39 protein-coding genes, 1 tRNA gene and 1 pseudogene (1 of these 41 running past the window's edge) are annotated in these 46107 nt (G+C 73.0%); 16 read left to right on the top strand and 25 right to left on the bottom strand.

The features are described 5' to 3' along the window. Together ACFVUH_RS27320 and ACFVUH_RS27315 are read right to left on the bottom strand one after the other, a co-directional pair. Positions 1 to 166 (bottom strand): annotated as a pseudogene (locus ACFVUH_RS27320) (pirin family protein); the annotation flags it as partial. Positions 167 to 306: 140 nt separating this feature from the next. Then, positions 307 to 810 carry an SseB family protein gene (locus tag ACFVUH_RS27315; protein ID WP_380683843.1) on the bottom strand — a complete coding sequence of 168 codons (504 nt, stop codon included), beginning with the start codon at positions 808 to 810 and terminating at the stop codon, positions 307 to 309. Between the two features lie 225 nt (positions 811 to 1035). On the opposite strand from ACFVUH_RS27315, the gene ACFVUH_RS27310 reads away from it, so the two are divergent. Both ACFVUH_RS27310 and ACFVUH_RS27305 read left to right on the top strand, forming a co-directional pair. Further along, positions 1036 to 2865, top strand: a complete 1830-nt coding sequence (locus ACFVUH_RS27310; protein WP_355362204.1) for an acyl-CoA dehydrogenase — start codon at positions 1036 to 1038, stop codon at positions 2863 to 2865. Positions 2866 to 3179: 314 nt separating this feature from the next. Then, positions 3180 to 4493 (top strand): M18 family aminopeptidase, encoded by a 1314-nt coding sequence (locus ACFVUH_RS27305; RefSeq protein WP_355362202.1) that lies wholly within the window; start codon positions 3180 to 3182, stop codon positions 4491 to 4493. Between the two features lie 87 nt (positions 4494 to 4580). Here ACFVUH_RS27305 and ACFVUH_RS27300 read toward each other — a convergent pair whose 3' ends face one another. The 3 genes from ACFVUH_RS27300 to ACFVUH_RS27290 form a co-directional block, all read right to left on the bottom strand. After that, the gene (locus ACFVUH_RS27300; RefSeq protein ID WP_387915868.1) at positions 4581 to 6398 is read right to left on the bottom strand and encodes an NHL domain-containing thioredoxin family protein; all 1818 of its coding nucleotides are present in this window, start codon (positions 6396 to 6398) and stop codon (positions 4581 to 4583) included. A gap of 62 nt (positions 6399 to 6460) precedes the next feature. After that, a complete protein-coding gene (locus ACFVUH_RS27295) occupies positions 6461 to 7690 on the bottom strand; it encodes a glutathionylspermidine synthase family protein (protein WP_387915867.1) in 1230 nt (409 codons plus the stop codon). Between the two features lie 6 nt (positions 7691 to 7696). After that, the gene (locus ACFVUH_RS27290; RefSeq protein ID WP_355362194.1) at positions 7697 to 8098 is read right to left on the bottom strand and encodes a hypothetical protein; all 402 of its coding nucleotides are present in this window, start codon (positions 8096 to 8098) and stop codon (positions 7697 to 7699) included. A 176-nt stretch (positions 8099 to 8274) separates the two neighbouring features. On the opposite strand from ACFVUH_RS27290, the gene ACFVUH_RS27285 reads away from it, so the two are divergent. Next, positions 8275 to 8697, top strand: a complete 423-nt coding sequence (locus ACFVUH_RS27285) for a DUF350 domain-containing protein (protein WP_387915866.1) — start codon at positions 8275 to 8277, stop codon at positions 8695 to 8697. A 61-nt stretch (positions 8698 to 8758) separates the two neighbouring features. Here the strand turns inward: ACFVUH_RS27285 and ACFVUH_RS27280 are convergent, their stop codons facing one another. Further along, the gene (locus ACFVUH_RS27280) at positions 8759 to 9112 is read right to left on the bottom strand and encodes a helix-turn-helix domain-containing protein (RefSeq protein ID WP_355362190.1); all 354 of its coding nucleotides are present in this window, start codon (positions 9110 to 9112) and stop codon (positions 8759 to 8761) included. Between the two features lie 105 nt (positions 9113 to 9217). Between ACFVUH_RS27280 and ACFVUH_RS27275 the strand changes: the two genes are divergently transcribed. After that, positions 9218 to 10126, top strand: coding sequence for an NAD(P)-binding domain-containing protein (locus ACFVUH_RS27275; RefSeq protein ID WP_387915865.1), 909 nt, complete (start codon positions 9218 to 9220; stop codon positions 10124 to 10126). Positions 10127 to 10166: 40 nt separating this feature from the next. Here ACFVUH_RS27275 and ACFVUH_RS27270 read toward each other — a convergent pair whose 3' ends face one another. Continuing rightward, positions 10167 to 11225 (bottom strand): aldo/keto reductase, encoded by a 1059-nt coding sequence (locus ACFVUH_RS27270; RefSeq protein ID WP_355362186.1) that lies wholly within the window; start codon positions 11223 to 11225, stop codon positions 10167 to 10169. Between the two features lie 180 nt (positions 11226 to 11405). Here ACFVUH_RS27270 and ACFVUH_RS27265 point away from each other — a divergent pair, with 180 nt between their 5' ends. From ACFVUH_RS27265 to ACFVUH_RS27255, 3 genes are all read left to right on the top strand, one after another. Further along, positions 11406 to 12419 carry a hypothetical protein gene (locus ACFVUH_RS27265; protein ID WP_387915863.1) on the top strand — a complete coding sequence of 338 codons (1014 nt, stop codon included), beginning with the start codon at positions 11406 to 11408 and terminating at the stop codon, positions 12417 to 12419. A 94-nt stretch (positions 12420 to 12513) separates the two neighbouring features. After that, positions 12514 to 13476, top strand: coding sequence for an NAD(P)/FAD-dependent oxidoreductase (locus tag ACFVUH_RS27260; protein WP_387915874.1), 963 nt, complete (start codon positions 12514 to 12516; stop codon positions 13474 to 13476). Between the two features lie 29 nt (positions 13477 to 13505). After that, the gene (locus ACFVUH_RS27255) at positions 13506 to 14441 is read left to right on the top strand and encodes a class I SAM-dependent methyltransferase (RefSeq protein WP_387915862.1); all 936 of its coding nucleotides are present in this window, start codon (positions 13506 to 13508) and stop codon (positions 14439 to 14441) included. Positions 14442 to 14491: 50 nt separating this feature from the next. Here the strand turns inward: ACFVUH_RS27255 and ACFVUH_RS27250 are convergent, their stop codons facing one another. From ACFVUH_RS27250 to ACFVUH_RS27220, 7 genes are all read right to left on the bottom strand, one after another. After that, on the bottom strand, positions 14492 to 14845 hold the full coding sequence (locus ACFVUH_RS27250) for a DUF6087 family protein (protein WP_355362180.1): 354 nt from the start codon (positions 14843 to 14845) through the stop codon (positions 14492 to 14494). 181 nt (positions 14846 to 15026) lie between these two features. Further along, a complete protein-coding gene (gene metG / locus ACFVUH_RS27245; RefSeq protein WP_387915860.1) occupies positions 15027 to 16757 on the bottom strand; it encodes a methionine--tRNA ligase in 1731 nt (576 codons plus the stop codon). 253 nt (positions 16758 to 17010) lie between these two features. After that, the gene (locus ACFVUH_RS27240) at positions 17011 to 17202 is read right to left on the bottom strand and encodes a DUF397 domain-containing protein (RefSeq protein ID WP_355362176.1); all 192 of its coding nucleotides are present in this window, start codon (positions 17200 to 17202) and stop codon (positions 17011 to 17013) included. Between the two features lie 31 nt (positions 17203 to 17233). After that, entirely contained in the window at positions 17234 to 17425 is a 192-nt protein-coding gene (locus ACFVUH_RS27235) for a DUF397 domain-containing protein (protein ID WP_387915859.1), read from the bottom strand. Then, complete coding sequence (locus ACFVUH_RS27230) at positions 17422 to 18285, bottom strand: helix-turn-helix transcriptional regulator (RefSeq protein ID WP_355362172.1); 864 nt, start codon at positions 18283 to 18285, stop codon at positions 17422 to 17424. The genes ACFVUH_RS27235 and ACFVUH_RS27230 overlap by 4 nt, the downstream gene beginning before the upstream one ends. Positions 18286 to 18814: 529 nt before the next feature. Then, entirely contained in the window at positions 18815 to 19417 is a 603-nt protein-coding gene (locus ACFVUH_RS27225; protein ID WP_355362170.1) for a GNAT family protein, read from the bottom strand. A gap of 127 nt (positions 19418 to 19544) precedes the next feature. After that, positions 19545 to 20828 (bottom strand): adenylosuccinate synthase, encoded by a 1284-nt coding sequence (locus ACFVUH_RS27220; protein WP_355362168.1) that lies wholly within the window; start codon positions 20826 to 20828, stop codon positions 19545 to 19547. 126 nt (positions 20829 to 20954) lie between these two features. On the opposite strand from ACFVUH_RS27220, the gene ACFVUH_RS27215 reads away from it, so the two are divergent. The 3 genes from ACFVUH_RS27215 (at position 20955) to purM (ending at position 24852) form a co-directional block, all read left to right on the top strand. After that, a complete protein-coding gene (locus ACFVUH_RS27215) occupies positions 20955 to 21872 on the top strand; it encodes a diacylglycerol kinase (RefSeq protein WP_387915858.1) in 918 nt (305 codons plus the stop codon). A gap of 231 nt (positions 21873 to 22103) precedes the next feature. Continuing rightward, the gene (gene purF, locus ACFVUH_RS27210) at positions 22104 to 23687 is read left to right on the top strand and encodes an amidophosphoribosyltransferase (RefSeq protein WP_355362164.1); all 1584 of its coding nucleotides are present in this window, start codon (positions 22104 to 22106) and stop codon (positions 23685 to 23687) included. Positions 23688 to 23763: 76 nt separating this feature from the next. After that, the gene (gene purM / locus ACFVUH_RS27205) at positions 23764 to 24852 is read left to right on the top strand and encodes a phosphoribosylformylglycinamidine cyclo-ligase (RefSeq protein ID WP_355362162.1); all 1089 of its coding nucleotides are present in this window, start codon (positions 23764 to 23766) and stop codon (positions 24850 to 24852) included. Positions 24853 to 25019: 167 nt separating this feature from the next. On the opposite strand, the gene ACFVUH_RS27200 is transcribed toward purM, so the two are convergent. Continuing rightward, entirely contained in the window at positions 25020 to 25277 is a 258-nt protein-coding gene (locus tag ACFVUH_RS27200; protein WP_327679361.1) for a DUF3073 domain-containing protein, read from the bottom strand. A 415-nt stretch (positions 25278 to 25692) separates the two neighbouring features. Next, the gene (locus ACFVUH_RS27195) at positions 25693 to 26853 is read right to left on the bottom strand and encodes a Glu/Leu/Phe/Val dehydrogenase dimerization domain-containing protein (RefSeq protein ID WP_387915857.1); all 1161 of its coding nucleotides are present in this window, start codon (positions 26851 to 26853) and stop codon (positions 25693 to 25695) included. A gap of 236 nt (positions 26854 to 27089) precedes the next feature. Between ACFVUH_RS27195 and ACFVUH_RS27190 the strand changes: the two genes are divergently transcribed. Beyond that, on the top strand, positions 27090 to 28004 hold the full coding sequence (locus ACFVUH_RS27190) for a hypothetical protein (RefSeq protein WP_387915856.1): 915 nt from the start codon (positions 27090 to 27092) through the stop codon (positions 28002 to 28004). 546 nt (positions 28005 to 28550) lie between these two features. After that, on the top strand, positions 28551 to 28757 hold the full coding sequence (bldC, locus tag ACFVUH_RS27185) for a developmental transcriptional regulator BldC (RefSeq protein WP_014137253.1): 207 nt from the start codon (positions 28551 to 28553) through the stop codon (positions 28755 to 28757). Positions 28758 to 29145: 388 nt separating this feature from the next. On the opposite strand, the gene ACFVUH_RS27180 is transcribed toward bldC, so the two are convergent. The 7 genes from ACFVUH_RS27180 to ACFVUH_RS27150 all read right to left on the bottom strand — a co-directional run bounded on the left by ACFVUH_RS27180 (position 29146) and on the right by ACFVUH_RS27150 (position 38138). Next, positions 29146 to 29219 (bottom strand) — tRNA-Asp (locus ACFVUH_RS27180). A gap of 129 nt (positions 29220 to 29348) precedes the next feature. Continuing rightward, positions 29349 to 33350, bottom strand: coding sequence for an ATP-dependent RNA helicase HrpA (gene hrpA / locus ACFVUH_RS27175; RefSeq protein WP_387915855.1), 4002 nt, complete (start codon positions 33348 to 33350; stop codon positions 29349 to 29351). 156 nt (positions 33351 to 33506) lie between these two features. Then, positions 33507 to 34112, bottom strand: coding sequence for a hypothetical protein (locus ACFVUH_RS27170; RefSeq protein WP_387915853.1), 606 nt, complete (start codon positions 34110 to 34112; stop codon positions 33507 to 33509). After that, positions 34109 to 34678, bottom strand: a complete 570-nt coding sequence (locus ACFVUH_RS27165) for a hypothetical protein (protein ID WP_387915852.1) — start codon at positions 34676 to 34678, stop codon at positions 34109 to 34111. The genes ACFVUH_RS27170 and ACFVUH_RS27165 overlap by 4 nt, the downstream gene beginning before the upstream one ends. 70 nt (positions 34679 to 34748) lie before the next feature. Beyond that, positions 34749 to 35534 carry an alpha/beta hydrolase gene (locus ACFVUH_RS27160; RefSeq protein ID WP_355362154.1) on the bottom strand — a complete coding sequence of 262 codons (786 nt, stop codon included), beginning with the start codon at positions 35532 to 35534 and terminating at the stop codon, positions 34749 to 34751. 61 nt (positions 35535 to 35595) lie between these two features. Beyond that, positions 35596 to 37056: an MFS transporter gene (locus ACFVUH_RS27155; RefSeq protein WP_387915851.1), complete on the bottom strand. Its 1461-nt coding sequence runs from the start codon at positions 37054 to 37056 to the stop codon at positions 35596 to 35598. A 101-nt stretch (positions 37057 to 37157) separates the two neighbouring features. Beyond that, positions 37158 to 38138: an NADPH:quinone reductase gene (locus ACFVUH_RS27150; protein ID WP_387915850.1), complete on the bottom strand. Its 981-nt coding sequence runs from the start codon at positions 38136 to 38138 to the stop codon at positions 37158 to 37160. Positions 38139 to 38367: 229 nt separating this feature from the next. On the opposite strand from ACFVUH_RS27150, the gene ACFVUH_RS27145 reads away from it, so the two are divergent. From ACFVUH_RS27145 to ACFVUH_RS27135, 3 genes are all read left to right on the top strand, one after another. Next, positions 38368 to 39573: an acyltransferase family protein gene (locus ACFVUH_RS27145; protein WP_387915849.1), complete on the top strand. Its 1206-nt coding sequence runs from the start codon at positions 38368 to 38370 to the stop codon at positions 39571 to 39573. A gap of 27 nt (positions 39574 to 39600) precedes the next feature. Continuing rightward, entirely contained in the window at positions 39601 to 40449 is an 849-nt protein-coding gene (locus ACFVUH_RS27140) for an NAD(P)H-binding protein (protein WP_387915847.1), read from the top strand. Positions 40450 to 40649: 200 nt separating this feature from the next. Beyond that, positions 40650 to 41864 (top strand): transposase, encoded by a 1215-nt coding sequence (locus ACFVUH_RS27135; protein WP_355362144.1) that lies wholly within the window; start codon positions 40650 to 40652, stop codon positions 41862 to 41864. A gap of 14 nt (positions 41865 to 41878) precedes the next feature. Here the strand turns inward: ACFVUH_RS27135 and ACFVUH_RS27130 are convergent, their stop codons facing one another. Then, a complete protein-coding gene (locus ACFVUH_RS27130) occupies positions 41879 to 43981 on the bottom strand; it encodes a helix-turn-helix domain-containing protein (RefSeq protein WP_387915845.1) in 2103 nt (700 codons plus the stop codon). Positions 43982 to 44136: 155 nt separating this feature from the next. Next, positions 44137 to 45294 carry a transaldolase family protein gene (locus ACFVUH_RS27125; protein WP_387915843.1) on the bottom strand — a complete coding sequence of 386 codons (1158 nt, stop codon included), beginning with the start codon at positions 45292 to 45294 and terminating at the stop codon, positions 44137 to 44139. Positions 45295 to 45541: 247 nt separating this feature from the next. Here ACFVUH_RS27125 and ACFVUH_RS27120 point away from each other — a divergent pair, with 247 nt between their 5' ends. Next, positions 45542 to 46107 carry the 5' portion of an NAD(P)H-dependent oxidoreductase gene (locus tag ACFVUH_RS27120; protein ID WP_355362139.1) on the top strand. 49 nt of this gene lie beyond the right edge of the window, so only the first 566 of its 615 coding nucleotides appear in the window; the start codon lies at positions 45542 to 45544; its stop codon lies beyond the right edge, outside the window.

Raw genomic sequence — 46107 nt, 5'->3', positions numbered from 1 at the left:
ACTTGGTGTTGATCTTGGCGAAGGCGCGGCGGACGGGGAAGCCCTCGCCTTCGAAGCCCTCGGGAGCGGTGGCCACGGTGAGGACCGGCCGGGCGCTCGTGACGGCGGGGTCGGGGGTGGCGACGCGCGGGAGGGTCAGCGGGTTGTCGACGGTCACGGCGGGCATGTCGGCCTCCTTCGGGGATTCTCCTCTGGCCTGTGTCCACGAGATTAGTTCAATCCTCAACAAGAAGCAAGTTGAATTTTGAACCAAATCCGCGCGGGTCGACCGGCGGGCGGGGCCGGCGGCCCCCCGACCATCGTCCGTCAGCCGTACATCCGGCGCATGGTGAAGTCGACCATCTGCTCGACCGCCTTGGCGTCGAACACCATCCGGTGCTCGCCCTCCATGTCCAGCGCGAAGCCGTAGCCGGTCGGCAGCAGGTCGAGGACCTCGGCGCCGGTGACGGTGAAGTGCTTGGAGTCCTTGCCGGCGTAGCGGCGCAGCTCCTTCAGCGAGCTGAACATCGGGATGACCGGCGTCGGCGTGTTGTGCAGGGCCAGGAAGCCCGGCCGGTCGCCGCGCGGGCAGTGCACCTTGGAGGTGATGAAGATGGCCTGGAAGTCCTCCACCGCCATCGAGCCGGTGGTGAAGGCCCGCACCGCGTCCGCCAGGGACGGTGGCGAGGGCTCCGGGTAGAGGGACTGCTGTGCGCTCGGCGGCTGCTCGCCGTACGGGCCGGGGCCGGGCATGCCGTTCATGCCCGGCTGCGGCCCCGCCTGCTGCTGGTAGGGATCGCCCGGGTACGCGTTCTGGTCATAGCCGTACACACGGACAGGCTATCGGGAGCGCGGGGCCCCGTGCGGGCGTCGATCCTGACAAGGTGTGGCCGTCCCGGCTTGTGGGACGTGACCACGTTCATACGGTTATCCGCAGAGGATTCACCGACGGGGGCTTGAAACAAGTTACCGCCGGGTAGCATCATAGGCCTACTGGTGGGTACGGGCGCCCGAACGCGGAGATGTCCCGGAAGCGACGAACCGGAGATAACGGCCATGGGTCACTACAAGTCCAACCTGCGGGACGTGGAGTTCAACCTCTTCGAGGTGTTCGGCCGCGAGCAGGTGTACGGCACCGGACCGTTCGCGGAGATGGACGTCGAGACCGCGAAGAACATCCTGAGCGAGATCGCGCGCCTCGCCGAGAACGACCTCGCCGCGTCCTTCGCCGACACCGACCGCAACCCCCCGGTCTTCGACCCGGAGACCAGCACCGCGCCGATCCCGGCGGCCTTCAAGAAGAGCTACCAGACCTTCATGGACGCCGAGTGGTGGCGCCTGGGCATCCCGGAGTCGATCGGCGGCCAGGTCACCCCGAACTCGCTGGTCTGGGCCTTCGCCGAGCAGATCCTGGGCTCCAACCCGGCCATCTGGATGTACTCCTCCGGCCCGGCCTTCGCCGGCGTCATCGCCGAGGAGGGCACCGAGGCGCAGCTGGAGGTCGCCAAGCGGATGACCGACCGGCTGTGGGGCTCCACCATGGTCCTCACCGAGCCGGACGCCGGCTCGGACGTGGGCGCCGGCCGCACCAAGGCGGTCCAGCAGGAGGACGGCTCCTGGCACATCGAGGGCGTCAAGCGCTTCATCACCTCGGGCGAGCACGACATGTCCGAGAACATCATCCACATGGTGCTGGCCCGCCCCGAGGGCGGTAAGCCGGGCACCAAGGGCCTGGGCCTGTTCATCGTCCCCAAGTTCGACTTCGACTGGGAGACCGGCGAGCTGGGCGAGCGCAACGGCGTCTACGCCACCAACGTCGAGCACAAGATGGGCCTGAAGGCCTCGAACACCTGCGAGATGACCTTCGGTGCCAAGCACCCGGCCAAGGGCTGGCTGCTCGGCGAGAAGGTCGACGGCATCCGCCAGATGTTCAAGATCATCGAGTTCGCCCGGATGATGGTCGGCACGAAGGCCATCGCCACCCTCTCCACCGGCTACCTGAACGCGCTGGAGTACGCCAAGGAGCGCGTGCAGGGCGCCGACATCTCGCAGTTCCTGGACAAGACCGCCCCGCGCGTCACCATCACCCACCACCCGGACGTGCGCCGCTCGCTGCTGACCCAGAAGGCCTACGCCGAGGGCATGCGCGCCCTGGTGCTGTTCACCGCGTCCACCCAGGACGACATGGCGGCCGCCAAGCTGCGCGGCGAGCGCGACGAGGCCGCCGAGCGCCTCAACGACCTGCTCCTGCCGATCGTCAAGGGCTACGGCTCGGAGAAGTCCTACGAGCAGCTCGCCCAGTCGCTGCAGACCTTCGGCGGCTCCGGGTACCTCCAGGAGTACCCGATCGAGCAGTACATCCGGGACGCCAAGATCGACACCCTCTACGAGGGCACCACGGCCATCCAGGGCCAGGACTTCTTCTTCCGCAAGATCGTCAAGGACGGCGGCCAGGCGCTCACCGCACTGTCCGAGCAGATCCAGAAGTTCCTCGGCTCCGCCGCGGGCGGCGACGCCCTGGCCGCCGAGCGCGAGCTGCTCGCCAAGGCCGCCGGCGACCTGGAGGCCATCGTCGGCAAGCTGCTCGCCGACCTCTCCTCGGTCGAGCAGGACGTCAAGAACATGTACAAGGTGGGCCTGAACACCACCCGCCTGCTGATGGTCTCCGGCGACGTCGTGGTCGGCTGGCTGCTGCTGCGCCAGGCCGCGGTGGCCCTGGCCAAGCTGGAGGCCGGCGCCTCGGAGAAGGACGTGCCGTTCTACCGGGGCAAGGTCGCGGCCGCCCGCTTCTTCGCCAAGAACGTGCTGCCGACCGTCGCCTCGCAGCGCCTGATCGCCGAGGGCATCGACAACGAGATCATGGAGCTGGCGGAGGAGGCGTTCTGACGCCACCCGTCTCCCGCCGCCGCCCTGCACCGGGCACGCCGCGCGTGACACCTGCCTGACCGCCCGACCCCACCCTCACACCGAAGGGCCCGGTCCTCCCGACCGGGCCCTTCGGCGTGTCCGACGGCCCGGTCGACGGCCCGGCCGACCTGCCGGTGGCCCAGCAGCGGTGAGGGGGGCGTCAGTTCACGGTTCTGTCTGCGTTGTGCATCCGTTGGGATGCTCCGAGTGTCATGTCCGTGTACGGGCATATGCTCAAGGTGCGAGGCCGATCCCCCATTTCGGCCCCGGCCCTCCCTCGACCCAGGAGCAGCATGTCGACCGCCGCCCGCCAGGCCTTCTTCGACCGGACGCACACCGATGACCTGATCGCCTTCCTCGGCACCTCGCCGTCGCCCTACCATGCGGTCGCGAGCGCGGCCGAGCGTCTGGAGAAAGCCGGCTTCCGGCAGGTGCTGGAAACGGACTCCTGGGACGGCGTGGCCGGTGGCCGGTACGTCGTCCGCGGCGGCGCGCTGATCGCCTGGTACGTGCCGGCCGGCGCGGGCCCGGAGACGCCGTTCCGCGTGGTCGGCACGCATACCGACTCGCCCAACCTGCGGGTCAAGCCCCTCCCGGACACCGGGTCGGCGGGCTGGCGGCAGGTGGCGGTGGAGATCTACGGCGGGGTGCCGCTGAACACCTGGCTCGACCGGGACCTCGGCCTCTCCGGGCGGCTCACGCTGCGCGACGGCAGCCGGCGGCTGGTCCAGCTGGACGAGCCGCTGCTGCGCGTGCCGCAGCTGGCGATCCACCTGGACCGCCAGGTCAACGACGGCATGAAGCTGGACAAGCAGCGCCACCTCACCCCGATCTGGGGCCTCGGTCCGGTCGACGAGGGCTCGCTGATCGGCTACGTCGCCGAGCGGGCCGGGGTCGACGCGGCCGACGTGACCGGCTGGGACCTCATGACCCACGACGTCCAGCCCGCCTCCTACCTGGGCCGGGACCGCGAGCTGCTGGCCGGCCCGCGGCTGGACAACCTGCTCTCGGTGCACGCCGCCACCGCCGCGCTGGCCGCGGTGGCCACCGCCGCCGAGACGGACGGCGCCGCGCTGCCGTACATCCCGGTGCTGGCCGCCTTCGACCACGAGGAGACCGGCAGCGAGTCGGACACCGGCGCGCAGAGCCCGCTGCTCGGCAACGTCCTGGCGCGCAGCGTCCACGCGCGCGGCGGCGGCCTGGAGGACCGGGCCCGGGCGCTGGCCGGCACCGTCTGCCTCTCCTCCGACATGGGCCACGCCGTCCACCCGAACTACAGCGAGCGGCACGAGCCGGGCCACCACCCGCTGCCCAACGGCGGGCCGATCCTCAAGGTCAACGTCAACAACCGGTACGCCACCGACGGCGTCGGCCGGGCGGTGTTCGCGGCGGCCTGCGAGAAGGCCGGCGTGCCGTGGCAGACCTTCGTCTCCAACAACGCCATGCCCTGCGGTACGACGATCGGCCCGATCACCGCGGCCCGCCTCGGCATCCAGACCGTGGACTGCGGCATCGCGGCGCTCTCCATGCACTCGGCCCGCGAGCTGTGCGGCGCGGAGGACCCGTACCTGCTGGCGAGCGCGATCAAGGCGTTCCTGGAGGGCTGAGCCCCCAGGACGCAGGAGCAGGACGCAGAACGAACGGGGCCCGGCGCGTGCGAACTCGCCGGGCCCCGTGTCCGTGCCGCGGGCCGGTTACTCCAGGCCCGCCAGCACCAGCGGCAGCCGGCGCGCGCCGTCGGCGGTGAGCTTCACCGGCACGCCCCAGTCCTGCTGGTGGACGTGGCAGGCCGGGTACTCGATCGCCGGGTCGTCGTCGCAGGACGCCGCCATCGCCGAGACATGCAGCACGCCCTCGGTCACCGTGTCGGAGAGCACCAGCTCACGGGAGAGCGCGGAGTCCGCGCCCGCGCCGGAGACCAGCAGCTCGGGCGGGGTGGCGCTGACCAGCAGCCGGGTGGACGGGCCGTAGCGCTCGTCCAGCTTCTGGCCGGTGGGGGCCTGGAAGACCACGTCCAGCCGCAGGGCGCCCGGGGCGACCTCGGTGGCGGCCCGCTGGGTGCGGTGCGCCACCGCGTCCACCCGGACGGCCTCCTCGGGCAGCCGCAGCCGGGTCAGCCGGTGCCGGGCGGACTCGACCACCACGATGTCGCCGTCGGCCAGCACCGCGCCGGACGGCTCGCGCAGGTCGGTGGCCAGCGTGCTGACCTCGCCGCTCGCCGGGTCGTAGCGGCGCAGCGCGTGGTTGTAGGTGTCGCTGACGGCCACCGAGCCGTCCGGCAGCACGGTGACGCCCAGCGGGTGCTGCAGCAGGGCCTGGCCGGCCGCGCCGTCCCGGTGCCCGAAGTCGAACAGGCCGGTGCCGACGGCGCTGTGCACGGTCCTTGTTTCACGTGAAACCCAGCGCAGCGCCGAGGTCTCGGAGTCGGCGACCCAGAGCCGCTCGCCGTCCGCCGAGACCGCCAGGCCGGACGGCTGGGCGAACCAGGCCTCGGCGACGGGGCCGTCGACCAGGCCCTCGTTGGTGGTGCCGGCCGCGACGCCGACGGTGCCGGCGGCCGGGTCGTACGCCCACAGCTGGTGGACGCCGGCCATCGCGATCCACACCCGGCCGTCGAACCACGCGACGTCCCACGGGGAGGAGAGCTCCACCTCGCGGGCCGGTCCCTCGGTCGCCGAGCCCTGCCACCACTGCCGTCCGGTGCCGGCCAGTGTGGTCACCCGGCCGTCGGCGAGCCGGACGCCGCGCAGCGCGTGGTTGACGGTGTCGGCGACGATCACGTCGTAGTCGGCGGTGCCCTCCGGCAGCAGCACCAGGCCCTGCGGCTCGCTGAACCGGGGCGCGGTGCCGTCCACCAGCCCGCGCGCGCCGTCGCCGATCCGGCGCACCACGGTCTCGCCGTCGGCCTCCAGCTCGACGAGCGAGTGGTGGCCGGAGTCGGCCACCAGGAAGTGGCCGTTCGGCAGCCGGACGGCCTTGCCGGGGAACTTGAGGTCCCCGGCGGTCGGCTCGGGCGCCACGTACGGGCCGTCGCCGCGCCGCAGCGTGCCCTTCGCCGCGTGCTCGGCCTCCAGCTCCTCGACCAGCCGGGCGATGGCGTGCGCGTGCCCCTCGCCGGCGTGCTGGGCGACCACGTACCCCTCCGGGTCGATCACCACCAGCGTCGGCCAGGCCCGCACCGCGTACTGCTTCCAGGTCGCGAGCGCCGGGTCGTCCAGCACCGGGTGGTGCACCTCGTACCGGTCCACCGCGTCCACCACGGCCCGGTGGTCGGCCTCGTGCACGAACTTGGGCGAGTGCACACCGACGATCACCACGGTGTCCCGGTGCTTCTCCTCCAGCTCCCGCAGCTCGTCGAGGACGTGCAGGCAGTTGACGCAGCAGAACGTCCAGAAGTCCAGAATGGTGATCTTGCCCCGGAAGTCGGCGAGCGCCAGCTCCTTGCCCCCGGTGTTCAGCCAACCGCCTGCCCCGACCAGCTCGGGGGCGCGTACACGTGCACGAGATGCCATAACCCCATCAAACCGCACGGCGGGTGTCCGCATTCCGGGCACCCGGGGGTGCCCGGACGGGCTCAGACGATGAGGTGGGGCAGGAAGCGGGCGCCCTGGTGGGTGATGGGGCTGTCGTCGGTCTCGCGGATGCCGAGGCCGGCGGCCTCGCCGTCGACCACCCAGGTGCCGAGGACCGGGCGGTTGCCGTCGAAGTCGGGCAGCGGGTGGAGCTGCTGGTAGCAGTGGCCCTCGGCGCCGTAGCGGTCCGGGTCGCCGGCCCAGTCGGCCAGCCGGGTCTCCCGGCCGCCCGGTTCGACGATGCGCACGCCCGCGCCCTCGCGGCCGAGCAGCGGCTTGGCGGCGTAGCCGGGGCCGTCCGGGGCGGCGAGCTCGCGCGGGCCGTCCAGGTAGGCGGGCAGCAGGTTGGGGTGGCCCGGGTTGAGCTCCCACAGGACGGCCAGCAGGGCCTTGTTGGAGAGCAGCATCTTCCAGGCCGGCTCGATCCACATCGTGGAGCCGGTGGAGCCGCCGTGGTCGACGACGTCCAGCAGGCGCTCGCCGAACTCGTCGGAGGCCAGCCACTCCCATGGGTAGAGCTTGAACGCGGCGCGGACGAAGCGGTGCTCCAGGTCGACGAAGCGGCCGGACAGGCCGTCCCAGCCGATGTCCTCCATGGCGATGCCGACCGTCTCGATGCCGGCCTGCTCGGCGCACTCCTGGAGGTAGAGGGTGGTCATCCAGTCCTCGCCCTCGGTGTCGCCGCGCGAGTGCGCGAAGTGCACCGGGCCGGGCGGCAGCAGGTGCTTCTGCCGGGCCCAGGAGGCGACCAGGCGCTCGTGCAGCGAGTTCCACTGGTCGGCGTGCGGGAAGCGCTCCTCCATCCAGAACCACTGCGGGCCGGCCGCCTCGATCAGTGAGGTCGGGGTGTCGGCGTTGTACTCGAACAGCTTCGCCGGGCCGCTGCCGTCGTAGGCGAGGTCGAAGCGCCCGTAGAGAGTGGGCTGTTCGTCGCGGCGGTGCCAGGACTCGGCGACGGCGGCGGCGAGCCGCGGGTCGGTGATGCCGTAGTCGGCGAAGCGGCCGGTGCGCACCACGTGGTCGGCGGCGGCCAGCGAGAGCTCGTGCAGTTCCTCGACCACCTCCTCCAGCGCCTCCACCTCGGGCAGCGAGAACTCGTAGTAGGCGGACTCGTCCCAGTAGGCGTGCGGGCCGCCCTGGTTGCACGGGTCCGAGCACATCGCGTAGACGAGGCCCTGGCCCTCGACGGTGGCCAGCCAGTCGGGACGGGGTTCGACGGTGCGGCGGCGCACGGCGGATCAGCCCCCGCCCGAGCCGCTGGAGCCGGAGGGGCAGCCGAAGCCGCCGCGCTTGGTGGCGGACTTGTCGAAGGTGCCGCCGGTCGCGGTGGTGGAGCCGGAGCCGCAGTAGTACCAGCGGCCGGCGGTGGCGGTGCCCTTGGTGGTGCAGGAGTGGCTGTCCAGGACCTTGAGGGTGGCCGGGTCGACGCAGCGGCTCGGCGGGTTGCCGCCGGAGGAGGACGAGCAGCCGGAGAGGGCGAGCGCGAGGGTGCCGACCATGCCCAGGGTGACGACGCCGGAGCGGCGGCGGGAGGGCGCTGCCGAGGCGTGGCCGCCCGGGGAGGGCGCTCCCGGGGAGGGGGCGTCAGGTCCGGGATCGTCAGGTATCCGGGTGGACGCGGCGGGCGGCGGCTGGGTCATGGCGTCCGATGGTACGCGTGCGGCCCATGGTGCGGGAGGGGTCCGTTCCCGCTCGGAGCCCGACCGCGATGGGTTATCTTTTGCCGATCCTTGACCGTGGGAGGGGGCCCGCGCAACGGGCGGCCCGGCCCGCGGTGAGCGACCTGCGACACGGACCCCGGGGGGCTGGACAACCCATGAACGACATCCTGCACGGTCTCGGCGCGGCGGCGGCCTTCGGCGGCGTCGGCGTGGTCCTGCTGCTGCTCGGCATCGTCCTGGTGGACGCCCTGACGCCCGGCCGGCTCGGCCACCAGATCTGGATGGAGCGCAACCGCAACGCCGCCGTGCTGCTCAGCTCGGCGCTGCTCGGCATCGGCGGCATCGTCTTCACCGCGATCCTCTACACCTACGAGGACTTCGGGAAGGGCCTGGTCTCCACCGCCTGCTTCGGCGTGCTGGGGCTGCTGCTGATGGCCGTCGCGTTCTGGGTGGTGGACCTGCTGACGCCGGGCAAGCTGGGCGCGATCCTGGTCGACCCGGAGCCGCACCCGGCGGTCTGGGTGACCGCCAGCTGCAACCTCGCGGTGGCGGCGATCGTGTCCGCCGCGATCGCCTGAGACGGGCGCGACCGCCCCGGGCCGCCCCGGGCCGCCGCGATCGTCCGGGGTCGGCGGGGCGTCAGGCGGCCGGGTGCGGGACGCCGTTCAGCACGTGCTGCCGGCCCCAGGCGCCCAGCGGCGCCAGCGCCTCGTTGAGCCGCCGCCCGGCCGTCGTGAGCGAGTACTCGACCCGCGGCGGCACCTCGTCGTACGAATCGCGGTGCACGATGCCGTCGGCCTCCAGTTCGCGCAGGTGGGCGGCGAGCACCTTCTCGGTGATCCCCGGCACCTGCCGGCGCAGCTCGCCGAAGCGCAGGCTCGGCCGCTCGGCCAGCGCCCAGAGGATCAGCACCTTCCACTTGCCGCCGATCACGTCCATCGCGGCGTCGATCCCGCACACGTACGCACCGGGCCTCGGCACGGTTGCCGCCATGTCCCGCCCACACCCCTTCGCCGGCCTGCTCGCTCACCTCAGGGTAACCACCCACTCCGAAGTGCGTACTTGATCGTTTCCGGGGGCGGAACGAGGCTGACGGACATGACGCAGAACCTTTCCGACACCGCCTCGAAGGCCTCGCCCGCCCCGCTCACCCTGCTCGGCCTCGGCGCGATGGGCACCGCGCTGGCCGGCGCCTGGCTCGCCGCCGGGCACCCGCTCACCGTCTGGAACCGCACCGCCGCCCGGGCCGAACCGCTCGCCGCCCGGGGCGCCGTCGTCGCCGCCACCGCGGCCGAAGCGGTCGCCGCCAACCGGCTGGTGGTGGTCTGCCTGCTCGACGACGACTCGGTCGAGGAGGCGCTGGCCGGTGCCGACCTCACCGGCCGGGACGTCGTCAACCTGATCACCAGCACCCCCGGCACGGCCCGCGCCCGCGCCGCCTGGGCGACCGGGCGCGGCGCCCGCTACCTGGACGGCGGGATCATGGCCGTCCCGCCGATGATCGGTGTCCCGCAGGCCGGCCCGTACGTCTTCTACAGCGGTTCGCAGGAGCTCTTCGAGGAGCACCGGGCGGCCCTCGCGGCCCCGGCCGACGCCCGCTACGTGGGCGCGGACGCCGGTCTCGCCGCGCTGTACGACGTGGCGCTGCTGAGCGCGATGTACGGGATGCTCGGGGGCGTCGCGCACGCCTTCGCGCTGGTGCGCGGCGAGTCGGTCGACCCGCGCGCGCTGGCCCCGCTGCTCTCCTCCTGGCTCTCCGCGATGACCGGCTCGGTCGCGGCCACCGCCGAGCAGTTGGTGGCCGGCGACTACACCGGTGGCGTCGTCTCCAACCTGGCGATGCAGGTCGCCGGTGTGCCGACCTTCCTGCGCACCGCCGAGGAGCAGGGCGTCAGCCCCGAACTGCTCACCCCCTACTTCGAACTGATGCAGCGCCGCCTCGCCGCCGACCCGGCCCGCCACGGCGTGGAGGACCTCACCGGCGTGATCGACTTCCTGCGTCCCTAGGGCGTGTCTGTCGGACACGCCCTGGGCGCCCGGCGCGTTGTCAGCCGGCCGCCGGGCGGTCGGCGGGGAGGCGGCGGCGCAGGGCCGGGTCGGTGAGGGTGCGGGGCTGCCAGACGCCGTCCGGGGGGTAGACGTCGGTGCCGGGCGGGACGATCGCGTCGATGCGGTCCAGGGTGGCGTCGTCGAGCACGAGGTCGGCGCCCTTGAGGGCCGACTCCAGCTGGCCGAGGGTGCGCGGTCCGATGATCACCGAGGTGACCGCCGGGTGCGCCGCCGGGAAGGCGAGGGCCAGTTCGGGCAGGGTGCGGCCGAGGTCCTCGGCGACGGCGGTCAGCTCCTCGACCGCGGCCAGTTTGGCCTGGTTGACCGGCAGCGCCGGGTCGAAGCGGGCCGGCATCAGGGCGGCCCGGCCGCTGGTCAGGTCGACCGGCCGGTCCTTGCGGTAGCGGCCGGTGAGGAAGCCGGAGGCGAGCGGGGACCAGGTCAGCGCCCCCATGCCGAGCCGCTGCACGGTCGGCAGGACGGCGCGCTCGACGCCGCGGGCGAGCAGCGAGTACGGCGGCTGCTCGGTGCGGAACCGGGGCAGGCCGCGCCGCTCGGCGAGGTGGTGGGCCTCGACGAGGTCGTGGGCGGGGAAGGTCGAGCAGCCGAAGGCGAGGATCTTGCCGGCCCGCACCAGGTCGCCGAGGACGGCGAGGGTCTCCTCCAGGTCGGTGGCGGGGTCGGGCCGGTGCACCTGGTAGAGGTCGATCCGGTCGGTGCGCAGCCGGCGCAGGCTCTCCTCGACCTCGCGGACGATCCAGCGGCGGGAGTTGCCGCCCCGGTTGCGGCCCTCGCCCATCGGGAAGTGCACCTTGGTGGCGAGCACGACGTCGTCGCGGTCGCCGCGGGCCTGCAGGGCCTTGCCGACGATCTCCTCGGACTCGCCGGCCGAGTACATGTCGGCGGTGTCCACGAAGTTGATGCCCGCGTCGAGCGCGGCGTGGACGATCCGGGCGCAGTCGTCGTGGTCGGGGTTGCCGATCGCGCCGAACATCATCGTGCCGAGGCAGTAGGTGCTGACCTCGATGCCGGTGCCGCCGAGGGTGCGGTAGCGCATGGTGGTGGTCCCCCTGGGGTGCGTCGGTGGTGGGTGCGGTTCGCTGATTCCGCTGCCGACCCTAGGAGTTGGAGTGCGCTCCAACGCAAGGCGCTTTCCCGGGGGTTTCCCTCTGCCGGGGGAGCCGGCTCGTCCCGGCGGGCGAGGTGCGGCCGGTCCGGCCGCTGCGAACGTGGCGGTATGACGACGGTGGACGGGCGGTGGCCGGCGGGCCGGTGGCGGCGGGTGGACGGGTGGCGGACCGACGGGCGGGCGGTGGCCGCCTGGGGCGTCGGCTACGCGGTGCTCGGCGCGGGCTGCGCGCTGGGCGGGACACCGCTGTTCGGTGCCGCCGCGGTGGGCTGGGCGGTGGCGGCGGTGGGCCTGGCCGCGGCGGCGGCCGGGGCGGTGCTGGGCGCGGCCGGGCCGGGTCGGGCGGTGCGCGGGGTGCTCTGGACGCTGTGCGGGCTCGCCGCGGCCGGTGCTTTCGGCCTGCTGATGGACGCGATCACGCTGCTGTTCGGCCAGGGCCTGGACAGCGGGCCGGGCGCGGCGGAGCACGCGCTGGCGGCCCTCGGCGCGGGGCTGCTGGCGGCCGCGGCGCGCTCCGGCACCGCGCCGTCCGCCGGCTCGCACTCCGCCGGTCCGCGCTCCGGGGCCTCGCGCCCCGCCCCGTCGGCCGCCTCGGGAACGGTGCAGCTCGCGGCGCTCGCGGGGAGCGCGGCGTTCGTGCCGTACGTGGTGATGAAGCTGTGCTGGGCCTCCGGCGGCACCTTCGCCGGGATGAGCGGCGCCGAGATGCACGCCGCCTCCGTGCGCAACGGCGCCTCCGGGGTCTGGCTCACCCTGGAGTCCTGGGGGCTGGACGGGACCGCGCTGCTGGCGGGCCTCGGGGTGTTCCTGCTCTGGGGGCTGGTCCGCCCCTGGGGGCAGGTGTTCCCGCGCTGGACCCTCCCGCTGGCCGGCCGCCCGGTCCCGCGCTGGCTGCCGCTGCTGCCCGCCCTGCTGGGGGTGGCCACCCTGGCGCCGTACGGGGCGGTGGGTGTCGGCTGGTCGGCGCTGGCCACGGCGGGGGTGGTGGAGGTGCCGCGCGGTGACTTCCCGACGGCGGCGGACACCCTGCTGGTCGCCTGGATCGGCCTGGGCGCGTTCGCCGTGTACGGGGCGGCCCTGGCGGTGGCGGCCCGTTCGTACTGGCGGCGCACCGCCCGCTGACCGACCGGGCGGGTGTTGCTGAAACAGCAACGAAAGTTGCCTCCCGCCCGGCGGTCGGCGCAGCCTGGCGGTGGAGGTGATCGCCGTGAGCGAGATGCGAAACGGGACCGTTCCCGAGAGTTCCACCGCCACCGACGGCTATGACGTCGTGGTGGTCGGCGGCGGTGCCGCCGGGCTGAGCACGGCCCTGGTGCTGGCCCGGGCCTGCCGCCGGGTGGCCGTGGTGGACGCCGGTCAGCCGCGCAACGCCCCGGCCGAGCGGATGGGGGGCTTCCTCTCCCGGGACGGCATGCCCCCGGCCGCGCTGCTGGAGACCGGCCGCGCCGAACTGGCGGGGTACGGGGTCGACCTGCTCGACGCCCGGGTGGACCACGTCGAGCCGGTGCCGGCCGCGGACGCGCCCGCCTTCGACGTCCACCTGGCCGGCGGCCCGGCCCTGCGCACCCGCCGGGTGGTGGTCGCCACCGGTCTGCGCGACGGCCTGCCGGAGCTGCCGGGCCTGGCCGAACGCTGGGGCCGCGACGTGCTGCACTGCCCGTACTGCCACGGCTACGAGGTCCGCGACCGCCCGCTCGGCGTGCTGGGCACCCACCCGGGCGCGGTGCACCAGGCGCTGCTGCTGCGCCAGTGGTCGGCGGACGTGGTGCTGCTCGCGCACACCCTGGAGCCGTCCGCGGACGACCGCGCCCGGCTCGACGTCCGGGGCGTGCGGGTCGTCGAGGGCGAGGTCAAGCGGGTGGTGGTCACCGACGACCGGCTGCGCGGCGTCGAACTGGCGGACGGTACGGCCGTGCCGCGCGAGGCGGTGTTCCTCTTCCCGCGCATGGTGCCCCGGGACGCCCTGCTGTTCGGCCTGGACTGCGAGCGTGACGAGCAGGGCTGGGTGACCACCGACCGCACGGGCCGCACCAGCGTGCCCGGGGTGTGGGCGGTGGGCAACGTCGCCGACCCGCGCGCCCAGGTGGTCACCGCCGCCGGAGCGGGCGCCGCGGCGGCGTTCGCGCTCAACCACGACCTGGTGGACGAGGACGTCGAGCGCGCCCTCGTCGCAGCCTGAACCGACCCACCGAGAGGACGGAGTTCCCCATGGCCCCGCACGCCCACACCCCCCAGCACGGCCACGCCCACGGTCACGCCCACGGCCACGCGCCCGCCCACCAGCACGCTCACCAGCACGGCCAGGAGGCCGAGTTCGACTGGGACGCCCTCGCCGGTCACCTGGAGCGCGAGGCCGAACTCAAGGTCCCGGCGGTCACCGAGGCCGCCCGGTGGCTGGGCGGGCTGCTGGACGGCGCCCCCGTCCACCGGGTGCTCGACGTGGGCAGCGGCCCCGGCGTGGTCGCCGGGCTGCTCGCGGACGCCTTCCCGTCCGCCGAGGTCGTCGCCGTCGACCGGTCGGACGCCCTGCTGGAGCGCGCCCGCACCCGCTCGGCCGGTCGTGTCGGTACCCACCGCGCCGACCTGCCGGAGGAGTTCGGCACGCTCGGCAGGGCCGACCTGGTCTGGTCCGGCAATGCGATCCACCACCTGGGCGACCAGCAGGCCGCGCTGACCGCGCTGGCCGCGACCCTGCGCCCGGGCGGTCTGCTGGCCGTTGCCGAGGGTGGCCTCCCGGCCCGCTACCTCCCGCGCGACCTCGGCCTCGGCCGCCCCGGCCTGCAGGCCCGCCTGGACGCGGCGCACGAGGAGACCTTCGCGGCGATGCGCGAGTCCGTCCCGGACGCGGTGGCGGTGGTCGAGGACTGGCCGGCCCTGCTGGCCGCCGCCGGGCTGATCCCCACCGGCAGCCGGACCTTCCTGGTCGACCACCCGGCCCCGCTGGACACCCCGGCCCGCGAGTTCCTGCACGCCCAGCTCTCGCGCCGCCGCGGTCAGACGGCCGAGCTGCTGGACGAGGCCGACCTCGCCGCGCTGGACGCCCTGCTGGACCCCGAGGCCCCCACCGGCATCCTCGCCCGCCCCGACGCCTTCTACCTCGCGGCCCTCACCGTGCACACGGCCCGGAAGGTCCGGGTGTTCTGACCCGAGAGGTCGGGGACGCGGCCGGCGGGTGGCTCGCCGGCGGCCGGCCGTCAGTGGTCCGGCTTGCGGTGCCGGCCGGTTCCCCGGCGCAGCAGCGGGACGGGCGCGTCCGCCTGCGGGAAGAGCGCCTGCGGCCCGGACGCCCGTTCGGGGCGGACGATCAGCGGATAGGCCCCGGCGTAGTCCTGTGCCACCGCCAGGGGCTGCCAGGTGTGGCCGTCCCACTCGACCACCAGCCGGGGCACGTCCTGGAAGAGGTGGGCGGCACGCCGGGGCCCGGGGGCGAGGGTGATCGCGTCCCGCGTCCCCGGCGCCCGGCGGCGGCGTGCCCGCTCGGCGTACCAGTCGGCCAACGGCTCGTCGGCCAGGGGTTCTTCGGTGAACGGATCGTCCTCGGCGGCCATCGTCGGCGCCTCCCTCGCGTGTCGGTCGGGGACGGCCAGTCTGGCCGATCCGCCAGGGGCCGGGCGATTCCACGATCGGGTGAAAAACCGATGGACGGCCGCCTCCCCGCGCGGGGAGACGGCCGTCCATCGAACGCGCACCCATTCGAACGCACGCCTACTCGGCCACGCGCCCGCGTGCCTACGCGCCGCCGCCGAAGCGCTCGGTCCAGGAGGCCAGGTCCTCGTCCGTGATCTTCGCGAACAGCACCGGCGGCACCGTGAACGGCGTCCCGGCCGGCACCGCGTCCAGCGCCCGCGCCGCGTCCGCGTCCACCCAGGTGGTGGTGCGCGCCGGGGCGTCGGCGGGCAGCGCGAAGGCCTCGCGCATCGCCTGCGCCGCCGCCGGGATGAACGGCTCGGAGACCACCGCGTACAGGTGGATGAGGTTCATCGCCGTGCGCAGCGTCAGCGCCGCCGCCTCCGGGTCGGTCTTCACCTGCAGCCAGGGCGCCTTCTCGTCCAGGTAGGCGTTGCCCGCGCTCCACAGGGTGCGCAGGCTCTGCGCCGCCTTGCGGAAGTTGAGCGCCTCCAGCTGCGCCTCGTAGTCGGCCAGCAGTTCGGCGATCTGCGCGCCCAGCCGCTGCTCCGCCTCGCCCGCCGGGTTCCCGGCCGGCACGTCGTCGCCGAACCGCTTGCGGCTGAAGGACAGCACCCGGTTGACGAAGTTGCCGAGGGTGTCGGCGAGGTCCTTGTTGACCACCGAGGCGAAGAGGTCCCAGGTGAAGCTGGAGTCGTCCGACTCGGGCGCGTGGGCCATCAGGAAGTAGCGCCAGTAGTCGGCCGGCAGCAGCTCCAGGGCGACGTCGGTGAAGATGCCGCGCTTCTGGCTGGTGGAGAACTTCCCGCCGTAGTACGTCAGCCAGTTGAAGGCCTTGACGTAGTCGACCTTCTTCCAGGGCCTGCGCGAGCCGAGGATCGTGGCCGGGAACATCACCGTGTGGAACGGGACGTTGTCCTTGGCCATGAACTCGGTGTAGCGGACCGTCTCGTCCGCCTCGTACCACCAGGACTTCCAGTCCCGCAGCTCGCCGGCCGGCGCCGCGTCCGACCACTCCTTCGTCGCGCCGATGTACTCGATCGGCGCGTCGAACCAGACGTAGAAGACCTTGCCCGCGGCCGCCAGCTCCGGCCACACGTCGGCCGGGACCGGCACGCCCCACTCCAGGTCACGGGTGATCGCGCGGTCCTGCAGGCCCTCGGTCAGCCACTTGCGGGCGATCGAGGAGGCCAGCACCGGCCACTCGTCGCCGTGCGCGGCGACCCAGTCCTCCACCTGCCCGGTCAGCTTCGACTGGAGCAGGAACAGGTGCGTGGTCTCCCGCACCTCCAGGTCCGCGCTGCCGCTGATCGCCGAGCGCGGCTCCAGCAGGTCGGTCGGGTCCAGCACGCGGGTGCAGTTCTCGCACTGGTCGCCGCGGGCCTTGTCGTAGCCGCAGTGCGGGCAGGTGCCGACGATGTACCGGTCCGGCAGGAAGCGGCCGTCCGCGTTGGAGTACACCTGGCGGATCGCCCGCTCCTCGATGAAGCCGTTGGCGTGCAGCTCGCGCGCGATCTCCTGGGTGATCTCCCGGTTCTGCGGCGAGGAGCTGCGGCCGAAGTAGTCGAAGGAGAGCCGGAAGCCGTCGTAGACCGCCTTCTGCTGCCCGTGCGCCCGCGCGCAGAACTCCGCCACCGGCAGCCCTGCCTCCTGCGCGGCCAGCTCGGCCGGTGTCCCGTGCTCGTCGGTCGCGCAGATGTACAGCACCTCGTGCCCGCGCTGGCGCAGGTACCGCGAGTAGACGTCCGCCGGCAGCATGGACCCGACCATGTTGCCCAGGTGCTTGATCCCGTTGATATAGGGGAGGGCGCTGGTGATCAGGTGCCGAGCCATCCTCGGATGCTCCGATTTCTCCCGCACGCACCCCTGTCCCGGAGTGCCGTGACGGGCGCAGGGTCTGGGGCGGCGAGGAGAACCGGGCACAGGCGCCGCCTCCCGGGCTGCCGGCCAGAGCGACGTTCCACTGTGGGCTCCCCAATCCTAGCGAAGCCCACCCCTCCCCCTCGCGTCCATTTCCCCGGGTCCGGTGCGCTGCGCTCCGCCGCCCGCTCGCGCGGAGCGAGGGGGCGGCGGAGCGGGACACGCCCTAACGCTCGACGAAGTGGTCGAACTCGCCGGCCTTCACACCGAGGACGAAGGCGGCCCACTTGCGGGGGGTGGTGCGGACGACGATGGCGTCGTTCCTGGGGTCGCGGATCTCGACCATGCCGTTGACGGTGCGGATCTCGAGGGCGTCGTCGCCCTCGCCGCCGGGGGCGGCCTTCTGCCAGGTGTCCATGGAGGTGGCTCCTTTGTCGGAGGTGGGTGGGCTACCGGGTGGTGAGGTGGTCGAACTCGCCGCGCTTGACGCCCTCGATCCAGCGGGCGAAGGCCTCGGTGGTGGTGGTGACGGCGGAGTCGGGGGTGTCGGACTCGCGGATCTCGATCTGTCCGCCGGCGGCCCGCACTTCGAGGCACTGGTTGCTGTTGCCGCTCATCGAGGACTTCTGCCAGTCGGTCATCGGGGTGGCCGGCCTTCCAGGTCCGTCATGATGCGCCGGACGAAGTCGCGGGTCTCCTCGGGGGCCAGGGCGAGGGAGTCGGACTCGGTGACGATCGAGCGGTAGGACGCCAGGTCCGCCTCCGAGTCGATGAACTGCGGTCCCTGGGTCAGGTCGATCTGCACCGTGTCGAGCTCGGGGACCGGTCCGTGGGCGAGGAAGAGGTCCTCGCCCGAGCCGGGATAGGTGTCGACGCTGAAGGGGATCGCGCGGACGGTGACCCCGGGGCGCTCGGCGTCGTCCAGGAGGCTGGCGAGCTGTTCGCGCAGGACCGCGGGGCCGCCGAACTGCATCCGCAGCGCGGCCTCGTGTATGAACGCGGTGAACGGCCGGCCGGCGGCCAGGACCTGCTGGCGCTCGGTGCGGAAGGCGGTCCGTACGTCGGCGTCGTGGCGCGGCAGCGGCGGACGCAGCCGGGCGAACATCGCGGCGGCGTACCGGCTGGTCTGGAGCAGGCCCGGGATCGAGGTGGTGTTCAGGACGAGCAGGGACTCGGCGTGGTGCTCCAGCTCGGCGATGTCGAGCATCCCGGCGGGGACGCGACCGCGGAAGTGGTGCCACCAGTGCTTGCCGCGGTCCTGGGTCATCAGCGTCAGGGCCTCGACGAGCGGGGGGTTGGAGCAGCGGCAGGCGGCGGCCCAGGAGCGGAGGCGGTCGGCGCTGATGCCCGACTTCCCGTTCTCCATCTGGGAGATCTTGGGAACGTCCGTGCCCAGGGCCGCCGCCATGGCCTTCGGGGTCATGCCCGCGTGCTCGCGCAACTTGCGCAGTTCCGACCCGAGTCGTTGCTGGCGCACGCTGGGCGACAGGCGTGGGGGCATGCGCGTCTCTCCTCGGTCGGTGCCTTCGGTGCAGTTTGCCGCCCCGTGGACACCGGGTCCACCGTGTCGCTCGATAGGGTGAAGTGCGCCAGACGCAGTAGCAACTGTTGCCCCTGAAACCCTAGCGTCGTCGCCACGGGGCCGGTCTGCGCCGGCAGCCGGGCCCCACCCCTCAACTGGACTGGAGACAGTCGATGTTGCTTCCACCGGGGACCGGGGCCGAGCCCGACGGGTCGCGCCGCGGGTGGCCGCGCGGTGCCGTCGGGCCGGACTCGGCTCGAACTCGTGCGCGAGGGCTTGACCTCGCCGCCGCTTTGGCCGATGACTGGGGTGTGGAACTCATCGGGGTGTGCGGCGAGGCGGTCCGGGCCGTGGCGGCGGTCGATCGCTGATGGCCGTGGTGTTGCTGACGGGCCTGCTGGTGTCGGTGGTCTTCGTCGGGGTGGTCGCGCAGATCATCGCGACCCGTCAGCCACGGGAACGGCGGTCGGGCAAACGGGACTTGGCGCCCCGCAAGGAGAAATAGCGGTCAGCCGGCGGCGAGCCGCCGCTCCAGGCGGGCGCGGGCGGCCGGCCACTCGTCGCGCAGCATCCCGAAGTGGGCGGTGTCCCGCCAGACGCCGTTGGCGCGCCGCTTGTCGCGGCGGTGCACACCCTCGAACCGGGCGCCCAGCCGCTGGATCGCTTGGCGCGAACGGTCGTTGAGCGCGTCGGTCTTCCAGAACACCCGGCCCATGCCCAACTCGTCGAACGCGTGGACGAGCAGCAGCAGCTTCGCCTCGGTGTTGACGGCGGTGCGCCAGACCGACCGGGCGTACCAGGTGCCGCCGATCTCGACGAGCTCGTCCTCGGCGCTGAACGCGTAGTAGCCGGTGATGCCGACGGCCCGGCCGGACGCGAGCTCGATCACGGCGAACTTCACGGCCCTCCCGGCCGCCGCCTCGGCGAGCCGGAAGTCGAGGATCGCGCCGAGCTCCTCCTCCGACGCCGGCGGGGCGAACGGGATCCACCGCCACACCTCCGGGTCCGGGCCGACGGTGTCCCACAGGTCGGACAGGTGGCGGCGCTCCAGCGGCTCCAGACGGACGTGGCGGCCGGTGAGGACGACAGGGACGGGCAGCTTCGCGGTCATGACCCGGAACGGTAGCCAAACAATGCACTAGAGGCAATCAATTTTTGTGCTAGTTCAATGATTCGGGGGCAAAGGAAGAGGCCCTGCGGACCGAGCGGTCCGCAGGGCCTCCCCGGGAGGGCCCGGCCTACAGGAACGAGTTGATCTGGATCGTCTCGTCGCGGCCCGGGCCGACGCCGATGGCCGAGATCGGGGCGCCCGACATCTCCTCCAGCGCCTTCACGTACGCCTGGGCGTTCTTCGGCAGCTCGGCGAAGGTCTTCGCCTTGCTGATGTCCTCGCTCCAGCCCGGCAGCGTCTCGTAGATCGGCTTGGCGTGGTGGAAGTCGGACTGGTTGTACGGCAGCTCCTCGACCCGCTGCCCGTCGATCTCGTACGCCACGCAGACCGGGATCTGCTCCCAGCCGGTGAGCACGTCGAGCTTGGTGAGGAAGAAGTCGGTGAGGCCGTTGACCCGGGTCGCGTAGCGCGCGATCACCGCGTCGAACCAGCCGCAGCGGCGGTCGCGGCCGGTGGTGACACCGCGCTCGCCGCCGATGCGGCGCAGCGCCTCGCCGTCCTCGTCGAGCAGCTCGGTCGGGAACGGGCCGGAGCCGACGCGGGTGGTGTAGGCCTTCAGGATGCCGATGACCCGGTCGATCTTGGTGGGGCCGATGCCGGAGCCGGTGCAGGCGCCGCCCGAGGTCGGGTTGCTGGAGGTGACGAACGGGTACGTGCCGTGGTCGACGTCGAGCAGGGTGCCCTGGCCGCCCTCCAGCAGGACGACCTTGCCGGCCTTCAGCGCCTCGTCGAGCACCAGGGTGGTGTCGGCCAGGAACGGCTTGATCTTGTCCGCGTAGCCCAGGTACTCCTCCAGCACCAGGTCGGCGGGGATGGCGCGGCGGTTGTACAGCTTGACCAGCAGCTGGTTCTTGTCGTGCAGCGCCGCCTCGATCTTCTGGCGCAGGATCGACTCGTCGAAGAGGTCCTGGACCCGGATGCCGACGCGGTTGATCTTGTCCGCGTAGGTCGGGCCGATGCCGCGGCCGGTGGTGCCGATCCGGCGCTTGCCGAGGAAGCGCTCGGTGACCTTGTCCAGGGTGCGGTGGTACGGCGTGATCAGGTGGGCGTTGCCCGAGACCAGCAGCTTGGAGGTGTCGATGCCGCGCTCGTTCAGGCCGTTGAGCTCGGAGAGCAGCACGCCCGGGTCGATGACGACGCCGTTGCCGATCACCGGCGTCACATTCGGGCTGAGGATGCCGGAAGGCAGCAGGTGCAGCGCGTACTTCTGGTCGCCGATGACCACCGTGTGACCGGCGTTGTTGCCGCCCTGGTAACGGACGACGTAGTCGACGGAGCCGCCGAGGAGGTCGGTCGCCTTCCCCTTGCCCTCGTCTCCCCACTGAGCGCCAACGAGCACGAGTGCCGGCACAGGCGTACACCCCTTCCGGTTGGGGCATCCTGCGTAGGCCGCAGTCTGCCCCGAGATAGACGAAGCCCCTGGCGCAATAGCGCAAGGGGCTCTTGCACCGAGAGATTACCTGAGGAAGGACCGGTTGTGTCGTCCCTGTCCACGCCCGCAACCGGCGGCCCGGAGCCGCTTCTCCTGCTCCTCGACCCGGCGGCCCGGCAGTCCGACGGCGAGTCGGTGCGGATCGCGAAGGACGTTCTCTCCGGCGGGACGGACGTCAAGGTGGCCTGTCCGGAGACGCCTTCCGAGCTCGACCGGGTGCTTTCGCACCGCGGCCGGCGGCGACCGGTGGTGATCGGTTCCGATCTCGCCCTCCAGCGGGTGCTCCAGGCGCTCTACCGCCAACGTGAGCTGGGGACGGACCCGGTGGGCCTGGTGCCGGTCGGCCGGCCGGAGGAGGTGGCGGCGGCCCGCGGACTGGGCGTTCCGGCGGCCCCGGTGGCGGCGGCGCGGGCGGTGCTGGCGGGGGCGCCGCGGAAGCTGGACCTGCTGGTCGACGACGGTGGCGGGGTGGCGCTCGGCGGGGTGCGGATCTCGGGAAGCGGGTCGCGGCGGCCGGTGGGCCGTCCGAGTGGCTGGCGTTCGCTATGGGCGAAATTGGCTGCGGCCGAGCAGGGGACCGTGCTCACGCCGGATCGGGCCGGGCGGACCGGACGCCCGGGCCGGGGCGAGCCGGGTGCGGGGGAGCAGAGCTCGCGGCTGCGGGTCGAGGCGGACGGCCGGCTGCTCGCCGACGTGCACCGGCCGGTTCGGGTGGTCCAGGTGACCCTGCCGGCCGGCGAGGCGGTCGGCGAGGGCGTGATGGAGATCGTGGTCCGCGCCCCCGGCGCCCTGCTCAGGGCGAAGGCGGCCAGCGTCTCGGTGGCCGGCCGCGGCTTCGGCTACCTGGCGGACGGCCGCCCGGTCGGGCCGGTCCGGGCCCGCACCTGGACGGTCCACCCGGGGTGCTGGGGCCTGCTGCTGCCCGCCGCGCCGCCGCCCCGCGCCGACGGTGCCCCCGGGTGAGCAGGCTCACGTTGGACGAACGGCGGACGAACGCCGGGCGAAGCGCCGGACCCGCCCGGAACGCGCCAACGGGCGCGGGCCGCAAGGCCGGGCGGGTTCGCCGTCCGCTCCCGGAGGTGCAAACCCGCCTCCGGTAAGGGGTTTTGTCTACGCGCGTTACCTGCCCACGCCCGGTCAGCTCCGGTCGCCCGGGTGCCGGAGGGCCGGATCGGCTGGCCTAGACTCGAAGGCGTGCCACGTGGTGACGGAAGACTCAACCACGATCTTCTTCCCGGTGAGAAAGGCCCCCAGGACGCTTGCGGCGTCTTCGGTGTCTGGGCTCCCGGCGAGGAGGTCGCCAAGCTCACGTTCTTCGGCCTTTACGCCCTGCAGCACCGCGGTCAGGAATCCGCGGGCATCGCAGTGAGCAACGGCTCCCAGATTCTCGTCTTCAAGGACATGGGACTCGTCTCCCAGGTCTTCGACGAGGCCTCGCTGGGGTCGTTGCACGGGCATATCGCCGTCGGACACGCCCGCTACTCGACCACCGGTTCCTCGGTCTGGGAGAACGCCCAGCCGACCTTCCGGGCGACCGTGCACGGCTCGCTGGCCCTCGGTCACAACGGAAACCTGGTGAACACCGCCGAACTGGCGGCGATGGTCGCCGAACTCCCCGGCGAGGAGCACGTCTCCCGCTCCGGGAGGACGGCCGCGACCAACGACACCGACCTGGTGACGGCGCTGCTCGCCGGCCACCCGGAGCTCTCCATCGAGGAGACCGCCAAGGTCGTCCTGCCCAAGGTCAAGGGCGCCTTCTCGCTCGTCTTCATGGACGAGAACACGCTCTACGCCGCCCGTGACCCGCAGGGCATCCGCCCGCTGGTGCTGGGCCGGCTGGAGCGCGGCTGGGTGGTCGCCTCCGAGACCGCGGCGCTGGACATCTGCGGCGCCTCCTTCATCCGCGAGGTCGAGCCGGGCGAGCTCATCGCCATCGACGAGAACGGCATGCGCACCTCCCGGTTCGCCGAGGCGAAGCCCAAGGGCTGCGTCTTCGAGTACGTCTACCTCGCCCGCCCGGACACCACCATCGCCGGCCGCAACGTCCACCTCTCCCGCGTGGAGATGGGCCGCCGGCTGGCGAAGGAGGCCCCGGTCGAGGCCGACCTGGTGATAGCGACGCCCGAGTCCGGCACCCCGGCCGCGATCGGGTACGCCGAGGCCAGCGGCATCCCCTACGGCTCCGGCCTGGTGAAGAACGCCTACGTGGGCCGCACCTTCATCCAGCCCAGCCAGACCATCCGCCAGCTCGGCATCCGGCTGAAGCTCAACCCGCTGCGCGAGGTCATCCGGGGCAAGCGCCTGGTCGTGGTCGACGACTCGATCGTCCGCGGCAACACCCAGCGCGCCCTGGTGAAGATGCTCCGCGAGGCCGGCGCCGCCGAGGTCCACATCCGGATCTCCTCGCCGCCGGTGAAGTGGCCGTGCTTCTTCGGCATCGACTTCGCCACCCGCGCGGAGCTGATCGCCAACGGCATGACCATCGAGGAGATCGGCCGCACCCTCGGCGCGGACTCGCTCTCCTACATCTCGATCGACGGCATGATCGAGGCCACCAAGCAGCCGAAGGACCGGCTCTGCCGGGCCTGCTTCGACGGTGAGTACCCGATGGAGCTGCCGGACCCGGCGCTGCTCGGCAAGCTCCTGCTGGAGGCCGAGATCAAGGGCGGCCAGCAGACCCCCGCGGTCCGCGGCAAGCCGACCAGCGGCAGCGACCTGGACGGCGTCCAGTCGCTGCTCGGCGGGGCGGGCGCGGCCGACGCGCTGCGCCGCCCGTAACGAGCCCACGGTGGGGTCCCGCGAACCGGGGCCCCACCGCTGTTCCAACCCCCACCACAGACCCGAAAGGGCCGCAGTGACCAGCTCCAACCAGAACGGCGCCACCTACGCCGCCGCCGGTGTCGACATCGAGGCGGGCGACCGCGCCGTCGAGCTCATGAAGCAGTGGGTGAAGAAGGCCAACCGCCCCGAGGTGGTCGGCGGTCTCGGCGGCTTCGCCGGCCTCTTCGACGTCTCCGCGTTCAAGAACTACGAGCGGCCGCTGCTGGCCTCGGCCACCGACGGCGTGGGGACCAAGGTGGCCATCGCGGCCGCCATGGACAAGCACGACACCATCGGCCACGACCTGGTCGGCATGGTCGTCGACGACATCGTGGTGTGCGGCGCCGAGCCGCTGTTCATGACCGACTACATCTGCGTCGGCAAGGTCGTCCCGGAGCGGGTCGCCGCGATCGTCAAGGGCATCGCCGAGGGCTGCGCGCTGGCCGGCTGCGCCCTGGTCGGCGGCGAGACCGCCGAGCACCCGGGCCTGCTCGGCCCGGACGAGTACGACGTCGCGGGCGCCGGCACCGGTGTGGTCGAGGCGGACGCGCTGCTGGGCGCCGAGCGGGTCCGGGCCGGCGACGTGGTGATCGCGATGGCCGCCTCCGGCCTGCACTCCAACGGCTACTCGCTGGTCCGCCACGTGCTGCTGAACCAGGCCGGCTGGAAGCTGGACCGCAAGGTCGAGGAGTTCGGCCGCACCCTCGGCGAGGAGCTGCTGGAGCCGACCCGGATCTACTCGCTGGACTGCCTGGCGCTGATCCGGGCCACCGAGGTGCACGCCTTCTCGCACGTCACCGGCGGTGGCCTGGCGGCCAACCTGGCCCGGGTGATCCCGGACGGCCTGCACGCCCGCCTGGACCGTGGCACCTGGACCCCGCTGCCGGTCTTCCGGACCGTCGCGGAGGTCGGCAAGGTGGCCACCCTGGAGATCGAGAAGACGCTCAACATGGGCGTCGGCATGGTCGCGGTCGTCCCGCCGCACTCGGTGGACACCGTGCTGGCGGTCCTGGAGGACCGCGGCGTGGAGTCCTGGGTGCTGGGCGACATCGTCGACCGCACCGCCGAGCACGAGGACGGCGCGGCCCTCTACAACGCCTACGAGGGCTTCACGGCGGGCTGAGCCCGGCCGGTGCGCGGAAGGCCCCTCCGGCAGCGCCGGAGGGGCCTTCCGCGTCCGCTGCCCGAGTGCCCCGGCGTCCGGGGGCGGGTCCGCGGGTGCGGGAACGCCGAAAACCGGCCCGGTGCACTGGGCACCGAGGCCGGTCTGGTCAGACTCGGACTGGGAGACTACGCGCGACGGCGGGCCTGCGAGGGCCCGGTACCCGACTCGGTGTCGTCGTCCTCGCCGTCATCGGCGTAACGAGCCGCGTACTCCGCGTACGGGTCGTCGTCCTCGTCCTCTTCGATCGGCTCCGGCTCGATCGGGGAGGTGGAGGGCGATACGCCCAGCTCGCTGGAGAGACGATTGGCGTCGAACCCGCCGCTGTTGTACTTCAGCTCGCGGGCGACCTTCGTCTGCTTGGCCTTGGCCCGGCCGCGCCCCATGGGTCGACCCCCTCAACGATGGGGCTCACGGCCCCGAGTCTGACACGTGTTCATGATCAAGAGCGGCCTGCCCGAATGGGGAGAACCGTCCCTTGGAGCATTAACGGTACCTGTTTCTGCCGCTGGACGGTACGTCGTCAGTGTGACGTGGCGCGCACCAGCCGCACCCGCGACCAGGTCGTCCCAGGTCAGGGGAGGTTTTGCGGCTTTCTGCACGCTGTCCGGAGGTGTCTCAGGTCCGTTGTTTCCTCGTCGATTATCCCCCCAAGGGGGACCTTGGATCACCCGATCGGGCGCAGAATCGAGAATCCGGTTCCACATTGTGATGCGCGGGGGACGGACGTGGACGTCCCCCGCGCATCACCGGTCGGGTGCCGGGCGGGCACCGGTCGAGCCGGGCCCGGCCGGACCGGGGTCAGCCCCGGCGGGCGCCCGGCAGCAGCACCGAGCGCAGCGCGCTGATCTCGCGCATCCGCTTCTCCGCGAGGCGGTCGGCGGCGACGGCCGGCGGCACGCCGTCGGCGGCGGCCCGGGTGAAGATCTCCAGGGTGGTGTCGAAGATCTTCGTCGCCTTGTTCTTGGCGCGCTCGAAGTTGAAGCCGTCGATCTCGTCGGCGACCTGGATGACGCCGCCGGAGTTCACCAGGTAGTCCGGGGCGTAAAGCAGGCCGCGGTCGGCGAGGTCCTTCTCGACGCCCGGGTGGGCCAGCTGGTTGTTGGCGGCGCCGCAGACGATGGCGGTGCCGGACTCGCCCAGCGCGGCCACCGTGTCGTCGGTGAGGGCGCCACCGAGCGCGCAGGGGGCGTAGACGTCCAGCTTGGCCCGGAGCAGCGCGGCGGTGTCGGCGACGACCTCCACGTCCGGGTGGGCGGCCCGCACGCGGTTGACGGCCGCCTCCGAGACGTCGGTGACGACGACGGTGGCGCCGTCCGCGACCAGGTGGCCGACCAGGTAGTGGCCGACCTTGCCGACGCCGGCCACGCCGACCCGCTTGCCGCGCAGGGTCGGCTGGCCCCAGCGGGCCTGGGCGGAGGCGCGCATGCCCTGGAAGACGCCGAAGGCGGTCAGGATGGACGAGTCGCCGGCGCCGCCGTGCTCGGGCGAGCGGCCGGTGACGAACTCCGTCTCGCGCGCCACGACGTCCATGTCCTGGACGTAGGTGCCCACGTCGCAGGCGGTGATGTAGCGGCCGCGCAGCGACTCGACGAAGCGGCCGTAGGCCCGGAGCATCGCCTCGTTCTTGTCCTTGGCCGGGTCGCCGATGATGACGGCCTTGCCGCCGCCGAGGTCGAGGCCGGCCAGCGCGTTCTTGTAGGACATGCCGCGGGAGAGGTTGAGCGCGTCCTCCAGCGCCGCCTCCTCGGAGGCGTACGGGAAGAAGCGGGTGCCGCCGAGGGCCGGGCCCAGCGCGGTGGAGTGGATGGCGATGATCGCCTTCAGCCCCGAGGAGCGGTCGTGGCACAGGACGACCTGCTCGTGGCCGTCGCCGGTGGCGCCGTCCTGGGAGTTGCCGAAGATCCTGCCGAGCACGCCGGGTACGGGGTGGGTCGGGGCGGCGGTCTGTACGTCGGTCACTGTGGTGACTCCAGTATTCCGAGGCCCGCTTGCTGTGGTGCGGGCGCCTAGGGCGAAGCGTAGTCGCGGGGGCGCCGCCGATCCGCCCCCTTGGCGAAGCTCGTCCCGGTTGTCCGAGGGGTGAGACGGGGAGGCCGTCAGCAGCCCGTTCGTGCCCCGGGGGTGCGTCCGCGAACGGGGCCGCCGACGGGCACCCGCCGCCGGACACTCCCGGTCGGCGGGGGGTGCGTGCGACGATGCAGGACGTGACCGTCGTCCGTACCTCCGTGCTGCCGCCCTACGCCGCGCACCTGCGGGTCTACGAGCCGCTCGCCGCCTACCCGGAGCCCGACCGGGCGCACTGGCAGGCCTTCGCGGCGGAGCACGGCCCGGACGCGCCGGAGGCGGGCCGCTCGGTGGCCGCGGCGGCGCTGGCGGAGCAGCGCACGGCCCTGGCCGAACTGGTCGGCCGCACCCCCCGGGCGCTGCCGGAGCGGGAGAGCGAGCGGGCCTTCGTCCGGCTGGTGGACGAGGTGCTGTACATCTGCCCGTGGGCGACCAGGCTGCGCAACTGGCAGGCGCTGGAGGAGCTGCGGGCCGGGGCGCCGGTGGCGCTGCTGGACACCGCGCTGCCGCCGGCCACCCGGGCGGAGGCGGAGGCGGACCGGGAGCGCTGGCGGACGGAGCACCCGGACGCCCGGCCGTGGATCCTCACCAGCCGGTGGGAGGTGCCGGTGCGGTGGTTCCTGCCGTTCGGGGACGAAGATCGATGCTTCGTTCCCGCAGTGGCGGGGGAGAAGGGAGGGGAAGGAGTCCGGGGGGACCGGGCGTCGGCGTTGTTCTACCTGACGCCGATGGCGCAGGCGCGCCGCCGGGTGGCCCGGGCGTACCGGGCGTTGCGCGAGGCGGTGCCGGAAGGGGAGCTGGTGCGGGGGGCGGAGCAGATCGGGCGGTGGCTGGAGGAGTTCCATCCGCGGTCGCTGGTGGAGCTGGACTACGGGGGGCTGGTGCACCTGCTGGGGCCGGACAGGCTGTCGGCGGACCGTTCGGCCGGGGAACTGGAGGACGGGCTGCGGGCGCTGCGGGCGGGGGACTCGGCGGAGGCGCTGCGCGCGTACGAGGCGCTGACGACGCGCTGGCGGCGGGTGCTGGCGCTGCGCCACGCGAACTGAGCGGGACGGGCCCGGGTGCGGCCGGGCCGGGCTGAGGGGGCGTCATCGCTGGCCGGGGCGGGTGTCGGTGGTGCTTGTAAGACTGTAAGAGTCTTACGGCCTGACCCATATGACCAAGGTCCCGGTTCGGGTCAATACCTGTCGAACGTGACACTACTCACTGTTGACGCGAACTCACCCCTATGTGCAAAAATGGGACAACCAGCCCAACTTCACGTGAGCGCGCCCACTTTTGGGTGGTTCTGGAGTCGATGCGCGCTTTGCGGGGAAACGGAGGGTCTGGTCCCCTCGTAACCGAATGTCACTATTAGGTGACCGCCCGTTATGGGGTGGTCCATCGCGATCCGTCGGCCTTGAACCCGTGAGGGGTCAATTTTGGCGGTTTGGTCGATAGGGCTGGACGGATGGTGTAGTTGTAGACACCAGGACAAGCCGTTCGTCCTATAACCGACTCGGCCCGTCTATGCCATTTCGGGCATCGCGGGCCAAGGTGCAGAATTTGAAGGATAGAACCGCCCTGGTTCGGTTCTCCCGAGGAGGCCGCTCATGACCGCTCGTACCCCCGATGCCGAGCCCCTGCTGACTCCGGCAGAGGTCGCCACCATGTTCCGTGTGGATCCCAAGACCGTGACCCGCTGGGCTAAGGCCGGCAAGCTCACGTCGATCCGCACGCTGGGCGGCCATCGCCGTTACCGTGAGGCGGAGGTGCGCGCCCTGCTGGCCGGTATTCCGGCGCAGCGCACCGAGGCCTGACCGGCCGAACGCTCAAGGCTCTTTCGAAGGGGCCGCTTACCGGACTCCGCCGGGTCCGGTAAGCGGCCCCTTTGTTTGTTCCGGCGCGCCCCGGGTGCAGTTCGTCCACAGCACTCTCGTGCTCGTGCGATCCATCCGGAATGTTGAACTCCGGATAACGATTTGAGGGAGAAGAGGTGGGGGGGATTTACTGTGAATAGCAGTACAATTTTACATATTAAATTAGCCCCTTCTGGGAAGGGTGCCCGAACGGCCGGTTCCCGGGAATGTCGGGTGACGACCATCACACGCATAGTCACTTGTGGTCTAGACCTAGTCCGGGTAAAAGAGCCGGCCCGGCAAACGCGAGAGGCCCGGAACCAAACGGTTCCGGGCCTCTCGACTACGGCGATCCCGACGGGACTTGAACCCGCGACCTCCACCTTGACAGGGTGGCGAGCTAACCAACTGCTCCACGGGACCAGAGTGTTCCTGATCCGTCCGCTCCGCTTGTCCTTGTCGGCCGCGCTGCGAACAAGACAGATCGTAGCCCATGTGGGGCCCCCAGGTCGAACCGGCTCCGAACCGGCTCCCGAGGGCCCCCGGCGCAGCTCAGAGCGTGGCCCTGGCCGCCTCCATCGCCTTGGTGATCCGCTTCTCCGAGACCGGCGACGGCGTGCCCAGCCCCTGGGCGAAGAAGCTGACCCGCAGCTCCTCGATCATCCAGCGGATCGCCCGCACCTCCGGGGAGGGCTCCCGCCCGGCCGGGACGGCCGCCAGCAGCTCCCCGTAGGCCTGCTGGACCTGCTGGACCTTCAGCAGCTGCTGGGCGTCCCGCTGCGGGTGGTTGGGCAGCGCCTCCAGCCGGCGGTCCACCGCCAGCAGGTAGCGCTTGAGGTCCGGCAGCCGCTGCCAGCCGGTCTCGGTGACGAACCCCGGGTGCACCAGCGAGGCCAGGTGCAGCCGGATGTCGTTCACCGGGTTCAGCAGCACCGGGCTGCTCACCGACTTCAGCCGGGTCGACGCCTTGTGGAAGGCGATCAGCGCGGTGGCCGTCTTCAGCGTGGTGTCCGCCGAGAGGTCGTACAGATCGGCCCGGACCTTGTCGCGCAGCACGCCGAACGCCGCCTCGTCCCAGGCCGGTCCGCCGGCCAGCGTCATCAGCCGGTCGGCGGCGCAGGCCACCACGTCCTCGAAGAGCGCCGGGATCGAGCCGTGCGGGTTGTACGACAGCGCGAGCTTGGCCTGGTTGCCCAGCCGGCCCTGGATCGACTTGGCGGGCGAGGTGGTGGAGAGCATCAGCAGCCGCCGGGTGCCCTCCCACATCGCCTGCTCCTGCGCCTGCGGGGTGTCGAACAGCCGGATGCCGACCGTCTCCCGCTCGTCCACCAGTGCCGGGTAGGCGCGCAGCGAGTGGCCGCGGGAACGCTGCTCGAAGGTGCGCTGCAGCACCGGCAGCCCCTCCGGCCAGCCGGTCAGGCCGGACCGCTCGATGCCCCGGCCGGAGGCGGCCGAGGAGAGCGTCTCCTTCAGCTTCGGGTTGAGCCGCTGCCGCAGCTCCTCCAGGTCCTTGGACTCGGCGAGCTTCTTGCGGCCGTCCACCACCCGGAAGGTCACCTTGAGGTGCTCCGGGACCCGTTCCTCGTCCCAGGCCTCCGGCGGTACGGTGACCGCCGTCAGGCGCTTCAGGGCGTGCTCCAGGGCCGGCAGCAGCGGTTCCTGGCGCTCCTGGTGGTTCCTCAGGTCGCGCAGCGCGGCGCGGGCGAAGTCCGGGGCGGGCACGAAGTTGCGCCGCACCGCCTTGGGCAGCGCCTTGATCCAGGCGGTGACCAGTTCCTCGCGCAGGCCCGGGATCTGCCAGTCGAAGCCCTCCGCGGTGACCTGGTTGAGCACCGGCAGCGGGATGTGCACGGTCACGCCGTCCGCGTCGCTGCCCGGTTCGAACTGGTAGGTCAGCTGGAAGCGGAGCTTGCCCTGCTGCCAGTGGTCCGGGTAGTCGGCCTCGGTGACGCCGTCGGCGGCGTCGTTGATCAGCATCGACTTCTCGAAGTTGAGCAGGTCGGGCTGGTCCCGGCGGGCCTGCTTCCACCAGGAGTCGAAGTGCCGGGTGGAGACGATGTCGTCGGGCAGCCGGCCGTCGTAGAACTCGAACAGGGTCTGGTCGTCGACCAGGATGTCCCGGCGGCGGGCCCGGTTCTCCAGCTCCTCGACCTCGCTGAGCAGCTTGCGGTTCTCGGCGAAGAAGCGGTGGTGGGTCTCCCAGTCGCCCTCGACCAGGGCGTTGCGGATGAACAGCTCGCGACAGAGCTCCGGGTCGATCCGGCCGTAGTTGACCTTCCGCTGCGCGACCACCGGCACCCCGTAGAGGGTGACCTTCTCGTACGCCAGGACGGCCCCGGACTTCTTCTCCCAGTGCGGCTCGCTGTAGTTGCGCTTCACCAGGTGGCCGGCCAGCGGCTCGACCCACTCCGGCTCGATCTTCGCGTTGATCCGGGCCCAGAGCCGGGAGGTCTCCACCAGCTCGGCGGACATCACCCAGCGCGGCGGCTTCTTGAACAGGCCGGAGCCGGGGAAGACCGCGAACCGGGCGCCGCGCGCGCCGCCGTACTCGCGCTTCTCCACGTCGAACAGGCCGATGTGCGAGAGCAGGCCGGCCAGCAGCGACTGGTGGATCCGGTCGGCGTCCGGCTCGGCGTCGTCGTGCGCCTCCTCGATGGTGACGCCGAGCTGCTTGGCGACCGTGCGCAGCTGGGAGTAGATGTCCTGCCACTCCCGTATCCGCAGGTAGTTGAGGAACTCGGCCTTGCACATCCGGCGGAACGCGGAGGAGGACAGCTCGCGCTGCTGCTCCCGCACGTAGCGCCACATCGACAGGAAGGCGAGGAAGTCGGAGGTCTCCGAGGTGAAGCGGCGGTGCCGCTCGTCGGCGGCCTGGCGCTTCTCGGCGGGGCGCTCGCGCGGGTCCTGGATGGAGAGCGCGGCGGCGATCACCATGACGTCGCGCACGCAGCCGTTGCGGTCCGCCTCCAGGACCATCCGGGCCATCCGCGGGTCCACCGGGAGCTGGGACAGCTTGCGGCCGAGCGGCGTGAGCCGCTTGCGGACGTCCTTCTCCTCCGGGTCGAGCGCGCCGAGCTCGTGCAGGAGGCTGATGCCGTCCTTGATGTTGCGGGAGTCCGGCGGGTCCAGGAACGGGAAGGCGGCGATGTCGCCGAGGCCGGCGGCGGTCATCTGGAGGATGACCGAGGCCAGGTTGGTGCGCAGGATCTCGGCGTCGGTGAACTCGGGGCGGGAGAGGAAGTCCTCCTCCGAGTAGAGCCGGATGCAGATGCCGTCCGAGGTACGGCCGCAGCGGCCCTTGCGCTGGTTGGCGCTGGCCTGGCTGATCGCCTCGATCGGCAGCCGCTGGACCTTGGTGCGGTGGCTGTAGCGGGAGATCCGGGCGGTGCCGGGGTCGATCACGTACTTGATGCCGGGGACGGTGAGGCTGGTCTCGGCGACGTTGGTGGCCAGCACGATCCGGCGGGAGTGCGAGCGCTGGAAGACCTTGTGCTGCTCGGCGGAGCTCAGCCGGGCGTAGAGCGGCAGGATCTCGGTGCTCTTGAGCTTGAGCTTGGTGAGCGCGTCGGCGGTGTCCCGGATCTCGCGCTCGCCGGAGAGGAAGACCAGGATGTCGCCCGGGCCCTCGGCCTGGAGCTCCTCGGCGGCGTCGCAGATCGCCTGGATCTGGTCGCGGTCGCGGTCGGCCTCGTCGGCGTCGCCGTCCTCGTCGCCCTCGTCCACGACCGGGCGGTAGCGGACCTCGACCGGGTAGGTGCGGCCGGAGACCTCGACGATCGGGGCGTCCTCGAAGTGCCGGGAGAACCGCTCCGGGTCGATGGTCGCCGAGGTGATGATCACCTTGAGGTCGGGGCGGCGGGGCAGCAGCTGCTTGAGGTAGCCGAGCAGGAAGTCGATGTTGAGGCTGCGCTCATGGGCCTCGTCGATGATCAGGGTGTCGTACTGGCGCAGCTCGCGGTCGGTCTGGATCTCGGCGAGCAGGATGCCGTCGGTCATCAGCTTGACCAGGGTGTCCGGGCCGACCTGGTCGGTGAACCGGACCTTCCAGCCGACCGCCTCGCCGAGCGGGCTGCGCAGTTCCTCGGCGACCCGCTCGGCCACCGTGCGGGCGGCGATCCGGCGGGGCTGGGTGTGGCCGACCAGGCCGCGCACGCCGCGGCCCAGCTCCAGGCAGATCTTGGGGATCTGGGTGGTCTTGCCGGAGCCGGTCTCGCCCGCGACGATCACCACCTGGTGATCGCGGACGGCTTCGAGGATCTCGTCCTTCTTCTGGCTGACCGGAAGCTCGGCGGGGTAGTCGATGGCGGGCACGGCGGCGCGGCGGCGCTCGACCACCAGCTCGGCCCTGGCGACGTCGGCGGCGATCTCGGCGGCGATCTTCGCGCGCGCCTCGGGTTTGCGGACCCGGCGCGCGCCGTCCAGCCGGCGGCCGATCCGCACCTGGTCGCGCAGGGTCAGCTCGGGCAGGCGTGCGGCCAGCTCGCCGATTCCGGGCCCCTCGCCCCGGGCGGACTCGGCGGCGGACTGGACTGCGGGAGAACTCACGGCGGGCATCCCTCTAGGTTCGCAAGGAGATGCGGTCGGGCGCACCTCGGTTTTCGAGCGACTCCAGTGTCACAGGGGACGCCGGTCCGCTGCCAACGGCGGCCCGGGACGCCGTCGGCACCGTCCGGAGCGGGGTGGCCGCGGTGCGTGAGGAGCGGCCCGGGCTCACCTCATCAGGAAGAGGACCAGCATGCCGAGCGGGACGAGGACGAGCGCGATGAGGTAGCCGGCCACCGTGGGCGAGATCCGGTCCCGCAGCTGCCTCCGGGGCCGGACCCGGCCGGACTCCTCGGTGCTCAGCTCCCACCGGGCGAGGATGCGGCGGTACTGCTCCTCGAAGTCCGGGGAGGGGTAGAGGGGGCTGTCCGCCAGCCCGGGGAGCGCGCGGCGCCGGCCGTCGGCGAGGAACATCCGCACCTGGGACGCGGTCCCGCCCTCGGCCTTGGTGGTCCGCACGTCGATCCAGCGGATCTCCTGCCAGGGGTGGGTGCGTCCGCGCCCGAAGCCCCAGCAGACGGTGATGCCCCCGGGCCCGACCGCGCTGAAGCTCCGCCGGGCGAGCGCCAGGCCGAGGCCGATGAAGGCGAGGCTGCCGCCGGCGAGCCACAGGGCGCCGGTGAGGCCGAGGCCGCGGATGGTGGCGGCGGCCTCGACGGCCGGGACGAGGAACACCAGGGCCAGGTGTGCGGGGGACGGGCGGTAGCGGTCCCGCCCGCGGAAGACCAGGTCGCCTGCGTCCGGTGCCCCGTGCCCGGACCCGGACGGCGTCACCACTTGTGGAGCACGATCACGGGGACGACGGTGCCGATCACGACGATGGCCACCAGGGCGACCAGCTGGGAGGTCGGCAGGTCGAGGAACTTCTTCGGCGGTCGCACCCGGGCGGGCGGCTCGGTGTTGAGGTGCCACCAGTTGCGCACCCGCCACACCTGCTCGTCGAAGTCGGGGGAGGGGTGCGAGTGGTCCTGGACGAGCCCGGTCAGGAAGCGGCTGCGGCCGTTGGCGAAGTGGATCTGGAGCATGCGGCACGGCCCGAACCGGCTCTCCGTCTCGTACACCTCCATCCACCGGATGTCCTGCCAGGGGTAGGTCCGGCCGCGCCGGCGGAAGGCGCCGTGGATGGTGATCCCGGCGGGTCCGACCGTGCTCCACGTGGTGCGGGCCAGCAGGCGGGGGACGGAGAGGACGGCGATGCCGCCGATCATCCAGAGGAGGGTCGTGGTGCCGAGGTCGTACACGACCCGGGCGCCGGCGATGGCCGCGGCCATCCCGAACCAGATGGCGAAATTCCAGGACCAGTGGTACCGGTCCTTCGAGCGGAAGGTCAGTTCGTCCACGGTCGGAACCCTAAGCCCCGGGTGATCATGTGTCATCACCCGGGGCCGGACTTGTTGTTGGGGGCCGTGCTCAGCCCTCCTGGAGGACGAAGTCGCGGACCAGGCGGGACCACTCGGCGCCCTGCTCGTAGACGACGACGTGACCGCTGTCGATCTCCGCGTAGGTGCTGCCGGTGATGGCGTCGGCGAGCTCGCGGGAGAGCCCGACCGGGACGGTGGCGTCCTGGGTGCAGCCGATCACCAGGGTGCGGGCGGTGATCCGGGGCAGCAGCGGGCGGATGTCGGCGCGCAGGTTGAGGTCGATGTGGCGCAGCGCGCCCTCGGTGGGCTGGTTGCCCTTGATGATGCCTTCGAGCGCGGCGTGGTCCAGGGAGTTGAGGTGGTCGCGGCTGAACGCGGTCAGGGTGCCGAACCGGCCGAAGGCGTCGGCGTCGCCGCGGATGGCCTGCCAGGTGGTCATGTGGTTGCGCAGGTAGGCGTCGTCCGGGCGGCTCCAGCCGGAGGTGAGCACCAGGCTGCGCACCAGCTCGGGGCGCAGGGCGGCGAGGGCGGCGGCGACCAGTGAGCCGAGCGAGAAGCCGACCACGTCGGCCGGGCCGTCGCCGGCCGCCTCGATCACGGCGGCGATCTGCTCGGCGAGCAGTTCGGGGGTCAGCTCGCGGCCGTCGTCCTCGGTGTCGCCGCAGCCGGCGAAGTCCGGCAGCAGGACGGTGCGGACGTCGGTGAAGTCACCGGTGAGGTGGCCGAAGGTGCCCGCGGCGCCGAAGCCGGTGCCGTGCACGAAGACCAGGGGCGGGTGGCCGGAGCCCGCCACGGTGTAGGAGACGCGGGCGCTGGGGCTTTCGACGATGGGCATGGCGGAGGTTCTCCTCGGGGAAGCGGGACGGAAGGCGGAACGGGAAGCGGGGCGGGGTGGGTCAGGCCAGGCTCTTCGCGGCGCCGTCGTCGACGGCGTCCGCGGCCGGGCGGGGGGCGCGTTCGAAGCCGAGCGCGACCAGGACCAGGGCGACGATGCCGCCGGTGGCGACCAGGACGGCGGTGCGCAGGCCGTCGGTGGTGGCCGAGCGCAGTGCCTCGCCGGTCAGGCCCTCGGTGCCGGCGTTGGCGATCGCCACCAGGGCGCCGAGGCCGACCGCGCTGCCGACCTGCTGGCCGGTGGAGACGATGCCGGAGGCGATGCCCTGCTCGTAGGGGTGCACCCCGGTCGAGGAGGCGGCGAACATCGTGGTGAAGATGACGCCCTGGCAGACGCTGAGCACCACCAGGCCCGGCAGCAGGGCGACGTAGCTGCCGTCCGGCTCCATGGCCAGCGCCGCCGCGGCGGTGCCGAGCGCGCCGAACAGGTAGGAGGCGATCAGCGTGTTGCGGGCGCCGAAGCGGGTGGCGAGCCGGCCGCCCAGCATCGAGCCGAGGAAGCCGCAGGCCATCGGGATCAGGAAGGCGACGCCGGTGCGCAGCGCGCTGTACTCGTGCACGGTCTGGAAGTAGACGGTCAGGAAGTACAGCAGGGTGCCGAAGCTCGCCATGAACAGGAAGGTGGTGAGCACGCCGGTGGACAGGTTGCGGTTGCGGAAGAGCTGCAGCGGCATCAGCGGGTCGCCGGCCCGGGACTCGATCGCCACGAAGGCGGCGAGCAGGCCGAGGCCGAGCACAGCGGTGGTCAGCACCAGCGGCGAGGTCCAGCCGGAGGCGGGTGCCTGGACCAGGGTGAAGACCACCAGGGTGGCGCCGACGGTGGAGGTCAGCGCGCCGGGCAGGTCGAAGGAGCGTCCGCTCTCGCGCGGGCCGTCGGCGGCGATCAGCCGGGGCGCGAGCAGGGCGGCGCCGCCGGCCAGCGGCACGTTGACGTAGAAGACCGCCTGCCAGCCGAAGGCCTCGGTGAGCACCCCGCCGGCCAGCGAGCCGATGATCATGCCGCTGGCGCCGGCCGCCGCCCAGACCGACAGGGCCCGGTTGCGCTCGCGGCCCTCGGCGAAGCCGGTGACCACCAGGGCGAGGGTGGCGGGGAACAGGAAGGCGCCGCCGAGGCCCTGCAGGGCGCGGGCCGCGACCAGCAGGCCGGGGACGCCGGCCAGGCCGCCGAGCAGCGAGGAGCCGGCGTACAGCAGCAGGCCGAGGACGAACATCCGGCGGCGGCCGAAGAGGTCGGAGGCCCGGCCGCCGAAGAGCAGGAAGCCGCCGAAGGCGACCGCGTAGGCGCTGACCACCCACTGCAGGGTCTGCGCGGAGAAACCGAGGCCGCTGCCGATCTCCGGGAGCGCCACGTAGACGATGTTGTAGTCGATCGAGACGATCAACTGGGCGAACGCCAGCAGGGCCAGCAGGAGGCCCGAGCGGCGCGGCCCGGCGGCCTGCTCGGCGCCGGCGGACGGGGACATGGGGGAGCCTTTCGGAGGCGGTCGGGGGAGCGTCGGCCAGGGGCGTACGGGTGTACGGGTGTACGGGCGTGCGGGAGGTGCGGGGGACGCGGGGCGAGCCGTCACGGCCCGGGGGTCAGGACGACCCGTCGGCCGTTCAACTCGCCCTTCTCCAGCCGCTGGTGGGTCTCGCCGGCGGCGCTCAGCGGATGGATCTCCAGGGCCCGCGGGCGCAGCCGGCCGGCGGCGAGCAGCCGGTTGACGGCGACCGCGGCCTCGGCGAGTTCGGCGGTGGTGGCGTGCGAGATGACGAACCCGCGGATCGAGCCGTCCTTCATGTAGAGCCGGCCGGCGGGCAGTTCGGGGCGGGAGCGGGCGCCGGCGAGCAGCACGATCCGGCCGCGCGGGGCGAGCAGGTCGACGGCGGTGGCGAGGTCGTTGGTGCCGGAGGTGTCGAGGTGGACGTCGATGCCGCCGGGGCAGGCGGCGCGGAGCAGGTCGGGCAGGTCGGGGGCACGGTAGTCGAGCACCTCGGCGGCACCGAGGGCCCGGCAGTGCCCGGCGTCGGCGGGGTCCGCGGTGGCGACCACCCGCGCCCCGGCCTCGGCGGCCAGCACGATCAGGGCGCCGCCGACGTTGCCGCCCCCGCCGCCGACCAGCACGGTCTCGCCGGTGCGCAGCCCGCCGTGGGTGAACAGGGCGAGGTACGCGGTGGCCGCGGGGTGGACGACGGCGACGGCCTCGGCCGGGTCGGTGTCCGGGGGCAGGTGGTAGAGCCGGTCGGCGGGGACGGCCGCGCGCTCGGCCGCCGCGCCCTGCCGGCCCCCGTGGCCGAGGCTGTTGCTCCAGACCCGGTCACCGGGGGTGAAGCCGGGGGCGCCGGGGCCGGCCCGGACCACCGTGCCCACGAGGTCCCGCCCGATCACGAACGGGAAGGGCAGTGCGGTCGGGAAGAGCCCCGAGCGGACGAAGGTGTCGACCGGGTTGACCGACACGGCGGTCACCTCGACCAGGACATCGGTGGGACCGGGGACCGGCTCGGGCACCTCGCCGTGACGGATGAGGGTGGCCGGTCCGAGCTGCGGAATGAACGCTGCACGCATGGGGCCGATCCTGCGGGAGATGCGCACGGGCGGCGTCGGATCGCGGCATCGTTCGTCAACTCCCTTGTCTCGGAAGGAAAGCCGGGTGGGGACGGGTTGTCCCCCGACCTGACATAGATGCTACACCGATCGGTGCAATCTCTCATCTGCACGGAGTAGTTTACTTGGCCTGCGGGTGGGGCCGGCCTGCCTCCGTCCCCACCCATCGCCCGACCCCAAGGACGGAACCATGGCCACCGACCGACTCCTCGCCCAGCCGGGACCGAGACCCGCCGGCGGGAGCGGACCGGGCACGACGCGCCCAGCCGCCGTCCGTCTGCCGTCCCTGACCGGCCTGCGCTTCCCCGCCGCCCTCGCGGTCTTCGCCTACCACGCGGCGCTGCCGATCCCCACCCTGCGGTTCTTCGCCGACGACAGCACCGAGTACCGCTTCACCGACCTCGCCGACCAGGCCGGCGGCCTCGGCGTGGCCTTCTTCTTCGTGCTCAGCGGCTTCGTGCTGACCTGGTCGGCCCGCCCCGGCGACACCGCCACCGGCTTCTGGCGGCGGCGCCTGGTCAAGATCGTCCCGAACTACGTGGTCACCTGGGCGCTGGCCCTGGTGCTGTTCGCGGGCGCCTACACCCCGGTCCGCACCGCGGTGCTCAACCTGCTGATGCTGCAGGTCTGGATACCCGACTTCAACACCTACTTCAGCGTCGACCCGCCGAGCTGGTCGCTCGGCGCCGAGCTGGTCTTCTACCTCTCCTTCCCGCTGCTGCACCGGGTGCTGCGCGCGATCCGCCCCGAGCGGCTGCCGTACTGGACAGCCGGGGCGGTCGCCGCCGTCGTCGCCACCCCCGCCCTCGCCTACCTGCTGCTGCCCGACACCCCGGGCGTTCCCGGGGGCTACCAGGCCTCGGTCTCCCAGTACTGGTTCGCCTACGTGCTCCCGCCGGTGCGGATGGTCGACTTCGCGCTCGGCATCCTGGTCGCGCTCGCGGTGCGCTCCGGCCGCTGGCGCGACATCGGCATGGTCTGGTCCGGTGTGCTGCTGGTGGCCGGCTACGCCGCCACCCGCTGGGTGCCCTACCTGTACGCCCAGCGCGCCCTCACCGTGCTGCCGATCGCGCTGCTGGTCGCGGCCACCGCGATCGCCGACCGGGACGGCCGGTTCACCCCCTTCCGCAACCGGACGATGACCTGGCTCGGCGAGATCTCCTTCGCCTTCTACCTGCTGCACTTCATCGTGCTGACCGAGCTGCGCGACCTGCTCGGCACCCGGATGTACTCCACCGTCGAGGGTGTCGGCCTGCTGTTGCTCGCCATCGCGGTGACCGTGCTGCTCTCCTGGGTGCTGTACCGGTTGGTCGAGGCGCCGGTCACCCGGCGGTTCTCCGCCCCGCGCCGCAAGCCGGCCGGCACGACCACGTCCCCGTCCTCCCCATCGTCCTGACCCGCGTTCAGAAAGCGAGCCGTACCCATGGGCAAGATCCTCGTCACCGGGGCGACCGGCCAGGTCGGCGCCGAGGTGCTGGCACACCTGCTGGCGGCCGGCGCCGACGTCCGGGCCGGCGCCCGGACCCCCGAGAAGCTGACGCCGCCGGCCGAGGTCGAGACCGTCGTGCTCGACCTCACCGACCCCGACACCCACGCCCCGGCGCTGGCCGGGGTGGAGAAGGTGTTCCTCTACGCCGTCCCGCAGGGCACGGCCGGCTTCCTCGCCGCGGCGAAGGAGGCGGGAGTGCGGCACGTCGTGGTGCTCTCCTCGCAGACCGTGGTGGAGTCCTTCCCGGTGCAGAAGCCGATCGTCGAGATGCACCGCGCGGTCGAGGAGGCGGTGCTCGCCTCCGGGATCCCGCACACCTTCCTGCGGCCGCACAACTTCGCCACCAACATCCTGATGTGGGGCTGGCCGGAGTCGATCCGGGCCGAGGGGCGGATCCGCTTCCCGTACCCGGAGTCGCACAGCGACGCGATCCACGAGAAGGACATCGCCGCGGTCGCGGCGGCCGTGCTCACCGGGGCGGGCCACGAGGGGCAGGCGTACTTCCTCAGCGGCCCGGTCTCGATCACCCAGCGCGAGCAGCTGGCGGCGCTGTCCGAGGCGCTCGGACGGCCGCTGGAGTTCGAGGAGCTGACCGAGGCCGAGGCGCGCGAGGCGCTCGCCCCGATCGTGCCGGTCTGGGTGATGGACGCGGTGGTCGGCTACTGGGCCGGCTCCGACGCCGTCCCCACCGAGGTGTCCGACACGGTGGAGCGGCTCACCGGCCGCCCGGCCCGGACCTTCGCCGAGTGGGCCCGCGACCACGCCGCGGACTTCACCGCCTGAGCACCGGGCCCGGTGCCCGACCGAGCCCGGCCGCCGGGCCCCGCCGTACCGGAATGCGGAACCCCCGCACCGGTCGGCGGGACCCCGGTGGCCGGGCCACCACCGACCGCGCCGGACGGGTGGGCCGCGCACCTTAGCGGGACGGGGCGCGAACCCTAGCGTGAGCACGGCGCAGCCACACCGCGATTCGAGGGGGACCGATGAGCGGAACAGCCATCACCCGACCCCTGCCGGTGGAGCCGCAGGCCCCGCCGGAGGACGGCCGGTTGCTCGACGCCTCGCACGAGGTGCTGCTCAAGGAGCTGTGCGCGGTGCTGTTCGCCTCGCTCCCGCGCAGCGACCAGCGCCGTAAGGGGGACCAGTACCTGCGCGGACTGCTCGGCGCGAGCGGACGCAAGTCGATCCGCAACATCGCCACCGTGGTCGGCGGTCCGGCCGCCGAGCAGAGCCTGCACCACTTCATCACCAGCTCCACCTGGGACTGGGGCCCGGTCCGCCAGGCGCTGGCCCAGCACCTCGCCCGGATCGCCCCGCCGCAGGCCTACGTGCTGCGCCCGATGGTCGTCCCGAAGGCCGGCGACCACTCGGTGGGCGTGGACCGCCGCTTCATCCCGGCCCTCGGCCAGGTGCTCAACGCCCAGCAGGCGGTGGGCGTCTGGGCCGCCTCGGAGAGCTTCAGCGGGCCGGTCAACTGGCGGCTGCACCTGCCGCGCACCTGGCTGGAGGACGCGCCGCGGCGCAGCCAGGCCCTGATCCCGGACGAGGTGGACGCGGAGAGCCTCGGCGACTGCGCGCTGGAGGCGGTGCTCGGCCTGCCCGCCCGCTGGGGCCTGCCGGCCCGCCCGGTGGTCGCGGACGCCCGGGACGCCGACGGGCTGCGGCTGGTGCGCCGGATGCGGGCCGAGCGGCTGCCGATGCTGGTCCGGGTGAACGGCTCCTTCCCGCTGCGGCCGGTGGCGCCGCTGCCCGGCCACCCGGCCGGGCCCGGGCCGGCCTGCCAACTGCTCACCGCCGCCCGGGAACTGCGCCGGCCGGTGGTCTGGTCGGACGCGGCGGGCGCGCTGCGCGCCGGGCTGGTGGCCGCGGTGCGGGTGCGTCCGGCCTGGCCGGGTCCCGCCCGGGCGAACCGGGGGCGGCGCGGCGGCGCGGACCTGCTGCTGCTCGGGGTGGGCACGGTCGGCGGGCGCTGGCCGGCTGAGCTGTGGCTCACCGACCTGGTGGACCTGCCGCCGGCCGGGCTGGTGCGGCTGGCCCGGCTGGCCGATCGGGTGGACCGGGACTTCACCCGGACCGCCGACCGGGTCGGGGTGCGGGACTTCGCCGGGCGCTCGTTCGGCGGCTGGCACCGGCACATCACGCTGGCCTCGGCGGCGCACGCGGTGGCGGTGCTGGCCCGCGGCGACGACCGGCCGTGAGCCTCGGGCGGGTGTCAGCCGCCCGGGCCGGGGTGGCCGTTGCGGGTGTCGCTCGGGTCGCGGGCGTCCCGGACGTCCCGGGCGTCGAGGGTGTCGGGGCTGTCGCGGCCGTCCCGGCCCTCGCGCCCGTCCCGGGTGTTGCGGGTGTTGCGGTCGAGCAGCACCCGGCGCACCCGGCAGAGCTTGAGCGCCAGCTGGATCTCGAAGGAGCGCTCGGGCTTCAGCCAGTCCGGGCCGAGCAGCTCGCCGATCCGCTCCAGCCGCCGGGCCACCGTGTTGGGGTGCACATGCAGCCGCTGCGCCGCGTGGGTCGGGCTGTTGCCGGTCTCGAACCAGGCCTGCAGGGTGCGGGTCAGCTCGGTGAGCCGCTGCCGGTCGTAGTCGAGGACCGGCCCGACGGCCGACTCGATGAACCCGTCGATGTCATGGTTGTCCGCCAACAGAACGCCCACGAACCCGAGTTCGCGAGCCGAGGCGGCGCGGCCGACGGCGCCCAGCGAGGTCATCGCGTCCAGGCAGCGCAGCGCCTCGCGGTAGCCGTGCAGGACCGAGGTCGGGTCGCAGACCGGCCCGGCCGCGCCGACCGTCACCGGCAGGCCGAGCAGCGGGGTGAGCTCCTCGGCGACCGCCCGGGCGGCCCGGCCCGGATCGGCACCGGGCAGCAGCAGCACCGCCCGGCCGTTGTGCACCCGTTTGAGGCCGCCCATCCGGTGGGCGTACAGGCCGGCCCAGGTCGCGGTCCGGCCCTGGGCCTCGCCCTCGGGCCGGGCGACCACCAGGACGTGCTCGGCGGACAGGTCGATGCCCAGCCGGTGGGCCCGCGCGGCCAGTTGCTGGGGCGGGCGCTGCGGGTTGCTGAGCAGTTCGTCGAGCAGCTCGTCGCGGACCGGGCGGGCCGGGGCGGCCGACCGCTCGCCCTCCAGCAGCAGGGCGACCGCGAGGGCCTGCGCGACGCTCTGGCAGAACTCCGCGGCCCGTTCGGCGCGCCGGTCGGACGGGCGGGCGAGCAGGGTGCCGAGGTCCGTCGAACCGGCCCGCACCGGGGCGGCCCAGAGCGGTCCGGCCAGCCGGAGCGGACGCCCGGCCGCGTGGGTGTCGACGGCGGTGGCCAGCACGGTCGGCTCGTCGAGCTCGGGCAGCTCGCCGGCCGAGGCGAGCACGGTGCCGTCGCTGGCGTACACCCGCAGGCCCAGGTCGAGCCGGCGGCCGGCGTCCCGGACCAGGGCGTGCGGGTCGCGTCCGGAGAGTGCCAGGTCGACCAGGCTCCGGTGCACCTCGGCGAGTTCACCGGCCGGGTCCGCCCGGTCCGTGTCGTCCGAACGGTTCGCGCCGTCCGAACGGTCCGCCGGGTCCGCCGGGTCGACCGGCCGGACCGGTGGTCCGGCGGGCGCCCGGGAGGCCCGCTCCAGCAGCCGGGCCTTCTCGATCGCCACCCCGGCGAGGTCGCCGAGCGCGGCCATCAGCGAGATCTCGTCGGTGGTGAAGTAGCGCACCGCGCGCTCGGCGACGTACAGCGTGCCGAACGGACGGCCGCGGTGGCCCAGCGGGACGGCCATCACCGCCCGCAGCCCCTCGGCGCGGATCGTCGCGTCGACCACCGGGCTGCGCCGGATCCGCTCGTCGGCGAGGTAGTCCGGGGTCCAGAACGGTCCCGGGTCGGCCGGTACGCCGCCGCCCAGGCCGAAGCCGTCGGGCACGGCCAGACCGGCCCGCAGCGACCCGCAGGTGCCGTCGGTGGTGCGGATCCGCACCGGCCCCGGCCCCGGCTCGCCGCCGGGCGGTTCGGTGGTGGTCAGGCAGGACAGGTCGGCGCCCAGCAGCAGCCGGGCCCGGCGGGTGATCACCCGCAGCAGGCTGTCCAGCTCGTACGGCAGGGCCAGGTCGCGGGCGGTGTCGGCGAGTGCGGTCAGCCCGGCCTCGCGCCGGCGGCGGCGCTGGGACTGGGAGCGGATGGACAGACCGAGCTGCTCGATCCGGCAGAGCGCCTCCCGTTCCCGGGCGGACTCGCAGCCCCGCCGGGCCTGCTCGACCAGCTCCGCCACCTCGGCGGCCGGCGCCTCGCTGGCCAGCAGTTCCAGGACGTTGAACGCGATTGAGTCGGCCGACCGTCGCGCCATGACCTTCCCTCCCCCAGGCCCTCCTGGACGAAGGAGTGCGTGACGGCCTGCTGATCGGAAGGTATGCGGGGGCGGTTGGTCCCGTCAAGAACGGGTCCGGGCACCCGACGGGGACACATGCCAAGGCGATGACGGCACGTCAGTGATCGTTGCGATCAGCTCAGTCGGGCCGGTTCCGGATCGCCGGACAGGCCGGCCGGGCGGCCCTCGACGGCGGTGTGCAGCCGCCGCCAGTGCTCGACCAGCCCGGGGACGCTCTCCTCCTCCAGCCGCCGGGCCACCGCGCCGTAGTCGATGCCGAGCCGGCCCAGCCGGTCGAGCACCGCGCGGGCCGCCTCGTGCCGGCCGAGCAGGGTGTCGCCCTCCAGCCGGAGCTTGCGGACCGCCTCCTCCAGCACCGGCCGGGTCATCGCGTGCGCGGTGCCCCAGGACACCAGACCGGCCACGTACCGGGCCTGCGCGGCGGCCCCGCCGAGCGCCGAGTCGGTCCACAGCAGCCGCTGCGGGCGGGCCCCGGAGGCGCGCAGGGTGCGCCAGCGGCCGTCGCCGAGCCGGTCCTCGTAGGCCCGGTACATCAGCCGGGCCGCGGCCTGGGCGGTGAGGCCGCGCAGCGCCGCGGCGTCCGGACCGGGGATCGCGGCGAGCCGCCGGTCGATCTCCCGGTCGACCCGGCCGACCGGCAGCGAGGCCACCGAGGCGATGCCGGCCAGCCGGTGGCCGGCCGCCAGTGCCTGCTCCAGACCGTCGAAGTAGGCGTCCACCACCTGCCCGTAGCGCCGTACCGAGTAGAGGCCGGTGGCGTGCACGCCGAGCCCCAGGCCCAGGCAGTCGCGGATCGCGGCCAGCCCGGCGGGGGTGGCCGGGATCTTCACCAGCAGGTTGGGCCGGTCCACCGCGCGGGCCAGTTCGACGGCCTCCGCGACGGTCGCGGCCGGATCGTGGGCCAGCCGCGGGTCCAGGTCGGCGGAGACCAGGCCGTCGTGGCCGTGGGTGGTGCGGAAGACGCCGAGGAACTCCTCGCAGATCAGCCGCAGGTCGTGCACGGTGGCGGCCCAGACCGAGCCCTCGGCGGAGACGTGGTGGCCGGCCAGCCGGGCCAACTGGTCGGCGTAGGCCGGATCGTGCCGCAGCGGGCCGGCCAGCAGGGCGGGGTTGGTGGTGGCGCCGCGCAGACCGCTGCGCTCGATCAGCCGGCCGAGCAGGCCCGAGGTGGCCAGACCGCGGTGGATCCCGTCCAGCCAGGGCGAGACGCCCTCGGAGATCAACGGCCGCAGGTCTCCGGTGCGGGGCGAGGCGGCCGGCGGCTTCTTCACTGCGGGATCACTGCTCCTCGGCTCTGCGACGGTCCGCAAACGGGCCGTGGACCGAGGATAGGGAGCAATTCGTGCCCGGAAAAGTGAGCCCTCCGGTCAATGTCAGGTCGGGGCCGGTGAAGTGATCGGCGAGTATTTGATGGAGTCCGCCGCCACCTGACGAAGTGCCGGGAACTCCGTTGGCCGCTCGCCGGTCCACGGTCAACCATCGGGGGAACGCGCCGCCGTCCCCGAGGAGTTCACCGCCGTGACCACCATTGCCGTCATCTATTACTCGTCGACCGGAAATGTCGCCAGGCTGGCCGAGGCGGCGGCCGACGCCGCCGGGAAGGCGGGCGCCGAGGTGCGGCTGCGCCGGATCGCGGACCTGCCGGACGACACCTACGTGCCGGGCACCGAGGAGGCCGCCCGGGAGCTGCGGGTCCGTACCGCGGACGTGCCCGAGGCCACCCTCGACGACCTGGCCTGGGCGGACGGCATCCTGATCGGCACCCCGGTGCGGTTCGGCCTGCCGGCCGCGCCGGTGCTGCGGTTCGTCGACTCGACGGCGCCGCTGTCGATCCCCGGCGGGCTGGCCGACAAGGCGGTCTCCGCGTTCACCTCGGGCTCGGCGCCGCGCGGCGGCCACGAGACGACGATCCTCGCGCTGCACAACGCGTTCTGCCACTGGGGCTCGCTGATCCTGGCCACCGGCTCCACCGACCCGGTGCTGTTCCGCCCCAACAACGGCAACCCGTACGGGGCCAGCGCGGTCTCCCGCAACGTGCCCGGTCAGGTGCACGAGGAGAACATCGCCGCCGTCGAGTTCCAGGC

It is taken from the genome of Kitasatospora sp. NPDC058032, assembly GCF_042885845.1.
GTDB lineage: Bacteria > Actinomycetota > Actinomycetes > Streptomycetales > Streptomycetaceae > Kitasatospora.
Note: the sequence above shows the minus strand (reverse complement) of the source record. Positions and strands in the feature narration are given on the sequence as shown.

Coding starts and splice junctions, on each gene's coding strand:
- ACFVUH_RS27310 (WP_355362204.1), top strand. CDS start 1,036: ATGGGTCACTACAAGTCCAACCTGCGGGACGTGGAGTTCAACCTCTTC.
- ACFVUH_RS27305 (WP_355362202.1), top strand. CDS start 3,180: ATGTCGACCGCCGCCCGCCAGGCCTTCTTCGACCGGACGCACACCGAT.
- ACFVUH_RS27300 (WP_387915868.1), bottom strand. CDS start 6,398: ATGGCATCTCGTGCACGTGTACGCGCCCCCGAGCTGGTCGGGGCAGGC.
- ACFVUH_RS27290 (WP_355362194.1), bottom strand. CDS start 8,098: ATGACCCAGCCGCCGCCCGCCGCGTCCACCCGGATACCTGACGATCCC.
- ACFVUH_RS27285 (WP_387915866.1), top strand. CDS start 8,275: ATGAACGACATCCTGCACGGTCTCGGCGCGGCGGCGGCCTTCGGCGGC.
- ACFVUH_RS27280 (WP_355362190.1), bottom strand. CDS start 9,112: ATGGCGGCAACCGTGCCGAGGCCCGGTGCGTACGTGTGCGGGATCGAC.
- ACFVUH_RS27275 (WP_387915865.1), top strand. CDS start 9,218: ATGACGCAGAACCTTTCCGACACCGCCTCGAAGGCCTCGCCCGCCCCG.
- ACFVUH_RS27270 (WP_355362186.1), bottom strand. CDS start 11,225: ATGCGCTACCGCACCCTCGGCGGCACCGGCATCGAGGTCAGCACCTAC.
- ACFVUH_RS27265 (WP_387915863.1), top strand. CDS start 11,406: ATGACGACGGTGGACGGGCGGTGGCCGGCGGGCCGGTGGCGGCGGGTG.
- ACFVUH_RS27260 (WP_387915874.1), top strand. CDS start 12,514: ATGCGAAACGGGACCGTTCCCGAGAGTTCCACCGCCACCGACGGCTAT.
- ACFVUH_RS27255 (WP_387915862.1), top strand. CDS start 13,506: ATGGCCCCGCACGCCCACACCCCCCAGCACGGCCACGCCCACGGTCAC.
- ACFVUH_RS27250 (WP_355362180.1), bottom strand. CDS start 14,845: ATGGCCGCCGAGGACGATCCGTTCACCGAAGAACCCCTGGCCGACGAG.
- metG (WP_387915860.1), bottom strand. CDS start 16,757: ATGGCTCGGCACCTGATCACCAGCGCCCTCCCCTATATCAACGGGATC.
- ACFVUH_RS27240 (WP_355362176.1), bottom strand. CDS start 17,202: ATGGACACCTGGCAGAAGGCCGCCCCCGGCGGCGAGGGCGACGACGCC.
- ACFVUH_RS27235 (WP_387915859.1), bottom strand. CDS start 17,425: ATGACCGACTGGCAGAAGTCCTCGATGAGCGGCAACAGCAACCAGTGC.
- ACFVUH_RS27230 (WP_355362172.1), bottom strand. CDS start 18,285: ATGCCCCCACGCCTGTCGCCCAGCGTGCGCCAGCAACGACTCGGGTCG.
- ACFVUH_RS27225 (WP_355362170.1), bottom strand. CDS start 19,417: ATGACCGCGAAGCTGCCCGTCCCTGTCGTCCTCACCGGCCGCCACGTC.
- ACFVUH_RS27200 (WP_327679361.1), bottom strand. CDS start 25,277: ATGGGGCGCGGCCGGGCCAAGGCCAAGCAGACGAAGGTCGCCCGCGAG.
- ACFVUH_RS27190 (WP_387915856.1), top strand. CDS start 27,090: ATGCAGGACGTGACCGTCGTCCGTACCTCCGTGCTGCCGCCCTACGCC.
- bldC (WP_014137253.1), top strand. CDS start 28,551: ATGACCGCTCGTACCCCCGATGCCGAGCCCCTGCTGACTCCGGCAGAG.
- hrpA (WP_387915855.1), bottom strand. CDS start 33,350: ATGCCCGCCGTGAGTTCTCCCGCAGTCCAGTCCGCCGCCGAGTCCGCC.
- ACFVUH_RS27160 (WP_355362154.1), bottom strand. CDS start 35,534: ATGCCCATCGTCGAAAGCCCCAGCGCCCGCGTCTCCTACACCGTGGCG.
- ACFVUH_RS27155 (WP_387915851.1), bottom strand. CDS start 37,056: ATGTCCCCGTCCGCCGGCGCCGAGCAGGCCGCCGGGCCGCGCCGCTCG.
- ACFVUH_RS27150 (WP_387915850.1), bottom strand. CDS start 38,138: ATGCGTGCAGCGTTCATTCCGCAGCTCGGACCGGCCACCCTCATCCGT.
- ACFVUH_RS27145 (WP_387915849.1), top strand. CDS start 38,368: ATGGCCACCGACCGACTCCTCGCCCAGCCGGGACCGAGACCCGCCGGC.
- ACFVUH_RS27140 (WP_387915847.1), top strand. CDS start 39,601: ATGGGCAAGATCCTCGTCACCGGGGCGACCGGCCAGGTCGGCGCCGAG.
- ACFVUH_RS27135 (WP_355362144.1), top strand. CDS start 40,650: ATGAGCGGAACAGCCATCACCCGACCCCTGCCGGTGGAGCCGCAGGCC.
- ACFVUH_RS27130 (WP_387915845.1), bottom strand. CDS start 43,981: ATGGCGCGACGGTCGGCCGACTCAATCGCGTTCAACGTCCTGGAACTG.